The following is a 57,671-nucleotide window of genomic DNA, read 5'->3' as shown; positions in this document are numbered from 1 at the left end:
AGGTCCTCCTTTCTCGGAGCCGATTTTCGTGCCGATTAGCGGCCATGCCCTTCCTGTCTTTTTCTGCGCTTCTCCGGTACGGCGCCGACCGCTGCCCTCCTTGCGTTCTACCTGCTCATCCTTGGTTCGTGCATGGTGTGCGCTCGGACGCTGTGCTCATAGACCGTCCGGCGACGGTCCTGTTTCGTGGGAATGATCACTGCCATTGTCACACCCTTGGTCACATGTTCACTGGAAGACTCCTGCCAACCCAACCGGGTGAACCCAAGGCGAATCCCGGACAACAGTCCACGGATTTCCGTTTCCACAGGAAAACATGTGAAGAAGACTCCATCGAGACGCTGGGGCGTTCTGGCCTCCGTCAGCGCGTCCCTCCTCGCACTGTCCAGTTCCCTCATCGCGTCGGCGGACGTCCCGTCCGCGTATTCCGCACGTTCCGCGGCCGGCTCCGGCACCTCCCGCACGGCGGCCGCCGACGTTCCGGCCGGAACCCACTCGGTCACTCTGATCACCGGTGACACCGTCACCACACGGCAGCCGACCCAACCCGGCTAGACGGGCGGCACCGTCGTCGTCACCGGCCCGGACGGCGGAACGGCCGACGCCCGTGTCATGGAGAACGGCGGCGACCTCTACGTCTACCCCGATGCCGTCGTCCCCTACATCGCCGAAGGCATCCTGGACCGACGGCTGTTCGACGTCAGCGATCTGGTCGCCGACGGATACGACGACGCGCACACCGACGGACTCCCGCTGATCGTCTCCTACGTGCGGGGCGCCGCCGGCCGGCAGGCCGACGTCCAGCCCCCGGGAGCGACCCGGGTGCGCGGCCTCGACGGCATCGGCGGCGCCGCCCTGACCGAGGACCGGTCCCGGTCGCAGAGCTTCTGGACAGCGGTCACCCGCTCCGGCACGGACACCGCGGGACGCGCCGCCACCGCGAAGCCGGCGTTCGCCGCCGGCATCGCGCGGATCTGGCTCGACGGCAGGGTGAAGGCCGACCTCGCCGACACCGCTGCACAGATCGGTGCCCCCCAGGTATGGGCCGGCGGCGACACCGGCCAGGGTGTGGACGTCGCCGTCCTGGACACCGGCGTCGACACCGGGCATCCGGACCTCGCCGGGCGCATAGCCGCCACCCGCAGCTTCGTCCCGGACGAGGACGTCCAGGACCACAACGGGCACGGAACCCACGTCGCCTCCACCATCGCGGGCACCGGCGCCGCCTCCGACGGCACGGAGAAGGGGGTCGCGCCGGGCGCCCGCCTCCACATCGGCAAGGTCCTGTCGAACAGCGGCACCGGGCAGGACTCCGACATCCTGGCCGGCATGGAGTGGGCGGCCGTCGACGAGCACGCCAAGGTCATCAACATGAGCCTCGGCTCCAACACGCCGTCCGACGGCACGGACCCGTTGAGTGCGGCCGTCGACCGGCTCAGCGCCCAGACCGGCGCCCTGTTCGTGACCGCGGCCGGCAACACCGGCCGGGCGCGGAGCATCGGCGGCCCCGCGGCGGCGGACGCCGCCCTGACCGTCGGCGCGGTCGATTCGAAGGACGCGCTGGCGATCTTCTCCAGCCAGGGCCCGCGGATCGGCGACAGCGCGGTCAAGCCGGAGATCACCGCGCCCGGTGTGGACGTCCTCGCGGCACGTTCCCAGTACGCCGGCGAGGGCCAGGGCTACTACCAGACGCTCAGTGGCACGTCCATGGCCGCCCCGCACGTGACCGGGGCCGCGGTGCTGATCGCGGCACAGCACCCGGAACTGACGGGAAGTCAGATCAAGGACCTGCTGGTCAGCAGTTCGCTGCGGACCCCGGCGTACGACGCCTTCCAGGCCGGCAGCGGCCGGGTGGACGTCGCGGCGGCCGCCCGCGTGAAGGTCTTCGCGACGTCCACCGCCTCCACCGGGACCGCGGACCCCGAGTCGCCCCCGGTGGAGCGTCCGGTGACCTACACCAACCTCACCGACGCGGCGATCACCCTCACCCTGTCGGTCGACGCTCCCGGCTCCGCGGCGGGCCTGTTCGGTCTGTCCGCGAACCACGTCACGGTCCCCGCACACGGCACCGCCGGCGTCACCGTCTCGATCGACGGCTCGGCGCCGACCACGGACGGGCACTTCGCCGGCCAGATCGTGGCAGCCGACGCCGACGGCGACGCACTCGCGCACACCGCGGTGTCGCTGGGCAGCACGGCCCACAAACTGACCATGACCTTCAAGGACGCCCAGGGCCGGCCCATGTCGGGCGTCGTCGAAGTCATGAGGCAGGGCGAGAGTGACCCGGACTTCCTCATCGTCGACGACTCCGGCACCGGCTCCGAGTATCTGCCCGCCGGTATCTACTCGGTGCTGTCCTTCAAGGACGTACAGGGTGTGCACGGCCCGCACTCGAGGGGCGAGGCGCTGCTCGGTGACCCGGAGGTCAGTCTCGACCAGGACCGCACCGTGACGCTCGACGTGGGCAAGATCCACCAGGTCGACATGACGGTCCCGCAGCCCACCGCGACGACCTACCGGCGCCTGGAGTACTTCCGGTCGATGGACGGTGCCTCGTACCGTGACTACATGGAGACCCAGACCTATTACGACAGTCTGTGGGCTCAGCCGACCACGCACGACGTCACCCACGGCGACTTCTACCTCGGTGCCCGCTGGCGCAAGCAGCAGTCCGCGCTCAGCGTCTCCACCAAGTCCACCGACTTCACCGACGTGTTGCGGCAGAGGCTTGTCACGCCGCTGCCCAAGGGCCACTACAGCCTGCCCGTGGTCTTCGCGGGCAACGGAGGTGCCTCGGACTACAAGAACCTGAACGTGCGCGGCAAGGCCGTGGTCGTACGCCGCAACGAGACGGTCGCCGACGCGGCCCAGGCGGCGGCGGCCGCACAGGCCGGGGTCAGGCTGCTGCTGGTCGAGAACGACGTGGTCGGTCGGCAACTACGTCCGTACGGCAGCGACTTCACCACCCCCGCTGCCGTCGACGTGGCGTTGCTGACCATGGACCAGGGCGAGGAACTCGTCCGGCAGGCCCGCACCGGAAAGGCCGTGCTCGCCGTCGCGTCCGAGCCCTCGCCGGCATACGTGTACGACCTGATGCAGACCTGGCACAACCGGATTCCGGCCGACCTGGTCGTGCGCGGCGGCCGGGACAACCTGGCCCGGGTCGACGTCACCTTCGACGCGTCGGACCCGACGGTGACCGGCGGTGAGTACCGCTACGACTGGCCCGCCTACTCGAACTACGGCGCCGGCACCACCATGCAGCGGGCACCGGTGAACGGCAAGCGCGTCGACTGGGTCTCCACCACGGGAGCCAACACCTGGGGCCAGGAGGCGTTCGCCGACGGTCTGCTCTACGAGATCGAGCCGAGGACCACGTACCGGGCGGGCAGCACCCAGACCCAGGAGTGGTTCAAGCCGATCCAGCGTCCCTACCTGAACGACAACTACCGGCTGCCAAGCCGAAGTGGCAACGCGCTGACGTTCGACGTGCCGGCGTACGGCAGCCGCGACCACGTCGGCATGGACATGAATTCCGACCTCTCCCAGCAGACGGTCACTCTGTACCAAGGCAAGACACAGCTGGCACAGGGCACGGGTGCGGTGGTCGAGGCGGACGCTCCGGCCACCGGCAGCCTTCCGTACCGCCTGGAAGTGGAGAACAGCCGGGACGCGGCGTACAGCCCGTACTCGTCGACCACCACCACGGACTGGACCTTCACCTCGCAGGCGCCGGTGGACGCCCCGTCGGCCGTGCTGCCGCTGCTGCAACTCGACTACGGGCTCAGTACCGACGCCGCGGGCCGGGCCGACCGGAACGCGACGCTGACCGCCGAGGCCGAATCCCTGCCCGGAGCCGTCGCAGCCGGCTCGCCGGGCCGGGTGACGCTGGAGTTGTCCTACGACGACGGCAAGACCTGGCACCGCGCGAGCGGCGGGTCCGACGGACGGTTCCGGCTGGACGCACCGAGGAAGGTGTCGTTCGTGTCGCTGCGGGCCAGTGCACGTGACACGGCGGGGAACACGGTCAGCCAGACCGTGCTCCGAGCCGCCGGCCTGCGCTGACCCCGCATTCGGCGCGGAACGGCTCACGGGTGTCTTCGACCCCCTGACCGGCCGCGCGTGACATCGGCCTACACCGCCCGGACACGGGTGGTGAAGGCCGACTTCGTGTGGGGGCGTGCCCCGCTCCGCCGGTCACCGGCAACCTGGCGGCACCTCTGCGACGATCCCGGGTCGCCGCAAGATGTTTGACGGAGCAATTAAAGGGTGGGTATGTTCATGATGTCACCGCCTCTTCGGCATACGGGCGGTCTGTCCTGACGTCCGTCATGGGCGGAAACCGGCCAGAGCGGCCTCTGGCGACGTCGAGTCAGGAAAGTCCCCGCCGTGCGCATCCTCTTCTTCAGCAATCCCCTGCCCGAACGCCTCACCCCGCTGCTGCCGCTGGCCCGGGCACTGCGTGAGTACGGGCACGAGGTCGCCCTCGCAACCGCCTCGGAGGCGGCACCCTGGCTGGAGCAGGAGGGCTTCGAGCTGATGTTCTTCGGCCCCACCACATACGAGGTGACCGCTGAGGTGGCCCGCCGTATCGGCGTGGACATCCTGCTCAGCCCCACGACGGACATCATGGCGGAGTACTTCGCCGGTGCGCGTGTGGACCTCATGGCCGACGAAGCAGTGGACCGGGCCGGGCGGTGGATGCCCGATCTGATCGTCTCCGAGCACTGCGACCTGGTGGGGCCGCTGGTGGCGAGCGCCTGTGAGGTGCCCTGCGTCGTGGCGGTCACCGGTACGGCGTTGGAGCCGGACGAAGTCGACGCACTCACGGCGACCGTGCGCACCCGTTACCTGGACCGCGGACTCCAGCCTCCCCCGCAGGCGTCGGACGGGCGCCGGCTGCTGCATCTGTCCCCGCCGAGCCTGCGCCCGCAGTGGCCGGCAGCGGCCCGCCGGCACGACGCGACGCGGGCGGAGCCCGGTCCGGCGCCCGCCCGGCTGTCACTCACACGCCGGAGGGAGAGCGACGCTTTCGACGGGGAGGCGGGCGGGGCACATCCCGTGCGCGGCTCCGCGGCCGCCGAAGAATTGAACGATGTCACCGCGGTGCTGCACCACGGTGGTCCCGACCTCGCCTTCGCTGCTGCGGCACATGGTGTCCCGGCCGGCGTGGTGCCCGAGAGGCCAGACAGGCCCTAGAGGCGGAGCGGTTGGCGGCGGTCGGCGCGGGCATCGCACTGCCGGCCGGGGAACAGGATCCCGCGGTGACAGCCGCCGCGGGCCACAGGCTGTTGTCCGATCCGGGCTTCACGGCCGCGGCCTCGCGCATTCGTGACGAGACAGCCGAAATGCCGACAACGGCACAGGTCGCGCAGTGGCTCGTCACGGCGGCGGCCGACGGCGGGTGACGCCTCCTGGGCCGGGGGGCTCCGGTGTCAGCAGGGCGCTATGCGCTCCAGCACTTTCGCGGCTGCGGCAATATCGCAGCCGTCCAGGTGCGAGAAGACATGGCGGCGGACACTTGCAAGGTTGATGGGCCAGGCCTGTTTCAGCTGGGTCCATCCGGCACTGGTGAGTACGGCGAGCCACGCCCGCCCGTCATCGGGGGCCTTCTTCCGCAGGACCAGCGACTGCGACTCGAGACGGTTGACCACCCGGGTCATGCCGCTCAGCGACAGCCCGCACATATTTGCCAAGTCACTCATGCGCATCTGGTGGTGCCGCACCTCGGAGAGGTGCACCAGCACCATGTACTCAACCGTGGAGATCGAGTGTTCATCCAGCATGTCCGCGTCGACGACTCGCGGCAAAAGCATCATTACCCTGCCCAGCGCCCGCAGGAAGGCCTCCTCGTCGTGATCGAGGGGCTTGATATTCTTCACGTCTGCCATGCGGCACAGTGTAAATGGCACTCCGCTGCCGAAGTCGGCGGCCGTGCGGACTCCGTCGGGCAGCCACCATTCGCGGAGAGAAATCCTGGATCCGAATACACATGTGTTTCTCGGATCGAATACGTATCACGTCACGCGTACGGATACGGACCTGATATGAGTATCTGTGTCGGGAAGCCGTCGAGGTCCGTACCCGTGTGCTCCCTCCGGGCGTCCGCACCGGACGGAGCACACCGGCCGGTCGGGTCACTGAGGCTGATCCTCCCGGGCCTTCGCCAGGGCGTACTTCACCGAGTGGTGCTCCCGGTACCGCTTGACGTGCCCCTTGGCGACCAATGATTCGAGGGTGTTCCTTACGACCTGGGGTGTCGGATTCCGGTCCGGGTGCTTCTGCAGGAGTTCCTTGCGTACTTCCTTGGCCATCCGCGGCTCGTCGTGTCCGGCGAGCAGGGCCAGCAACATGTCTCCGAGCAGCGGTTGACGCGACTTCCCCTTCGTGCCGGAAGCCCGTCGTGCGCTTCGCGGCACGGGCGTTTCCTTGGGCTGCTCGGACAGCCGTGGCGGGTCCGACAAACCGTCGTAACGCTCCGCGAGCTGCAGGATGTCCTGAAGAAGAGCTTCCTCTTCCTTCAACATCGTGATCTGTTCGGCAAGTTGAAGCTGGATTTGACGATTTCGCTCAAGATCCGACACGGCCTGTTCCACATACCGTGATCGGAGCGTGGCGGCTGGTTGGCTGGTCACAACCGTTCACTCCTTTAACCAATGGTGCTGCGCTGTGCATGGTACCGAGGTATTCACGATTGTGCAGATGTGTGCGGCATTGCCACATGAAAATACGACGTCGGAATTGGGTCCCGTTGTCTGTGCGGCGGGTATGGCCCGCGTGAAACATGACAGGCGCGCGGTGCCCGGGGCGGTGTCGATCGCCGATATCCGGGCGGGGCGCGAAGTCGCCTCAGCCTGCGGCAGGGACGGCCAGTACGGCGTTGTGGAGTACCTGTCCGCGGGCGAGGCGGTTCAGTTGCATGGTGAGCATGCGTTTGACCTGCGGTACGAACGCGGTGGTGAACGCGCCGGCATGAGGGCTGATGAGCACGCCCGGTGCCGTCCACAGTGGATGTTCCCTGGGCAGGGGCTCGGGGTCGGTCACGTCCAGGGCCGCCTGGAGCCGGCCGCACTGTACTTCCGCGAGCAGCGCTTCGGTATCCACCACCGCACCACGTGCCACATTGACCAGCAGGGCACCGTCCTTCATGGTCTTCAGGAAGCCCGCGTCCACCAGATGCCGTGTGCTCTCGGTGAGCGGCACCGAGAGAATCACCACGTCCGCCCGCGGCAGGAGCTTGTTCAGGGCCGACGGAGCGTGGACCGGCCCGCGCGGGTACCAGCGTGACGAGCCGGCCACGCGCTCCACCTCGCAGTCGAAGGGGAGTACGCGCTCCTCGATGGCGGCGCCGATCGAGCCGTACCCGACGATGAGTACCGTCGCGCCGGACAGCGACGGGCGTATGCCCTCCTGCCAGCGCCCGGCGGCCTGGTTGCGGACGAGGTCCGGCACCCCGCGCAGCGCCGCCAGGGTCAGGGTCAGGGCCAACTCCGCGGTGCCGCCGTTGTGGAGGCCGCGAGCGTTGCAGAGCAAGACGTCCGGGCGAAGGTGCGGCAACAGGTAGTCGACCCCCGCGCTCAGCGCCTGAAGTACCCGGAGCCGTGACATGTGCGGCAGCGGCCGGAGGATCACGTCCGGGTCCTTGGTCATCGGGGGCGCGTAGAAGGTGACGCGGGCCGGGTCCGTGGGAAATCCGCCCTGGCCGTCCCAGTGCGCGTAGTCCAGACAGTCCGGGAGGCCGTCGAGATCCTCGGGAGGCACGGGAAGCCACGCGAGCATCCGTTCACCCCCGTGGACGGTCGCGCCGGAGGGGGCGATGGGCGTGACTGGGCTCACGGTTGTCTTCACTCCTTGGGGGACGTGCCGCACCAACAGCCTGGTGCGCGGGCATCGCGTCGGCCTGGACGGCGGGAGCCGCGATCACGGTCCCGGCAGGGCCCGGTTGACGTCCGCGGCGCGGGGGTGAGGAAGAGAACCTCAGGACCCCTGTGCGACTTCAGGAGTCTAATATGTGCGGTCATCTTGACTGAGCGCGCCCTGGCCTCGGTTGACTCACACGTTGCAGGTCTCCGGCTGTACACGTGTCTGCGGCATTCACCCGTCTTCGGGTGCTGTCCTGAGGCAGTTGTTTGCGTACTGCATCGGTTCTCTGATCTACTTAATTGCGCCGACAAGTACGCGTGGCATTTCGTCCTGAAGTTCAGCGTCCATGAGCCGTCATGTCTCGATGTCTCGCTCCGGGCCGGGCTTTGGACGTCCGTATGTCATGCGCGCGATGACCTCGGCCGGCGGCAGGCGCCCGACTCCTCATCACTCCTGACGCCCTGATGGCCGGTCAGCGCGTGCGGAACCGTCCGTTCTCGCCGGCTGCCACCGACTCGGATCGTCATAAGCGGACCCTCGTAGCGGATTTGGTGTTCTACATGGCAAAAAGGCAACACGCCCATCGTCTGGTGCCACGGCGCCGTCGGGCCCTGTTCACCGCGGTGGGCGTTCTCGCCGTCGCGGGCTCGGTCACCGTGCCTCTGGTGGCGCAGGCCACCGGCGGCGGTCAGGCCGATGCCGCGCGGCAGCATGCCTTCGCCGACGCGGCGGCCGAATACCACGTCCCCCGGGAGGTGCTGCTCGCCCTCGCCTACCAGGAGTCCGCGTGGGACGACCACGCCGGTCGGCCGAGCGCCGAGGGCGGATACGGACCGATGCACCTGACCGACGTCACTCCGGCGATGGTCGCCGACGGCGCGGCCGGTGTCGCGGGCCGCGCCGATGTCGCCAAGCTGGCCGCGCCCCCGGCTCTGCACACCCTCGGCGCGGCGGCGAAGCTCACCGGTCTCACCCCCGAGAAGCTGCGCACCGACGAGGCGGCCAACATCCGCGGCGGCGCGGCGCTGCTCGCCTCGTACCAGAAGAACCTGCACGGCAAGACCTCCGCCGAACCGCCCGACTGGTACGGGGCCGTCGCCCGCTACAGCCAGGCGAGCCGGGAGCAGGGCGCCAGGGCGTTCGCCAACCGGGTCTTCGCCACCGTCAAGCACGGGGCCAGCCGCACCACGTCCGACGGCCAGAAGGTGAGTCTGGCGGCCACCCCCGGGATAGCACCGGCCACGGGCCAGCTGGGCGAGCTGGACCTGCCGGCCGCGAAGACGGCGGCGACCGAATGCCCGGACACGGTGGACTGCACGTTCGTGCCGGCCGACCCGACCAACGGCCAGATCTCCGACCGGCCCGCGAACAACATCAGGATCGACACCATCGTCATCCATGACACGGAGTCGTCCTACGCGTCCGCCATCAGCACCTTCCAGCAGCCGAGGACCAGCGCGTCGCACTACGTGATGCGGTCCTCGGACGGCGCGGTGACGCAGATGGTGCCGACGAAGGACATCGCCTTCCACGCGGGCAACTACTCCAGCAACCTGCACTCGATAGGCATCGAGCACGAGGGTTACGCGGCGCACGGCGCCACCTGGTACACGGAGGCGCAGTACGAGGCGACCGCCGACCTGGTGAAGTACCTCGCCCAGCGTTTCCAGATTCCGCTCGACCGGCAGCACATCATCGGCCACGACAACGTTCCCGGGCCCACCTCGGCGCTGGTCTCCGGCATGCACTGGGACCCGGGCACGTCCTGGGACTGGGACCATTTCATGGCGCTCCTGGGCACCCACGGCGAGGGGCGGCACGAAGTCGGCGGCGTCGGCTCGGTCGTGACCATCGCGCCCGGCTTCGCGCACAACAGGCAGACGTCGCAGATCTGCCCCTCCGACGACCCGACCGGTGCCGTCACCGCGTGCACGGACGTGAAGCAGCCGTCGAACTTCGTCTACCTGCGCACGTCCCCGAGCGATACCGCCCCGCTCTTCGGTGACCAGGCGATCCACAGTGGGGCGGCGGGCACCGACCGCATCTCCGACTGGGGGAGCACCGCGCAGGCCGGCCAGCAGTTCGTGGTCGCCGGCCGCCAGGGATCCTGGACGGCGATCTGGTTCAGCGGTGCGAAGGTGTGGTTCTACAACCCGCACGGCGTCAACACCACGCGCGCCACGGAGGTGACCGTCGTCTCGGCCGGCGCGGCCGCCGACGGCAAGCCGGTCGCCGTGTACGGCTCCAGCTACCCCGACGCCGCCGAGTACGCCGCGGCCGGACTGTCGCCCTCCACCCAGGCGCCGCTGAACATGTACACCATCCCCGCCGACCAGGCATACGTGGCCACGGCGGCGCCCGCGGCCACGGACGACTACTTCGCGGGCAGCGGCAAGGTTCTCATCGGCGCCAAGACCATGTACACGATCCAGTACAACCACCGTACGGCTCTGGTGTATTCGGCCGACGTCTCCGCGAAGAGTCTGGGCCGGGGACATCACTGACGTCACGCAAAGGAATCCGCCTGCGGTCCACCGCCCCCTGGAGGGGTGGTGGACCGCAGGCGTTTTCGGCGCTGCCCGCTCCCTTTCGCGCACCGAGCGGTCGTGACATTAGTCACCGGTCTGCACGGTGATGAATTGGACTATGAAGCCTTCGAGTAGTCACGACTCGCCCCATGATGGCTCTGGTCTGCTTGTTTCCCATCTTTCGTTGACACTTTTCGACTGGGCGTGTCACCATCATCACCTATTAAAAGGGTGACGATCGATCGCTCCTCGCGGTCGGTCCCCGAAAGAGGACTGAACATGGCAGAACAGCCGAGGCGGAACGCCGACGGCGCACCGGTGGGACGGCGCGCGATGCTCGGCATGCTCGCCGCGGGTGCCGCGGGCCTCGCCGCCGCCCCGTATCTCCAGCGCGGGTGGGAAGGGTTCCTGGGCGCGGCTTCCCAGGTCGACGCGACCGGGCTGAGCGGCCTGCTCCCCAACCCGGGCGGCTTCCGGTACTACAGCGTGGTCGGCTCGGTGCCCCACAAGGACGAGACCGACTACGAACTGCGCATCGACGGCCTGGTCGACCGGCCGAAGACCTACACGCTGCCCGAACTACGGCGGATGCGTCAGACGCGCGTCGTCGCCGACGTCCTGTGCACCGACGGGTGGCGAGTGGACGACACGCCCTTCGAAGGCGTGTGGCTGGCAGACCTCCTCGACGACGCGGGTGTGCGCTCCGCGGGCGCGGCCATCAGCTTCTCCTGCTTCGACGGCGCCTACACCGAGAGCCTCACCCTGGAGCAGGCCCGCCGCTCGGACGTCCTGGTGGCACTGAACATGCAGGACAAACCCATCACGCACGAGCACGGAGGGCCGGTGCGTCTCTTCGTCGCTCCCATGTACTTCTACAAGTCGGCCAAATGGCTGTCCGGCATCACGGTCACCGACAAGGTGATCCCCGGATTCTGGGAGGAGCGCGGATATGCGGTCGACGGCTGGCTCGACGACGCCGACCGGCACGGCAAGGCGGCCTGAACCGTCCGGACGGGTCCGCCGGTTCGGGCCTGCCCAGCGCATGGTCCACCGGGCGACCGGCTGGCTCATGCTGCTGGTGCTGGCCACCGCCGCCTGCCTGTACTTCGCCCCGCTGGCCCAGTTCGTCGGCCGCCGCGACCTGGTGGCCGCCGTCCACGAGTGGTCGGGCGTCTGTCTGCCTGTTCCCCTGCTGCTGGGGCTCCTTTCCCGGGAGTTCCGCGCGGACCTGCGCAGGCTGAACCGCTTCGCGGTCTACGACCGGCAGTGGCTGAGGGCCGTCCGCCAACGGCGGAAGTCGCCGCAGGCGCGTCCGGCCGGCAAGTTCAACGCGGGGCAGAAGATCTACGCCGGGTGGATCGCGGGTGCCGTCCTGGTGATGATGTTCACCGGTCTGCTCATGTGGTTCATCGGCCTCCTGCCGTCCGTCTCCCGCACCAGCGCCATCTTCGTGCACGACATCCTCGCCTGGGTGATCGCCGTCGTCCTGATCGGACACCTGCGCAAGGCCTACCGGGATCCCGAGGCCAGGCTCGGGATGCGGACGGGATACGTCAGCAGGTCCTGGGCGGCGCGGCACCACTCCCGGTGGCTCCGGGAGGACGCTCCCGAAGGCGCCGGCGACGAGGCGGACGGAACCTGACCCGGACTCTCAGCCGCGGGTGAGCCGGTAGTCGGTCATCCTGACGCGGCGGGTCCGCTGCCGGAAGGCGGTCGTGGTGTCGGGCCACAGGACCGTGTTGCGGCCCGACCGCGGATCCTGGTACCAGCTGCGACAGCCTCCCGACTGCCAGACGGTGCCGGCCATCCGGCCGCCGATCCACTCGTCGAAGGCCCGCTGGACCTCCGGCCGTACCTCGGCCGTGTCCGCACCACGCCGGCGCATACCGCGCAGGAGCGCCGCGATGTAGCGCGCCTGGGCCTCGATCATGACGATCTGCGAGTTGTGGCCGAGTCCGGTGTTCGGGCCGACCATGAGGAACATGTGGGGAAAGCCGGAGACGACGGTTCCGAGGTAGTACTGGGTGCCCTCCCGCCAGGCCTCGGCGAATGTCAGGCCACGGCGTCCGGTGACGTCGAAGCGCACGGTGTTCTGGGTGCCGAACCCGGTGCCGAAGACGAGGACGTCGGCGGCGGGTTCGGCTCCCGTCCGCACCGATCACGACTCCCGGCCCGAGGGCCTCGACGCCGCCGCGGCGTACTTCGACGTGGGCACGGGACAGCGCGGGATACGCGACACCGAGCCCGCTGAGACGGTCACCTCCAGTCCGGCGACGGGTCGGCCGACCGTGCCGGACCTTCGAGGTACTCGTCGCCCTCGGTGCAGCTGACGATCGAGGTGCCCTCGGTCATCCCCCACACGTTGCCGGGGTTGATGCCGGGCAGGCGCCTCCTGACCTCCGCGGTGAAGCCCTCGGGGACCGGCGAGCCACCCATGACGAACAGGCGCAGGGACGACAGGTCGGAGGCGGTGTCCTCGGCCTTGAGCAGGATCGGCCTGAGCATGGCCGCGACGCCCGCGAAGAAGGTGATGCGCTCACGCACCATCAGTTCGACTGCGGTCTCCGCCTTGAACTCCGGGGTGAACACACAGCATCCGCCGCCGGTGAAGAACCCGATGAAGGTGCGAGACCACACCGGTCGCGGGGAACATCGGAGCCGCGATGAGCGTCCGCTCGGCCGGTCCCGCACCCAGTCGCTCGCGCACGGTCCGCGCGTTGGCCAGCAGGTTCGCGCGGGTGTGCATGGAGCCCTTGGGCCTGCCCGTGGTGCGCGAGGTGTAGAGCAGATGTGCCACGTCCGCCGGCCGGTTCCGCAGGCCGGGCAGCGCGCCCGGATCGGTCTCGGCCGCCCCGGTGTCCGTCCGGGGGACGAGCACGCCGGCTGGGACGACGCGTTCGGCGACGGCGGCAGGGACGCGGGCGCCGAGCGGGCCGTCGAGGGCGTCGGTGAGGATCACCTTGGCGCCGCTGTCGGTGAGGACGTGGTCGAGTTCCGGACTGGTCAGCCGGGTGTTGACCAGCACGGCGACCGCGCCGGACAGCTGGATGCCGACGTACCCGACCGCGTACTGCCAGCAGTTGGGCAGCAGGACGGCGACCCGGTCACCGGGTGCGACACTGAGGTCCCGCAGCCGGCCCGCGGCGGCGGTCGCCCGCCGCAGCACCTCGGCGTGCCCGAGCCGGACCGCTCCGTCCACCAGGGCCTCACTCGCGCCGTGTTCGGCCGCGACCTCGATGAACATCCGGGGGAGGGTCTCAGCGCGCATCACAACTCCGTAAGCATCGACAGCAGCGGTGTGCGGGGTTTCGGCCGGTCGAAGACCTCGGTCCCGGGCGTCGTCGCCCGGGACCTCCGCGCACAGGGGGCTCGCAGACCCGGTGACTCCGGGCGGGCACACCCTGTCTCCGCCGACGTGATCTTACGTGTGAGTCTGCCGGTGCGGCACACCCGGGCGCATCAGGTGTCGTCCCGCAGGACGGTGAGTACCCGCAGGGCCTCCAGATAGATCCACACCAGGGTCGCGGTGAGGCCGAAGGCCGCCAGCCAGGACTCCTCGCGGGGCGCGCCGTAGGCGACCGCGTCCTCGACGTGCCGGAAGTCCAGGGCGAGGAAGCACGCACCGAGCAGGACGCCGGCGATGCCGAAGACGGCCCCGAGCCCGCCGCTGCCGAGTCCGAGTCCGTTGCCGGCGCCGAGGGCGGACAGCAGGAGGTCCGCGGCCGTCAGCAGGAGGAAGCCGGTGGCGGAGGCGAGCACGAAGCCGAAGAACCTCCGGGTGACACGTATCCAGCGCATCCGGTACGCGATCAGCACACCCGCGGACACGGCGAAGGTGCCGAGGACCGCCTGGACGATGACACCGGGGGCGACATATGTCGACGTCGCGTCCGAGATGACGCCGAGGAAGACCCCTTCGAACGCCGCGTAGCCGAGGATCAGGGCCGGGGACGGCGTGCGCCGGAAGGCCTGGACGAGGGAGAGGACGAAGGCGGTGACGGCGGCGGCGACGGCGATCCCGTAGGACCGGCCGAGGGCGTCCGGGTCGACGGGCAGCACCGCCCAGGACAGTGCCGCTGTCAGGACCACGGTCCCGAGCGTCGCCGCGGTGCGGACGATCACGTCGTCCATCGTCATCGTGGGCCGGCCGGCCGGGGATTCCTTGCGCAGGCTCGGACCACCAACTCGGGCGTACGGGTTGACGAGGAGATCGCCCGCGGGAGCGGCGTCGGCCGGACGGTCGAAACCCCGGCGGGAGAAGATCGGATTGCTGCTCTTCACGTGGCTCGTTCCTCTCGGTCCACCGCGGGTCGCGGAGGGACCCGCCGGGGGAGTGCGTCACCATTCTGACCGGTGACGACAGAGGGAGCAAGCAGATGTCACCCCTCGGAAAGGTGACGACAATCTCGCGGCGGCAGGGAACCGACGCGCGCCTGCGGTAGCTTCTGCTCCCCGAGCACACGGGAGTTCCCGCCGCCGGAACACGTGGCGACCGCCCTCGTACGGCTGCGGGTGCACACGTGCCGATCCCTCAGGAGGACGAGAATGAACCGCTCCGCCCACGCGTACTGGCTCCGCTCGCCGGGCCACGGTGAAATACGTGAGGTGACCCTGCCGGAGCCCGGCGAGGGTGACGTGGTGGTGCGCGCACTGTGGTCCGGCGTGAGCCGGGGGACCGAGACGCTGGTGTTCCGCGGCGGTGTGCCGCACAGCCAGTACGAGGTGATGCGCGCTCCCTTCCAGGAGGGGGACTTCCCCGGTCCGGTGAAGTACGGCTACCTCAGCGTGGGCGTCGTGGAGGAGGGTCCCGCGGAACTGACCGGCCGCACGGTGTTCTGCCTGTACCCGCACCAGAGCCGCTACGTGGTACCGGCGAGCGCGGTGACCCCGGTGCCCTCCCGGGTGCCGGCCGAACGGGCCGTGCTCGCGGGGACGGTGGAGACCGCGGTGAACGCGCTGTGGGACGCCGCGCCGCTCATCGGCGACCGGATCGCGGTGGTCGGCGGCGGCATGATCGGATGCTCGGTCGCCGCGCTGCTCGCCCGCATCCCGGGCGTACGCCTGCAACTGGTCGACGCCGACCCGGCGCGCGCGAAGACCGCCGAAGCGCTCGGCGCGGGCTTCGCCGCACCCGCCGACGCCCTCGGCGACTGCGACCTCGTGGTCCACGCCAGCGCCACCGAGGCCGGACTCGCCCGCTCCCTGGAACTGCTGCGGCCCGAGGGCACGGTCGTGGAACTGAGCTGGTACGGCGACCGGAAGGTCACCCTCCCGCTCGGCGAGGCCTTCCACTCCCGCCGCCTGACCGTCCGCGGCAGCCAGGTCGGCACCGTCTCCCCGGCCCGCGCCGACCGCAGCTACGCCGACCGGCTCGTCCTGGCCCTCGACCTGCTCACCGATTCCGCCCTGGACGCCCTGATCACCGGCGAGAGCGGCTTCGAAGAACTCCCCGCCCTCATGCCGCGTCTCGCCTCGGGCGAGGTACCGGCCCTGTGCCACCGCATCCGCTACTGAGACCGGCCGCCTGCGCCGGGCAGCGCCCGGCCACCGAGACGCCGCAGGCGTCCCGAGCGCGGCGGCGCGCCACCGCGGGGCGGCCGCCGCTCTCCGCCCGCCCCGATCCGGGCGGCCGCGTTCCGCCCGTCGGTTCGGCCGCCGCCGACCGCTCGTGCCCGTCCTGGCGGTGTGGCGCAGGACACGGGAACCGGCCCGGGGCGGCGGAGAGAAAAAGAGCGTGAGGCATACAGAACCCAGTGAGTCGTTGCGGGCGCGCGTGCGGGCGGGGGACCGTGACGCGTTCGCCGACCTGTACGACCAGAACGCCCGCGCGGTCTACCGGCATGCGCTGCGGCTGACCGGCAGCTGGCCGGAGGCCGAGGAAGTGATGTCCGAGACCTTCCTCGGCGCCTGGCGTACCCGGGAGACGGTGGATACGGAGGGCGGTTCGCTCACCCCGTGGTTGCTCGGCATCGCGACGCACAAGGCGCACAACGCCAACCGCGGTCTGCGCCGGCGTCTCGCCTTTCTGGCGCGCAGCCCGGAGCCCCGGCCGGTGGAGGACTTCTCGGACGAGACGGCCGGCCGGGTCGACGACGCCCGCCGCCTCGCGCTGGTCCACGACGCCCTGCGCCGACTGGGTCGCGCGGACCGTGAGGTGATCGCTCTGTGCGTGGGCGCCGGGCTGGACTACCAGCAGGCCGCCGAGGCGCTGGGCATCCCGGTCGGCACCGTGAGGTCGCGGCTCTCACGGGCCCGGGCGCGACTGGCCCGGGCCAGCTCCGGTCCAGTGCCGCGAAATGATGTGGAACGGCGTGGCCGTCACGGAGAGAAAGAGAGTGAGGCCGCGTTCGCGGCCCTTTTCCTGCAGGAGGAAACCCGATGAACGCCGACCGCCGGCACGCCGCTTCTGCCCGTAGTGAGGCAGAAGAACTGCTGGCAGCTTCGGCCGACTGGGACCTCTCGCCGAGCCGCCGTCTTCACTACAAGGACATTCTGATGCAGCAGATCGACCACGACCTGAGCCCCTCCGGCGAGACGTCGCCCACTCCTTCCCGCCGCCGGCTGCCGCGCCCGGCCCTGGTGTTGCCCGCCGTGTCACTGGCCCTGGCCGGTGCTCTGGTCGTCACGTTCTCCGGCGGCGGCCACGGCTCCGCCCCGGCGGCCGGGTCCACCGGTTCCGTACCGGCCCGGTCCGGCAGCGCCACCGTCACCCTCGGCCGGATCGCCGACGCGGCCATGAAGACGGACACGTCGCCGGTGAAGGAGAACCAGTTCGTCTACGTCCAGCGCCTGGTGCGTGAGAACAAGGGGACCCTCGGCGGTCCGGTGGTGCTCGGCGCGGCGCACAAGGACGAGGTCTGGCTGGCTCAGAAGCCCGGTCGCGTGACCACCGTCGGCTGGCTCCGGTCGAGCGGCAAGGACGCCCAGATGCCTGGTGAGTTGGGGCCCATGACGACCACGTCTCCCGTGGGACCCGGTCTGTGGTACCCCACCTACGCGTGGCTGGCCTCGCTGCCCACCGACCCGGACGCTCTGCTCAAGGTGCTCTACGCCCAGACCACGGTGGACAAGGGCGACTCGAAGGACGAGGCCGTCTTCAGGACGATCAGCGACCTTCTGGGCAGCGCGATCATGCCGCCCGCGAACGCCTCCGCCCTGTACAGGTCCGTCGCGAGGATTCCCGGCGTCACCTGGATCCCCGACGCCGCCGACGCGGCCGGACGCCACGGCATCGGCATCACCCTCAGGGCCGCCGGTTCCGCGACCCGGTCCGTGCTGATCTTCAACAAGGACACCCTGGCCTACACCGGCTCGCAGGACTACTTCACCAACGGCGGGGCCAAGGCCGATGCCAGGGGTACGACGGGCGACGTGCTGTTCGGCATCGACGCCGTCATGGCACGCGGTGTGGTCGACCGGCACGGCGAGGTACCCGCGAAGACCGCCGGCTAACCGCGGGTCCCGCGTTCGCCGCCCCCTTGGGAACCGGTCGTCCAGGCAGCTCCGGCTCTCTGTGGCAGGACTCACGTGAACGTTTCTCCGCGCCCACGACGTGATCGGGAGTGAGCAGGACGAGGAGTGGGACGACGTACGGTGACGGGTTGTGAAACGGTGAGTGAGCCGACCAGGGATACGACGACGGCCACGCCCGGCGGCCTGCCCGGCCCGGACGCGGACCTGTCCCAGGTGCTCGAACGCTTCGAGCACGCCGGTCACCGCGACCCCGCGGCCGCCTGGAACGCCTTCACCGGCACCTGGAACTGGGCCGCACTTCTCGACACCGCTCCTGTCCTCGCCGACGGTGACCCCCGTCCCGCCGTCCGGTCCGTGGCGGGAGGCTTCCTGCTGTCCGGACGATGGCGGCGGCCGACGGGCGGGAGCTCCGAATGGCTGGCCCTGCCGCTCGGTGCGGACCGGCGCCAGTGGCGGGAGTGTTCGGCGGAGGGCGACCGGAACCTCTTCGTTACGAGTCCGAGGCATTCGAACTCACCGACATGTACGTGCGGACGGGGCTCGCCACACACACGGCCGGGACGGCGTTGCGGGCGGGCGACGCGGGCTTCGTCCGTGTCGCCGTCACGGCCATGGCGCTCGGTGCGGCCCGCCGCCTCACCGACGTGGTGGCCGCGCTCGTGCCGGCCGCCACGGCCGACGCGTGCCCGGAGGCCATGGCGACTGCCGACGTGGCCGCCGAACTGTACGACGAACGGACCGTCCTGGCGGCCGCGGTGCGGGGCATCCCGGCTGCGGGACACGCACGCGCTTCTGCCGTGGCGGAGCCCGCGGCGACCCTGCTGGCCCAGGTCGGTACCAGGGTGCGGCACGTGGTCGTGGCCGCGTACGAACAGACCCTGCCGCTGACGGGATGGGACGGCGTGAGACAGGCAGACCGTGTGGTGCGGCTCGTCGAGGACGCTGCTCCGGTCCTTCAGTGCATGCGCTTCGCGACCGAACGCATGCCTCCCGTCGGCGATTTGGTGGAAGGTCCGACACAGTGACGACTGTCGCCTATCAGGGTGAACCCGGGTCCAACTCTGCCGCGGTCGCCGGGAAGTTGTATCCGGCCTGCGGTGAACTGCCCTTCACGAGTTTCGAGCAGGCTCTCGACGCCGTCACGCTCGGTTTCGCCGACGTCGCGGTGATCCCGGTGGACAACTCCGCGGCCGGACGCGTCGCGGACGTACACCATCTGCTGCCGACGTCGGGACTGTTCATCGTCGACGAGTACTTCCTGCCGATCCGCTTCGACCTGATGGCGTTGCCCGGCACCTCGCTCGGTGAGGTGGAGTTCGTCCGCAGCCATGTGCACGCGCTGGGGCAGTGTCGCAAGGTGCTGCGCGAGGGCGGCTGGCGCACGCTGGTCAGCGACGACACGGCGGGGGCGGCACGTGAGGTGGCGGAGCTGGGGGATCCCCGGCACGCGGCCCTCGCCCCGCCCGCGGCGGCGGAGCTGTCCGGTCTGGAGGTGCTGAGGCCCGGAGTCGAGGACGACCCCGAGAACACCACGCGGTTCGTCGTCCTCTCGCGGGAGGCCGCAGCGCCGCCGACGACGGGCGTGCCGATGATGACGAGCCTGTTCTTCTGCGTGCGCAACATTCCCAGCGCGCTGTACAAGGCGCTCGGCGGGTTCGCCGGCAACGGGGTCAACCTCACCAAGATCGAGAGCTACCACCTGGGAGCCGGGCTGAACGCCACCCGCTTCTACGCCGAGATCGAGGGACACCCGGGCGAGGACAGGGTCGGACTCGCCCTGCAGGAACTGCGCTTCTTCTCCACCGAGGTGCGTGTTCTCGGTGTCTACCCGGCGCACCCGTACCGGCTGGGAGAGCGGCCGGCCCAGCGTCCCCGGTGAGGGATCGTCCGCTACCGGCGCCCGGCGGGAGCGTGAACCTCCGGCCGGGGAGAACACGTCTTATCTGTGACGGGGCCCTGCTCCACTGCCGATGAGTGCGGTGGGGTGGGCGGCTCTGTGGCGGAGCCGTGCCGGGTCCCCTCTCCTGAGTGACAAGCTCCCGCCGCCCCACCCCCGCGGCGGACCGGGGCGGCCGTCGCAGCCGAATGCGCTTCGGCGGCCGCCCCACTGGGTCCCGCATCCCGCGACCGGTTTCCGAACCGGTCGGCCGGTGTCGATGTTGCCGTACCGTCCGTCGAAGGGCTCGCGTTGAAAAGTAGTAACCCGGTGCTTCTGAGCAGGGGGTTCAGACGTCAGAGCGGTCGCAAGACGGCGGCGATGGACCCGTCGGCCCAGGCAGTCCTCGTGCGGCACCGGGTCCGGGCCGGTCATGGGGCGGACGTTGCGGACGCCACACCCTTGTCGTGGCTCGTCGCCGACCTCATGACGATGAAGGCGGTGGTGGCGCGAGCGACGACGGTGTTCGGTCTGACGGTGGTGACGGCGGTCCTGTCGTGGGCCTTGTCGCCGGTGCCGTCGGCGAATCGGGCCGGGCCTGCGTCCTCGCGGGCGGTGCCGCTGTCGTCGTCGCGGTTCTGGTGTTGCTCCAGTGCCGCTTGAGCCGTCCCTCCGCCGTCCTGACCCTCGGGTACGGGATGGCTCAGGGCGTGTTCCTGGGTGTGCTGTCCGAAACGGCCTCGACGTATGTCTCCGGAGTCTTCGTCCAGCTGGTCCTGGGGACGATGGCCGCCTTCGCGGGCGTGCTGGTGGCCTACCCGGCCCGCTGGATACGTATGCCCGACCGGGGGCACGGCTTCGTCTGTGCCGCCGTACTGGGTGTGATCATGCTGATCGTGGCCGATGTCCTGCTCGCCCCGTTCCTCGGTGCCGAAGGCCTGGGCTTTCGCAGTGTGTTCGGCGGTGTCACCTTCGGAGTCATGGGCATCGTCGTGGCCACGCCGTTCATCGCCGTCTGCTTCAAACAGGTCGAGTACGGCATCACCCACGGCGCTCCCCGGCAGGAATCGTGGGCTGCGGCCTTCGGGGTGACCCTGACACTGGTGTGGCTCTATGTCGAGACCTTGCGGCTGATCACGCTCGTTCCCGCGGAGGACGTCTGACGCGGACTCCCGGGAGAATCGGGATCGGCTAAGCTGAAAATCGTTCTTGACGCGTGATTCGGATATTCCGGACCGCGACGGCGGTGGTTCTGCGCTCGACCGAGGAGGACGCCCGTCTGCGGATCGTCAGCGGGCTCCTGATGGGTGCCGCGGCCGCCGTGCTCGCGACCGCGGCCGTCCTCGCGGCGATGGCCGCGCACACCTCCTCCGATGCCGCGCCCCAGCGGGACATACCGGTGGCGGTCGAGGCGGGCACCGTATGCACGTCGCTGTCCGATCGGCGGTACGAGGTCTCGTGCGGCACGACCGCGTTCGGTGACCTCCGGTTCAATTGCACGAAAGGCACGCTCGGCAAGTGCCCCCGGACGACGGCCGTGACCCTGCGGAATATCGGCCGCAACCCCGTGAAGGTCGCCATGGTGAGCGGGCGGCATGAAGGGGACCGGCGTATTTCTCCGGCCTCTGAGGTCACTCCTGGTCAAACCGTGACACTGAGCATGCGCCCGGAGGAGAATTTCTTCTTCGATATTCTGCTGGGTTCTGTTAAATCAGGTGCAGGTTCCGTGCAGGTCGTGTCGGTCGCCTGACGGCAGGGCGGGTCGAGCCACCCAAAATGCTTGACCGTGCAACAATGTAGTAGCGTTCGCGTATGCGCATTCTCATGTTCAGCACCCCCATGCTGGGGCATGTCCTGCCGATGCTGCCCCTGGCGCGGGCACTGCGGAAGCAGGGACATACCGTCGCCTTCGCCGCGGCCGCGCAGCTCGCGCGCCCGGTCGAGTCCGAGGGATTCGCCCTGATTCCCGTCGGCCCGTCGCAGGAGGTCATGGTCGCCGAGGCGGTCCGCCGGACCCGCGGGGCCGGGGTGGGATCGCCGGCATTCGTCGGTGAGTACTTCGCCGGCGCTCGCCTCGACCTCAGTGTGGACGAGGCCCTCGTCGGCACGAGACAGTGGGCGCCCCATGTGATCGTTTCGGAACACTGCGACTACGTGGGGCAGTTCGTCGCCACGGCGCTCGACCTGCCGTCGGCGGTGATGGCCATCGACCCGGCGCTGGAACCGGACGTACTGGACGCCCTGGCCGCCAGCGCGCGCTCCCGCTATCTGGAACGCGGCATCGAACCGCCGGCCCACGCGCCCTCCGGACGTTGGCTGCTGGACCTCTGTCCGCCCAGCCTGCGCCGCGACGGCACATTGCCGGGAATGGAACACAGGGCGCTGCGGCCCGAGCCCCATCAGGCTCCCGAGGGGACCCCGCGCGCACGGCGAGCGGCGCTGACCGGCCGGCCTCGGGTGCTGGTCAGTTTCAGCACCTCCAAGCGGGAGCCGGAGAAGCTCGGTTCGCTGCTCAGATCGCTCAGTACGCTGGACGTCGACCTGGTGGCGACGGCGTCGGGAGACGCGTCCGTCGACGGCTTCGGGCTGGATCCGGACCGGGTGGAACTGGTCGGCTTCCTGCCCGCCGCGGAGTTGCTCGACGGGGTGTCGGTCGTCGTGCACCACGGTGGCTCGGGCACCACGTTCGGCGCGGCGGCGCGCGGTGTCCCCGCCGTCGTCGCACCGAGCACCCCCGGTCAGCTGCGCCAGGCCCACCGCCTGGAGGCCTCGGGAGCCGGACGGGCCCTGCCCATGGACGAGGCGTCCCCGGAAGCCGTCACGGCCGCGGTCGGGCTGGTGCTGTCCGATCCCGTCTACGCCAAGGAAGCGCACCGGTTGCGCGAGGAGATAGCGGCGATGCCGTCCGCGTCCCAGGTGGCCGAGGAACTCGTCGCCGCGGCCGGGTGACCGGCGGCGGGACATGGCCGGCACGGCCCACCCCGCCCTCTTGCCGGCAGCACCACGGACGGCGGCCGCCCGTCGAGTACTGGCGCGGCGCCACGCAGCCGCTGCCTCAGGGAATGCCGAAGGCGCCGACGGACCTCAGGCCGCAGCGGTGGGCGGTGTCAACGCCTCGTCGATCTCAGCAGGTTGTTGTACTCGAGTCTGAGGAGTTTCGCCGCCTGGCACGGCTTGTTGTTGGTCTTGCAGGACCTGCAGGCCTCGACATGTGCCTCGTGGGTGAGACGTGCCTGTTCCGTCAACTCGCTCTCCGACACCATGGCTGCCCTCTTCTTCCAGTGGCGGGGGTCGGGCAGACACCGGTGGTCGGCGCTGCCACGCGTGAGTGCATACCTTACGAGGTGCAGATGAGGTACATATCTCGCGGAGGACTCGTGACGGTACGTGTCACGCGGGCGGACGTGATGTCGGCCCCGTATCCCGCGGCCTCGGACTGGGTACCCGCGCAAGTGAACCTGGCGAGGCGCTGCTTCGTTTCCTGAATGAAGGGCTCTTGCCGTCCGGCCACAAACGGACAGCGGGTGGGGGACTGGTGTCCCGCCCTTTCTGTGGTGGTGCGGGCCTTCCTACGCGCCGTGGCGTACGCCTCCCCCGGGCTCACGTCAGCCACAGCGCCGGCGGCCCTGTCGTGATGTCTGCCGACATCCCACGACAGGGCCGCCGGCGTCGGTGTGTCAGTTCGGAAGCGTCCACTTCTGGTTGGCGCTGGCGGCACAGTCCCAGATCTGCAGACGAGTTCCGTCGGCCGAACTCGGGCCCGTCGCGTCGAGGCAGCGCCCCGACTGCGGGTTGACCAGTGTGCCGGAGGTTCCCGGCTGCCAGCGCTGGGATCCGGTGCCGTTGCAGGTGTAGAGCTGTACCTTCGTCCCCTTCGCCGTGCCGGCGCCGGTGACGTCCATGCACTTGCCCAGCACCTTGAGGCTGCCGTCGGCCGCCCTGGTCCAGGTCTGCGCCGCGCTGCCGTCGCACGTGCCCAGTTGGATGGCGGTGCCATTGGCCGTGCTCGCTCCGGCGTCGTCGACGCACTTGCCGCCGTAGCCCACGATCCGTCCGGTCGGCTCGGCAGCCCGCTTGGCCCCCCACCAGTTGATGTTCTCGCCGCCCGTCACCTGCTGGAGCTGCACGGTGTGGTACGTCCCCGACGAGAACTGGAAGGAGCCCGCGTCCACGGTCTGCCAGGTCTGCCAGCCGCCGGTGTCGGGCACGTCGACGACGGGCCCGGCGACACCGTCGACGACGAAGCGGATCTGGGCGCCGCTGTTCGGCGTGGCGACGCGGACGGTGAGGTTCTCGGTCCCCTGCATCGGCACCTCCTTCCACTGCAGCCATTCGCCCGCGGCGACACTGCCGACGTTCCATCCGCCGCCGGTGTCAGTGGCCGGCTGTACGTCCAGGTCGTCGCTGCGGTAGACGTTCCACAGGTTGCCCGTGGTCGTGTCGTTGACCGTGTCCGCCGACTCGGCCTGGACCACCATGTCGTCGGGGAAAGGGGTGTTCGAGTAGCGGCGCAGGATGTTGATGTTCTGGTTCGGGTAGTCGCGCTGTGTGGTGGCGTACGGCGCGTTGCGGGTACGCCACAGGCCCGCGCCCTCCTGCCAGTCGGTGAATCCCTCCACCAACGTGATCTTGTTACCGCCGTCGACGGTGGACTCGAGGTTGCTGACCAGGGTCTGTCCGTGATTCGGGTCGATCACCATGTTGGTGGTGCCCGTCACGAAGTGGAAGCCGGGCACCGCGACGCCGTAGGACGCGCCGTTGAAGGTCTGGTTGGTGTACGACGGGCTCGGCACCCCGAACCAGCTGTTCGCCCCGTTCGCGACGGCCGACACCGCGGAGTCGTTCTTCAGCCAGCTGTTGTCGACGACGAAGTAGGGGTTCTGGCCGAACTCGGACTGCGCTTGTGAGCGGACGTACTGCAGCATCCTCGCGGAGTTGCCGTTGCCCTGGTCGGTGAAGGCGTAAGTGTTGTCGGACCAGAAATAGACGACCGGCTGCCCGCTCACCTTGTACAGGAGGTTGTCCGGCACGGTCTGGAAGTACGACCTCAGGTCGTTGTCCCACAGGTACTGGTAGCCGCCTTCGCCGGAGCCGTCCGTGTCTCCCATGTCGAAGAGCGGTGAGTAGCCGCCGGCATGGTGCTTGACCTGGTTCTTCTTGTCGGTCATGGACGCCGGTATGTCGTCGAACGCGGAGATCTTCAGCTTGTCCGCGTAACCCCCGCGGTTGATCGCGTCCACCAGACCGGCGAGTGCGCGCGGGTCTCCGCCCTGGTTCGGGACGGCGGAGCCGGGGATGTACCCTCGCGTGTCCACCGCCACGAAGTCGACGCCGGCGGACACCAGTTCCTCGACATAGTTGTCCCAGAACTGAGGGGTCGTGCCCCGGGCCGCCTCATAGAGGGGAAAGTTGTAGGTCTGGCTGCCCTGGTTCTCGTAAGGGCCACCGGCCAGTGTCGTGGTGTCGAAGCCGAAGGTGACGCCCAGCGATCCGGTCCTGCCGGCGGCGCGGCGACAGGACGGACCCGCCCGTGTCGATGACCACGGATGTCGTGGCGGCCCCGGCAGAACCGGTCAGCGTGGCCGCCAGGCCGATTCCGGCGGCGGTCATCATGACCGCGAGGGACGACAGGAGTTTCCTGCGATGCCGGCCGCTCCGAACACGTATGCCCATGTGTGCAAGCTCTCTCAACAGTGGGTTTCCAGAGGGCGGTTCGCCCTCTGGGAAAGGGGCTCGCCCGTCGCCGCGCAGATGGCGGGGAAGACACATGTGATCTTGCCATGCCGTCGGCGACTGGCCGGTCCGAGTGTGCGCTCCCAGGCGTCGGCGAAGCCGTCCGTCCACCGCCGGTTCACCGGGAGATCGGCTTCCGGTCGCGACTTGACCTGCGCGTTCAGTCCTGGACAGACACTTGATCCTCGTTTGTCATTTCGTGTCTGCCCGGCCGGAAGCGCCGCTGCTTAGCGTCGTTGTTGCTTGAACAATCAATCCGAAAGAGTTCCCATGTGTAACAACGGTGACAACCCGACGGCAGAACCGACCGGGCACAACCGACGAGGATTCCTGCGCAATGCCGCACTGGCCGGTGCGGGGGCGGCGGTCGTAGGGACCGGGGCCTCCGTGATCGGTGCGTCGCCCGCGTCGGCCGCGGACGCCACCAAGACCGGCAGGATCGGCAAGTGGAATCCGGATCCGACCTCCCTCCAGTTCACGGTCGCGGTCATGCCGGACACGCAGTTCCTCTACTGGGGCAGCCAGGACAGCGTCAACCGGACGCCGCAGGAGGAGTCGTTCCGCTACATCATCGACAACAGCGGGAACCCCGACCTCAACATCGTGTTCATGGCACACCTCGGTGACATGACGCAGGACGCCGACCCGTCGTCGTTCGAGCAGGTCGACAGGGCGTTCGCCCTGCTGGACGCGCACGGCGCCGCGTACAGCGTGGTGGCCGGAAACCACGACCTGAGCGGCGACGACACCCGTGGTGACACGACGTACCTGCAGACCATGGGCCCGCGCCGGTTCAAGCACTCGAAGACGTTCGCCGCGGCGGACGCGACCGGCTACAACACCGCGCACATCTTCCAGGCCGCCGGCCGCTCCTGGCTGCTGCTGGCCCTGGACTGGCGCACCACCGACCAGGGCTTCGCGTGGGCCGACGAGGTCATCAAGGCCCGCCCCAAGATGCCCGTGATCATCACGACGCACGACATGGTGTGGTCGACCTACGATGACAACGTTTTCCCCTACGAGTCCGGGGACCCGGAGAACAACGCCGGGCTCTCCGACCACGGCCAGACGGTCTGGGACAAGCTGGTCGAGGACAACGACCAGGTCTTCCTGACCGTCAACGGTCACTACTGGCCGCCCGGGCGTACCACCAAGAAGAACGCCGCCGGCAACGACGTGCACATGCACATCGCCAACTACCATAACCGCTACTTCGGCGGTGGCGGCATGATCCGGCTCTACCACTTCGACCTGGTCCGCAACACGATCGACGTCGAGACGATCAACCCGTGGATCCTGGCCCAGGACCCGGAGTCCCGCCACGAGCTGGCGGCCGAACTCGCCCGGGTCAGCGGCCCGGTCGACAACTTCTCGGTGCCGATCGACTTCAAGGAGCGGTTCTCCGGCTTCGACCCCGTTCCGGTGCGTCCGGCCCGCCCCGCGGCACGGGAACTGGTGAAGGGCACGCTGGCGTACTGGCGCTTCGACGGGCAGGGTGCCCCCGGCACGGCACTCGCCGAGGGCCAGCGGATCCACGACCTGTCGGGCAAGGGCAACGACCTGACGGTGGTGAATGTCCCGGGCAGCGCGGCCGACGCGCTGACCTGGTCCGCCGACCATCACCCCGACCAGCCCGGCCACGCCAGCCTCCAGTTCGTCGGCGGCCGCAACCCCGTTCACGGCGCGTATCTGACCACCGGGGCGAAGGCTCCGCTGAACGCCGAGACGTTCAAGACCGGCTACACCATCGAGGCGTTCGTCAGGATGCCGCTGGACTGGGACGCCGGAAAGAACGGCAACGCGTCGTTCCTCAGCCGCCGTGGTTCGGCCGGTGCCGCCGGCAAGCACGGCAGGAACACCGACCCCAATGAGCCGCTGGCCCAGTTCGCCATTACGAACAACGGCCGTGAGCCGCAGTTCAACCACTACCCGACGAACGACACCTACCCGACGACCAACTGGGGTCACGGCCTGGTGGAGCTCAAGTGGTGGCATCTGGCCGTGGTCAACGACGGCCGGTTCACGAAGCTGTACGTCGAGGGCGCGCCGGTCGTCGACAACCCGAAGCGCCTGTCCGTCGGGCTCACCTCGCTCGGGCTGCCCTGGCTGGTGGGCGGTCACGAGTACGCGGGCGCCGTTGACGACCGGAGCCGGGACGTCGATCCGTTTCCATGGATGGTCGGTCGTCCCGCTGGGTGACGTCTGGGTCAGCCCCGGGGCCGGCCATCGCTCAGGCGGGCGAGAGGATGCGTCACCCGACGGCCGCTGTCGCGCCGGCGGGTGACGCGTGCCCAAGTCTTCGGGGCGGTTCGCCTACTTTCCTGCAGTTTTCTGCGGACGCAGAGACGAGAACGCGGCCCGGAGTTCCTGCGTGAAGATGCCTGGGACCTCCCAGGCCGCGAAGTGACCTCCGCTGCTGACCTTGTGGTAGTAGAAGAGGTCGTGGTACGCGCGTGACGCCCAGCTGCGCGGGGCCTGGTAGATCTCGCCGGGGAAGACCGTGATGGCGGCAGGGAGAGACACCGACACGGCGTTGAAGTTGTTGGCGTTGTTCTCCCAGTAGAGCCGGGACGAGGAGACCGCGGTGTTCGTCACCCAGTAGAGGGTGATGTCGTTGAGCATCTCGTCCTTGGTCAGTACGCGTTCGGGGTGGCCGCCGCTGTACGTCCATGCCGCGAACTTGTCGTACATCCAGGCGGCCAGTCCGGCGGGGGAGTCCGTCAGCCCGTATCCCTCGGTCTGGGGCCGGGTGACCATCATGGCCGAGTAGCCGGAGCCGGTCTTGTAGAAGGTGGCGAGCTTGTTGTACGCGGCCAGCTCGTCGGGGTCCAGACCGGCCGGCGCGGAGTAGCCGCATTGAAGCCTCTGCGCGATGTCCGGGGGCACGGTGGCGGGGAAGTTGACGTGGATGCCGAGCAGCCCCGGGGGCTTCTGCACCGCCATCTTGTCCGAGACCACGGCGCCCCAGTCGCCGCCCTGGGAGACGTAGTGGTCGTACCCCAGCCGGTCCATCAGCACGGCCCAGGCGCGCGCGATGCGGTCGGGGTTCCACCCGGTGGTCGTCGGCCGCTCGGAGAAGCCGTAACCGGGCATCGAGGGGATGACGAGGTGGAAGGCGTCCTCGGCGCGGCCTCCGTGTGCCGTGGGGTCACTGAGCGGTCCGATGACCTTCAGGAACTCCAGGATGGAGCCGGGCCAGCCGTGGGTCAGGATGATCGGGAGGGCGTTCGCGTGGCGGGAGCGGACGTGGATGAAATGTATGTCCAGTCCGTCGATCTCGGTGATGTACTGCGGCAGGGCGTTGAGCGTGTCCTCGATGTTCCGCCAGTTGTACTTCGTCCCCCAGTACTGGGTGAGTTCCTTCATCGTGGCGAGCTGGACGCCCTGGGACTGGTCCTTGACGGTCTCACGGTCGGGCCAGCGTGTCGCCATGATCCGCCGGCGCAGGTCCCTCAGGTCCTGCTCCGGAATGTTCACGCGGAAAGGGCGGATGCTCTGCCTCTCGCTCGCCGAGGCCGGCTTGCCCGAGTCGTCCCAGGCTTGCAGTCCCACAGCTCCGGTGGCCGCCACGGAAACCGCGGCGGCCGACGTGGAGAGGAATTTCCGACGGGAGTACGAGCTGAGACATGCGGGCATGACGGATCTCCCTGCAATCATTCCTGAGTTCGGAGTTGCGGAGTGTGGGGGGAGGGCGCGCTTCCTCCATGAGCCTTCTGCTCATGGGCGCGAACTGGGGTTCGCGCTGAGCGAGTTGCTTCACCGCTGGTGAACCGAGCCAAGCTCGCGGTTTCGAGCTTGGATTCGCGTGGCACCGAGGCGCTCGTGCGACTCAAAAGGGTCATTACTATCTGTAACGGTATCTTTCTCTGTGTGAGTGCGCAACTCGCGCGGCTTCTGTCGATGGGCTCGGGTGGACGCGCCCTGGGAACGCTGCTGCTCGTCTTCACCGTCGTGCAGGCACCGCAGGTCGGCTGGACGGCACCGCGTGCGCTGCTGTCCTTCGCTGCCGTCGTGGTGCTGCTGACCGCCTCGTGCTCGTCGAGCGGCGCTCGGCGGGCCTGCTCCTCGGGCTCGGGCTGTCGACGGCTGACGGGCGCCCTGGGTGGTCGGGACCGGAATCGCCCTTACCGGTCTTCTGATCTCGCTGACGGGTCTGCGCACCCGCCCCTCCCGGCAATCGCTCGTGGCTGTCAAGTCCGCGACGGAGGGCGCCAGTCAGGTCCCCTGATACCGACGGACGGCCCTTTAATTGACTGAACAAGTAATATGTGTTTAGGATCTTCTGCGGGTTCCGGTCAGCCGGGCAGGATCCGACGAGCCGCTCTCCGAGGATTGCCGAGTCCTGCGGCGGTCTGCCGCAGACTCTCACGACATCAGAACACGTGCCGCGTCGTGATGTCACCGTACGCGGAACAACCTGATTCACACACACTTCGCGGCTCACCGGACCGCAGCACAGCTCCGATCTCCTCACCACCGCGTCCGGAAGCTGACCGACAGCCCCACCCCCACGTTTTGACGACAGGAGCAGCACCATGACCGATCCGCTCGCCACGGAAGCCGCCCCGGTTGACTCCGGAAGCTCAGGCACCCTGCATCCCTTCGTGGCCGGCAGTCGGGCGGCCGGCGCGGTCCTGCCGGCTCCGCCCTACGAGCCGCCGACGCCGGTCGAGATCCGGGACGTCAGCGTGCCCGGACGGCACGGCGCTCCGGACTTCCGCGTTCGGATCTACACGCCGACCGGCCACGAGGGGAAGCTGCCCGGCCTGCTCTTCCTGCACGGTGGCGCCTTCATCCTGAGCCTTGTCGACTTCTTCGAGAGCCAGACCACCCGGATCGCCGCCGAAGTGGGCGCCGTGGTGGTCTCTGTGGACTACCGCGTCGCGCCGGAGGTTCCCTTCCCGGCGGGCATGGAGGACGGCTACGCCGCTCTCGAATGGATGGTCGAGCACGTGGAGGAACTCGGCGTGGACCCCCAGCGGATCGGCATCGCGGGGGAGAGCGCCGGCGCGAACCTGGCCGCCGCCGTGGCTCTGGCCGCACGAGACGGCAACGGACCGAGGCTGACGATGCAGTACCTCGGTCTGCCGGTGTTGGACGACCGCCTCGAAACGCCCTCGATGAACACCTTCGTCGACACTCCCGGGTTCAACCGGCGCAATGCGGAGGTGATGTGGGACAGCTATCTCGGCGGTACGAAGACGAAGCGCGGCGACGATGTCAGCCCCTATGCCGCTCCGGCCCGCGCCGAGGACCTGGCCGGGCTGCCGCCGACGTATATCGCGCTCGCCGAGTTCGATCCGCTGCGCGACGAGGGCTTCGCGTACGCCCAGCGGCTGATCACCGCGGGGGTGCCCACAGAGCTGCGCCACTTCCCGGGCGCCTCCCACGGTGTGTCCGAACTGAACCCCGACGCGGAGGTGAGCCGCCGCATGATCGCCGGACAGCTCGACGCGCTCCGACGGGGCCTGCACGGCGACGCGTCCAGCCCGTCGGTCTGATACCTCCTTCGCTGATCCTGACCGTCCGACGCGGCGTGACCGTCGCGCCGGACGGGCCTGCGCCCCAGAGCTCCACGGAGCGTCCGGCGGCGGTGTGCCGTGCCGAGGCCGACGCGGCAGGCTCCGCGCCGGTGACCGGCCGCCGGGCCGGCGCAGCGTCATCGGGCAGTCGGACCGGCCGACATCCCTGCGGTACCGGGATGGTTCACCGTCCGCTCGGACACCCGTGAACAGGCCGCGGTGCACTCCCGGCCGACGGCGCAGGACGACCGGTCCCGGCTGACCTCACGACGCGATGTCCGCCGCCGCGGCCTCGACCAGACCCGGCTGGAGGCGCCGGGCGGTGTCGATGTGGTCGGCCGTCCAGATGATGCGGACCGCCGTGGCCGTGGCCTGACCGCGCTCGTCGGTCAGATCACGGCGCAGGGACTCCACCAGCCGGTCCTCGGCCACGGGATTGCGGGGCAGTGGATCCGGAATGGCGGCGGCCCGGATCAGACCGTCCGCCAGGTCGCCGTACCAGCGGCTCACCCGACCGGCCGCGCTCAGGATGACGAGCCGCGCCACCACCCGGTCCGCCTCGGTGTCCCGCTCCTCGGTGCACTGCCACAGGCCCAGCACCGAGTCCGCGGCCAGCCGCAGCGCCACCACGCCCGTGACCAGGGTGCTCATGTCGGCGAGCGGCACCGGCTTCGCGCCGCGTTCGGCGAGGTAGTTGCGGAAGGCGTCGTCGAGACGCCGCGCCGACGCGGCTGCCGTACGGCCCTCCTCCAGAGCGGCATCCGCCGACGGGGCGGGGCCGGTGCCGCACCGGCCCAGCGCGTAGGCCACCGAGCCGGTCAGGTAGCGGGCTCCGTCGGTGTACGCGTCGGCGAGCGCCCGGTTCACCGCGGCCGTCGCGCCGCGGGGCCAGAAGAACAGGGCCACCAGCAGGCTCACGCCGCAGCCGATGGCGATGTCCTGGATCCGCAGCAGCACGATGTGCCAGTCCGGGATCATGCCGATGTTGAACAGGACGACCAGGGTGATGGTGAAGGACGCCTGACCGGCGGCATAGGAGATGACGGAAGGGGCGGTGCCGGCGAGCAGGACCGCGAAGGGCAGCAGGACCCACAGCAGCGCGCCGTGATGCCCGATCAGCTTCAGCAGCAGGGCTCCGATCAACGACCCCGCGACGGTGCCGGCGACCGCGCGGACGGCGTTCTGCCCGGTGCTGAGGGCGTTCGAACGCAGCACCGACAGGGTGCCGAGGAGCACCCAGAACGAACGCTCTACGCTGGTCAGATCGACGAGGGCGACCGCGATACCGAGGCCGAGCGCTCCCCGGAGACTGTTGTGCAGCCACACGGACTGGGGCCGGAGATGGGCAGCGGCCCGTTCGTGTGCGGAGGCCAGGGGCTCGGTGACGGCTCCGGGTTCACGTCCGAGGAGGCGATCGGTCCAGGAACGACGTTCGGCGGCCGCGGCACGATCCACGTTGCTCGCGATCTGAAGCGTCGCGAACCCCACCTTCTGCGCGTGGAACGACAGATCCAGGAACCCGATCACGGGATGCACCCGGGAGGGCGTGCCGGTGCCTTCCTCGTGCACGGGAAGCCGGACGCTGGCGCTGCGTTCCATGTCGTCCAGGGCCGCGCGCAGGTGGTCCGCGGCGGAGCGCAGCGCCGCGGGCGAGCTGCGCGGGGCGTCGAGCAGGGCGGCCGCCTCGTCCAGTACCGCGGCGGCGGCCCGCCGTACCTGGTGTGCGCTCACGTCGCAGGCCGGCCGGCCTGCGGCCGGAGGCGTGCTGTCGGCGAGGATCCGGCTGAGCCAGGTCAGTTCGTCGACCAGGCGGACGAGCGCCCGTGAGCCCGCGGACAGTCCCGTGGGCCGGTAAGGGGTGGCGTTGAAGACGGTGCTCAGGTCGTCCGCCGCGGCGGTGGTCTCGATCGCGGTGGCGCGGCAGCGGCTGCCCGGGGCGTGTGGCGCGCCGGCCGGCAGATCCGCCTCGTCCGACAGCTGTCTCGCGGCGGCCCGGCACACACGGGCGGCCGGTGCGCCGAGCGGATCCCTCGTCGGCCGGGGCCACAGCAGGGAGATGGCCAGCATGGCGGTCGCCGCCGCCAGTCCCGCTCCCGCCAGTCGTTCCGGGAGCTGGGACAGCGGTACCGGGGTGGCCACCGGGAGGATGAAGGCCAGGAGCATCGCGGTGGACGCGCCTGCCAGGACGGAGCTGACGACTCCGCAGAACAGCACGAGGAATGCGATGACGACGGTGACGACGGCCGCGAGCCAGATCTGGTGGGCGACGAGGGTGCCCAGGCAGATGAGGACGGCCCAGGCGACGGCCAGGCCGAGGTGTGCGCGCAGGCGCTCGGTCATGGGGCCGCTGAAGTCCACGAGCAGCAGCATCGAGAACGAGGCGAAGGAGGCGAAGGTGGCCACGGTGGGCGAGCCGATCACCTGGCTGCACAGGGCGTAGAGGCTGGGAATCACCAGGGCGGCGCGTCCGGCGCGCCGGGTCGCCGCCAGGTCCGGGTCGTGTGCGCGAAGCCATGAGAGGGCAGCTCCGAGACGGCTGCCGGGGGCAGAGGTCTGTACCAACGGCTCCTCCTGCTGACAGGGCACCCGCCTGGCCAGGAGCCTCTGGCAGAGACGATGGCACAGGATCACGACGCCGCTCCTGACCGTTGGGGGCGAGTTGTCCGGCGGTGCCGTCACGAGGCGGCGGATCCGTGCATATGAAGGACAGCGAGATACCTATACGACAGGTGTCGAAGTGGACGTGCGATACGTTGACAGTTGATCAACTCCTCAATACCGTTGACCGGTCAAGTGGCCAGTCCTGTCGGCATTGGGTTCCTGGCGATTCCACGCCCGGTCTCGCTGAGCGATCGGGACTCGACTCACATGGGCTGCCGGCCCACTTGTGAGAGCGGACTAGTCTCGTCGCAACTGCACCGCCACCACCCCCCGTCACCCTGACGCACCCCTCATGCATGCCGGGTACACAGTCGGAACGCCCCTGGAGACTCCGCATGAACCGCAAGACTTTGGCGCTGTCAGCCGTGGCCGGCCTGCTCACCCCGGCGCTCGCCGGGTGCGGTGGAGCCGACACCGGAAGCAAGGGCGGCGCCATTGTCATCGCCACCACCGACCAGTTCACCGCCACCAAGGACGCGCCGGCGCCACTTGACCCCGCCTACACGTATGACACCAGCGCCTGGAACCTCCTGCGTCCGACGGTGCAGACCCTGATGATCCAGCCCAAGGGCGACGGCGATCCGGTGCCGGAGGCCGCGCAGAGCTGCTCCTTCACCGACAAGGGCAGCGAACGCTACGTCTGCAAGCTCCGTGGGGGCCTGCGGTTCGCCGACGGGGACGCCATCACCGCCGCCGACGTGAAGAGCTCCATCGAACGATCCCTGCGCATCAACGCCGACACGGGTGTCTCCGCCCTGCTGAACACGATCGACACGATCGAGACCCAGGGCGACCGCGAGATCGTCTTTCATCTGAAGTCGGCCGACGCCACGTTCCCCTACAAGCTCACCACCCCGGTCGCGGGTATCGTCAACCCCAAGAACTACGCCGGGGACAAGCTGCGGGACGGCTTCGACGTGGACGGCTCCGGCCCGTACACCTTCAAGGCCGTCGTCAGGGACAACACGATCGCCAGCGTCACCTACACCAGGAACCCCCAGTACCGGGGCAGCCTGGACGTGAACAACGACAAGGTCGTGATACGTGTCTTCGCGGACGCCGACAGCATGGCCGCCGCGATCGAAAAGGGCGACGTCGATGTGATGGCCCGCACCATTTCGCCGGACCAGATCGCCAAGCTCGACGCGGGCACCGACAAGCACGTCGAACTCCTCGAGCTGTCGGGCCTGGAGATCCGGTACCTGGCCTTCAACACCAAGGCGGCCACCGTGGAGTCCAAGGCCGTCCGCCAGGCCATGGCCCAGGTCATCGACCGCGCCGCACTGGTGGCCAAGGTTTACAACACCCAGGCCAAGCCGCTTTACTCGCTGGTCCCCGCCTCTCTCACCGGTCACATCAACTCGTTCTTCAACAAGTACGGCGACCCCAGCACCGCGAAGGCCAAGGCCCTGCTCACGCAGGCCGGCATCACCGCCCCGGTGAAGCTGACGCTGCACTACACGACCGACCACTACGGTTCGGCGACCAAGCAGGAGTTCGAGACCCTGCGCAAGCAGCTCAATGACAGCGGTCTCTTCGACGTCACCATCCAGGGCCATCCCTGGGCGACCTTCCGCCCCGCCGAACAGAAGGGGGCGTACGACGTCTGGGGCATGGGCTGGTTCCCGGACTTCCCGGATGCCGACAACTTCGTCGCGCCCTTCCTCGACAAGCACAACTTCCTTGGTTCGCCCTACTCGAACACGAGGATCCAGAACAAGCTGATCCCGGAGTCCCGGCGCGAGGCCGACCGCCTCAACGCCAGTAAGCCCCTGGACGAGATCCAGGACACCGTCGCCGAGGACATACCTGTCCTGCCGCTGTGGCAGGGCAAGGAGTACATCGCGGCCCGGGACGACATCACGGGCGTCGCGTACGCCATCAACTCCTCCTCGGTGCTCCAGGTGTGGGAGCTGGGCCGCGGTGTGTCGGACGGGTGAGACGGACAACCGGGACCCGGGGGAGATCGGGAAGCGCGCCCTGCCCCTGAGGCCGGGTGGTGGGCGTCCCCCGCAGGTCACGTGCGAGCGGTGAGGTTTCCCGGCGCGGCGCGACGGGCCCCGTTCTCGTTCCCGTGCGTCCCGGGTGTTCCTGTCATGGGCCGCGACGACATCCCGCCGTCACGGCGACGAAGTCGGCGGCCTCGCCGAGCAGATACCCGCTGCCCTCTCATCCCGGAACGGAAGCAGCATGGACATCACCACCGAGTCCCGCGGCTGCGGGCTGCATTTCGTCCAGCGGATCGGCATGCAGCGGTGGGCCGACGAAAACGGGAGCTGGCAGGCCCACAGCGTGCGGCTCGACCTCATGGACGGCCCGCGACGGCTCACTCGGTGCAAGCTGGCGGTACCGCCTCGGCTGGCCGAGGACTGGTCCCGCATGGCGGTGCAGGAGCTTGAGCCGTGGGCGCGAGCGCTACGCGAGCTGGCGGCTGTGATCGACGTCCGCAGTCGGCTGGCCCAGCTGGTTCCCGTGGTGGTCGGGGCTGCGGAGGCCGAGGAGAACGAGTGGGAACCCCGGAGCTACGGCAGTGGCGACACGCCTGGCGCGGCGCACTGGCGGGGCGAACTCGCGTCGCGGCACCGTGCTCTGCTGGCCGCGGCTCCCGAGGTGACGGCCCATCCGATCAGTCCTGCCTGGGAGCAGCCCGCCCGCTGCCGGCCGGCGGGGTGGGTGCGGCGCAGACGATGGCGCGCGAGCTTCTCAGCGCCTGGGCCGGGATCCGTGACCTCCGCGGCCCGCTGATCACCTGGGCGGTGCGGGAGGCCGGGATGACACGCACCGATGTGCACGACATCACCTCAGTGGCCCGAGGAACCATCAACCGGCTGCTGCAGAGGCGTTCTGTGCAGGACGCTTAGCGCCGGCTGGGTGCCCGGCCGGCGCGTCGCCGCGGGTCAGGCGATCGCCGCAGGAACGTCGTCCGGGTTCGCCGGTGACTGTGGCGCAACCGGGGCCGTCGGCGCGGGGATTGCGCGTATCTCGCTCAGCAGCGAGGTTATCGCGGCCATGATCTCCTCCGTGGCCTCCCGCCACACCTCCGGACCCGGCTCCCTGCCGGCGAAGCGTGACAGGTCCACGGGAGGTCCCACCAGCACCTGATGGGTTCCACGGGGAAAGACCCTGCCCATCTTTCCGTACGGTGGCAGCAGAAGGTTGGCGCCCCACTGTGCCACGGGTATCACCGGGCACCCGGTCTCCAGCGCGACCCGTGCGATGCCGGTCTTACCGCTCATCGGCCACATGTCAGGGTCACGGGTGAGTGTGCCCTCCGGGTAGAAGACCACGCCCTCGCCCGCCCGGACGGCGGTCGCCGCCGCTTCCAGCGCCGCCAGCGCTCCCGCCCCTCCGCGGGCGACGGGGATGTGCTTCATGGCGTGCAGGAGCCGGCCGAACGTCCCCTTGAACAGCGTCTGTTTCGCGAAGAAGCGCGGTGGGCGTCCGGTGGTGTACTGGAAGTAACCGTAGGCCAACGGATCGACATAGGAATTGTGGTTGACCGCCGCGATGAACCCACCGTCCGCGGGAATGTGCCGTGCACCCGCCCAGTCCCGTCTGAACAGCACCCACACGATGGGCCGCGCGATCGAGGCCATGGTCCGGTAGGTGATTCCGATCTTGCGGCGTGGCATATGTTTCCTCGCATGAGACATGTTCAGGAGCACGGTAGCTTTGTATATCATCCGCTGATGGACTGAAACTCGGATATGTATCCTTTGGTACGGTTTGGTGTATATCCGCCATGCATCGAATGCCCCTGACCGGGAAGTAGAGTGACGCCCGTGCGCGTCCTGCAATCGTCCGGCACGGCACATCGCTTCCCGTATCTCCTGTGCCGCACCGCGGATGACTGTCTTCGTTGGAGAATCCATGAGCACCAAGCATTCCCTTTCGACGTGGCTCACACCGATGGAACCCATGCCGCGCCTGGCGGTCGCACTCGGCCTGAACGGTGACGAACTCTGGGTCAAGCGGGACGATCTGACCGGGCTCGGCGGAGGGGGGAACAAGGTACGCAAGCTGGAATGGACGGTCGGCGACGCCCTCGCCGCCGGAGCGGACACACTGGTCACGACAGGTGCGGCGCAGAGCAATCACGCCCGTCTGACGGCGGCTGCCGGTGCCCGTCTGGGCATGAAAGTCGTTCTGGTATTTCCCGGGACGGCGGACAGCGCGGCGGCCGGCTCCGGGAACCTTGTGCTCGACAGCCTCTTCGGCGCGAGCGTCTTCTGGTCGGGGGAGACGGACCCCGGCACCATGGGCGCCGTCGCCGAGGAGGTGTGTGCACAACTCCGTGAGCGCGGTGCGCGTCCCTATGTGATTCCCTTCGGCGGATCGAGTGCGCTGGCCGCGCGAGGATATGTCGAGGCAGGCGATGAAATCCGCATGCAGCTGCCCGATGTGGAGCATGTCGTCGTGGCGCTCGGCTCCGGCGGCACCATGGCCGGGCTCATCGGCGCCCTCGGTGAGGACCGCGTGCTCGGTGTCGACTGCGGGGCGGTGGCGGAACCGGCCGATGTCGTCGCCGCGCTCTCCAGCGAGCTCACCGGTCGTGACGTCACGGCCGCATCGCTGCGCATCCGCCTCGACCAGGTCGGCCCCGGGTACGGAGTGCTGCACGAGCCCGTCATGGAAGCAATGAACGCGACCGCGCGAGCGGAGGGCATCGTCCTGGACCCCACGTACAGCGGGCGGGCCATGGCGGGCCTGATGGCCGCGGTGCGCGACGGCGACATCCGTCCGAGCCAGCGCACCGTGTTCCTCCACACGGGCGGGCTTCCCGGTCTCTTCGGGCACACGCAGACGGTGCGGCGCAGCGTGGCCGCACTGGACTCGGTCACCTTCGGCTGATCTTCACGGCCAACCGAACCCGGTCCCGCGGTATTTGGGCCGCCCACATCCGGTGCGGCAGGACGAGCTGACCGCCGCCGTGGTGGCCACCGGCGTGCGGTGCGATCGGCTGGGAAGGCCCCGATCCCGTCGGCGTCGCCGCTGTCTGCTTCGTGGCCGCCCCCCTGAATCCATCGGTCGCCGAGCCGGCCGGGATGACCGCGTCGCCGTGGACGGGGGTGGACCGTCCGGGGCCCGGGTGGCCCCGCGGCCCGAAGTCACATGGCCAGCGCGAGCGTCACGGCCGTGACCACGGAGGCCGGTGTGAGAACGACGGCCGCCATGGCGTTGGCGCGCGTCTCACGGTTGGCGTAGTCGCCGACCTGGATGTGGTAGCCCACGGCGCCGAGCATCACGAGAGCGAAGCCGATGGCAGCCGCGATGCCCACGGGCTGCCAGAAGAGACCGATGGTCAGACCCACCGTGGCAGCGACCTCGGACAGTCCGATGAAGCGGACGAGACCTGCGCTCAGGCCCATGTGTGACTGCAGTCCGGCGGAGACCTCGCCCTTCAGCACACACTTGGGGGCGCCGGCGGACAGGGCCACGAGAGCGAGGAGCACGCTGAGAACTGCGGCTGTGATGTACACGTCTGGTTCCTTTCTCGGGACCGCTTCGGGAGCGAGCGGCCGCGGGTGATTCTCGGGTTGGTCGTCCGCGCCGCCGATCGCTCCGCCTCGCCGTCGAGCGCGAATCCCCGGCCGGCCATCGACCGGGCCCCTCATCGCAGTCAAGGTGATCAGCTTTTACTTGTTACGTCAAGCATATGTGGTGGGAGTGGCGTGCGGGTGCCCAGGGTGTGGGTGGATCGCCGGTGGTGCGCCTGTCCGTCGCCTGGCGAGCGTCGCGTCCGTGAACGCCTTCACCGCTGTCTCGCTGTGGGACGCACCTCGGTGCGTCGGGGCTCGGAATCAACCGGGAATGCGAATTCGCGGCGGCGCGGACCGGGTCGCCTTTCACCGGTCGCCGGAGCCGTAGTCATCCTCGAACATCGCCGCTGAAGACTTTTACTGCGGTGAAAAATCCTCAGCCTTCGGGGTATTCGAGCGCGAGGGTCACCGTATTCCGAGAATGCTCGGACCGCTGCGCTTCCACAATAGTTGATTGCAGTAACAAGTAAAATTTACCCCGCCCGTGCGTATCAAGTCCGAGGTGGTCCGGCCTGGCAACTTGCCTGCCAGCCACGGCAGTTATGCGTCCGCTCCTGCGGGATCGAAGGGCGGAGGATGCAGGGCGCGGCGCGTCCCGGGCGGGCCGTGGACGGCCCACAGATCCTCACGGATTCTTTCCCACGCGCCCACCCCGATTTGGTCAGGGCGGCATCGTTGTGGTCTTCTTCCTCGGCACTTCGAGGGATATCGGGAACCAGTGGATCGGTTTGTGTTCCTCGTTCGGCTTTACTTCACGGAGTCAGTAATGAACCAAATCCCCCCGCCGGCGGACGGGAAAACGGACGTAACCCCGAGCCGGCATGTCGAGATTGCTCTCGATCGCGGCGGCCGGGGGACACGATGAGCGCCATCTCCGTCTGGTCCCACCGGGTCCGCCATACGACACATGACGTGGTGACGTGCAACTCGTCGGCTGCCACTGGGAGCCCCGGTTCGACGTCGCGGCTGCGGAGCGTCGCCCTCGTCCTGGCGGCTGTCTTCGCCTACTTCGGCGTTCGAGGACTGACCGACAGCTCCCGGGCCCGGGCCATGCACAATGCCGCGTGGGTCCGATCCGCCGAGCGGCATGCGCACTTGAACTGGGAGTCGTCGCTGCAGAGCCTCGTCGTGGGCCGGCACGCCATCACGGCCGTCCTCAACTGGATCTACATCTTCGGCCACTGGCCCGTCATCGCGCTGACGCTGCTGTGGCTGCTCCATCGGAACCCCGACCTGTACGCACGGACGGTCGGCGCGATGCTCGTGTCAGGAGCGGTCGGCCTCATCACCTTCGCCGCGTTCCCCGTGGCCCCGCCACGGCTGGCGGAGCTCGGCATGACCGACACGGTCACCCGGCAGTCCCACGCCTACCGAGTGCTCCAACCCCCCGCCCTCACCGACCAGTACGCCGCGATGCCGAGCCTCCATGTCGGCTGGAACCTGCTCATGACACTTGGCGTCCTGGCTGCCACTCGGAGCGTCTGGCTTCGTGTCACGGCGATCGCCCTCACCGTGGCCATGGACGCGACGGTCGTGCTGACGGCCAACCACTATGTCGTCGACGCCGTGGCCGGAGCCCTGCTGGCGCATCTCGGCTGGCATGCCGCCGAACACCTACAGGCACGGCGTCCAAGCAGGCTCCGCACGGGACCCTCCAAGCACGGTGTCCCAGGCCGGTTCGCGGGGCCGCCGGGCGAGGGCGGAGCAAGGGTGGCTGTCGGCCGGCCCTAGCCGAATGCGGGCGGGACGGCATCTCGGTGGCCCCGGCAAGGTGAGCAATCAGCTGCCTGCCATGTCACAGCGAGCGTGACTCATGTCCGAGTGTCACGCGTCACAGATGCGAACCCGTGCACCCGGAGGGTCCGTTTCGCGAGATGGAGGCCGATGACCTGCACGACCGAGGAGAAGCACGATGACCGCGACCGCCCAGAGCAGCACGCCGACCGTTGACGTCGGCGTTCTGATACCCGTGACTGTTCATTTCGACGACCTGGACCAGATGGGTTTGCTCCACAACAGCCGCTACCAGGTACTGGTCGAGCGGGCCTGGGTCGCGTTCTGGCGGGATCAGGGGCTGATCCGTGCGGGTGGCCTCACAGATGACGCCTTCAACGTCGTCAAGGCCTTCACCATCACCTACGACCTGCCGATCACGGCCTTCGGTGAATACGCCGTGCACCTGTGGACGGAACGGATGGGCAGGACCTCGGCCACCGTTCACTATCGCGTGTGCTCGACCGACGGTGAGACGACGTACGCACACGGCACCCGTACCGTCGTCCGTGTCGACAGCACCACGCTGTCGCCGACGCCCTGGTCCGACAAGGTACGGGAGATCGCCCGGACCATCCAGCGGCCGCACACCGCCTGAACTCCGTGCCATGGCACGGAGTTCAGGCGGTACCGCGCGGGTGTCGGCGGTGTGGTGGCCACACCGCCGACAGAGCCTGCGCGCTGCTCTTCGTGCTACTTGCGCTTCAGGGTGAAGTTGCTGGTGACCGTCGCTCCCTTCTGGATCTTCACCGTCGCCACGGTCGGCTGGTAGCCGTCCTTCGCGACGATGACGGTCAGCGGATTGTTACGGGTGTCGAGCCACAGCGAGTACGTGCCGTTCGCGCCCGTGGTGAGTGTGTAGGCGGAGGCCCAGCTGTCGATCTGCACGGTCGCCCCGGCCAGCGGCGCGGTGCCGCCGGAGGCGGTGGCACCCAGGACGGTGCCGGTGATCTTGCCCCAGGTCTTGGGCGGGTTGACGTGCAGCGTGACCGGGACGCGCGGTACGGAGTACGGCGTGTCGGTGCCCACGGTCAGGGCCGCGTTCAGGGCACCGGGCTGGGTCACCTCGGGTACCGAGGCGTCCAGGGAGACGGTGACCGTCGTGCCGGCGCCGGGCTGGAGGGTGAACTGCTGAGTGCTCTCGTTCAGCCAGGAGACGTCGCCCGACCCGGTCTGGTCGTAGCCGGGCAGCAGTTCGACCTTCGAGGTCGGGGTGGAGGGGGCGACGCCCCCGCCGACCTTGAAGAAGCCGGGTGCGCCACCGCCGCGGTAGGTCGGGACGCTGGGGTTGGGCAGCGCGCTCCAGGTGCCGGCCTTCGGGTCGAAGGCCTGGCTGCGGTTGCTGAGGGCGCTGTTGGCGACGCCGCCGGCCAGCAGCAGCTTGCCGTTGGCCGCGGTGTAGGCCGAACCCCACTGCGCGGCAGGCATGTCCGCGAGCTGGGACCAGGTGTCGGTGTTCGGGTCGTAGACGTAGGTGTGGGAGACGTCGTTGTTGCTCGCGCCGAGGCCCCCGGCGCAGTAGAGCAGGTCGTCGACGGTGCCGCAGGCCTGCCAGGAGATCGGCTCGGGGTAGGCGGCGATCGCGGACCAGGTGTCGCTGTCGGGGTCGTAGACGCTGGCGTCCGTGGTGCTGCAGGAGCTGGCGCCGCAGCCGCCGATCATGTAGAGCTTGCCGCCCAGGACGGCGCTGCCGGCGCCTGCGTACGGCTTGGGCGCGGGTGTGCCGGTGGTCCAGCTGTCGGAATTCGGGTCGTAGATCTCCAGCTTCGGGTCCGGGTTGCCGCTGGTTCCCCAGCCGCCGACGGCGTAGAACTTGCCGTCGATGAAGCCGTGCGCGGGGTCCTCGCGGGTGTCGGAGGCGCTCGCCAGCTTCGTCCAGCTGCCGGCGACCGGGTCGAGGACGTACATGTCCTTGCTGTCGCTGGTTCCGGTGAATCCGAAGGCCGAGTAGACCTTGCCGCCCTGTGTGCCGACGGCGTTGTCCATGAGGGCGCCGGGGAAGTCCGGTGCGGCCTGCCAGGCGTCGTCGGCGGGGACGGCCGCGGGCTTGGCGGTGTTCTTCGCCGCGTGGGCCTTGCTCGACAGCGCGGTGTAGTCGCCCTTGACGGTGCGCAGCGGGGCGCCCTTGCCCTGCTGCGTGAAGCCGCCGGACTGTTCGCCGATCTGGACCGTGGCCGGTGCGCCGCCGGTGTTCTTGACGGTCAGCTTCTGTGACTTGGAGCCGCCCCAGGCGACGGTGGCGTCGACCGCGGCGGGGGTGACGGTGATCTGGCCTGCCTTGAGTTCGAAGTTGGCGGCGACGGTGTTGTCGGCGCCGACCTTCACCGCCTTGGTCAGCGCGGTGTACTTGGATTTGGCGGCGGTGAAGGAGTGGCTGCCGAAAGTGGTCGAGAACAGGGAGTAGAAGCCGTCGGGGAGGTTGGGGTCGTCCGGCGTGGCGACGGTGGTGACCTGCTCGGCCGGCTTGTCCTGGCTGGTGACGGTGGCGCCGACCACGCCGGTGGCGGTGTTGGCGTCGGTCACGTTGCCGACGACGAGGGCGCCGGGGGCGGTCGTGACGTCGCGGTTGCCGATGAAGACGTTGTCGACGGACCACCACCAGCCGAAGTGCGCGGTGAAGTGGAACCGCAGCCGTACCGCGGATCTGCCCGCGAAGTCGGCGAGGGGGACGGTGATGCGCTGGCCCGGGAAGATGGAGGATCCCGCGGCCCAGACCTTGGTCCAGGTCTTGCCGTCGTCGGTGGTGGCGTCGACTTCGGCGGACTGGTTGGTGAACTGCTGGTACTGGGTGTTGAAGGCCAGTTCCGGGTTGTCCATGCCGGTGAAGTCGTAGACCGGGCTGATCAGCGAGGTGTCCTGGGACGCCTCGCCGCCGAAGTGATCGCTGTCGGCGACGGCGAACCCTCCGTCACCGCCGGTGCCATTCCCGCGGTTGGAGGGGTCGTCGAACTCCCAGCCGCCGGTGGTGCCGTCGGCGTTGACCACGCTCCAGCCGGCCGGCGGGGCGTCGGTGGCGTCGAAGGGCTCGGTGGTGCCGCTCTCGTGGACCTGGTATCCGGGTGTACTCGTCGCCCACGAGTCGACGGGGACCGAGAAGCCAACGGTCTGTGCGGAGTCGCCGACGGTGATCTTCTTGGTGACGGGCTGGTAGCCGGTGGTGGTCGTCGCGACGTGCAGGGTGTAGGTGTGGCCCTCGGGCAGGTCGAGGCTGTAGGAGCCGGTGGCCGGGTCGGTCCACACGGAGCCGGGCACGCCGTCCGCGGTGATCTTGGCGTAGAGCGGCCAGCCGTGGCCGGAGCCGTCGACGACCTTGCCGGCGACGGTCTGGCTGGGCACCGGGTCGAGGGAGAAGCTCTTGGTCAAAGTGGCGCCGTCGTCGACGACGACTCCGCTCGCGGAGCCGCTGGCGTAGCCGAACGCCTCGACGCCGACGTCGTACGTGCCGGTGGGCACGGTCAGGGAGTACGCGCCGGAGGCATCGGTGTGGGCGGTGTTGGTTCCCGCGCTGATCGTCGCTCCGGCGACGGCCTTGCCGGTGGCGCTGTCGGTCACGGTGCCGGAGATCACGCCGTGCGGGCCGCTGCGGAACGCGGAGAGGCCGGCCGGGGTGCCGAGGCCGGTGGGGCCGTCGTAGCCGTCGGTGCCGTTGCACAGGTACGACGGTGTGCAGGTGCCGTTGCTGCCGGTGGTGATGTCGTTGATCCCGCCGCCCGCCGTGTACGGGTAGGAGTTCGGGTAGGTGCCGGCGACGGGGGTGCCGGCGGCGGCGTACACGGACGCGATGAGGGGTGCGGAGACGCTGGTGCCGCCGTAAACGGCCCAGCCGCCGTTGCCGTAGGTCTGGTAGACCGCCACGTCCTCGGCGACGGCGGAGACGTCGGCGAGTGCGCGGTGGTCGCAGCCGCTGTCGTGCTGGAACGCGGGCTTGGGCTCGTACTGGGAGCAGCCCGAACCGGCGAGGTTCCAGGCGGATTCGGTCCAGCCGCGCGGGGTGGAGGCGTCACGGGTCAGGGTGGTGCCGCCGACCGAGGTGACGTACTGGGAGGCCGCCGGGTAGCCGACGCCGTAGGCGTAGTCGCCGGTGGACGCGGTGATCGCCACGCCGGGGTGGTTGTAGTGGGCGTCCAGCGTGGTGGTCTCGGACGGATCCTCGCCCTCCCCGCCGCGGTAGTCGGTGCCGTAGGAGTTGGAGACGAACTTCGCGCCGAGCGCGACCGCTTCGTCGACCGCGGCCGACAGGCTCTCGAAGCTGTTGTCGTCCGCCTCGACGAGCAGGATGTGCGCGTTGGGCGCGGCCGCGGAGACCATGTCGACGTCGAGCGAGATCTCGCCGGCCCAGCCGGGGTCGGGGGCCGGGTAGTCGGTCCCGCCGCGCTGGTCGACCTTGTGGAAGCAGCCGTTGTCCGTGGTGCAGGCCGGCAGCCCGTACTGCTGGCGGTAGACGGCCAGGTCGGTCTCGACGTTGGGGTCGTCGAAGGCGTCCACGATGGCGACGGTCTGCCCGCTGCCGCCGTCGGCGGGCAGGTTGTAGGCGCTCTGGAGGTCGGTGGCGCCATAGCCGTTGGGGGTGTCGGCCGCGCGCATCAGGCCCTTGACGGGTTTCACGTCGGTGCGGCGCAGGGCGAAGCAGGAGAAGTGGCTGCGTTTGGGGACGTCGCAGGCGGGCTCCAGGAGCGGATGCGCGCTCGTGGCGTCCGCGGAGGCGGAGGAGGTCGCGGGGGCGGCGGCCGACGCCGGTGCCTGGAGGCCGAGCAGCGCCATGGCGGTGGCGCCGAGGACGGCCAGGCCGGTGGATATCGGTCGTCTGGGACGGAACTTGGTTCTCGCTGGTGTGCGCAACGTGTGACTCCCGTGCGTTTTGTGCAGGGGTCGACCCGTACACGGCTCTCGGGCGACGGTGAACTTCTGGTGTGTTCACCGGGGGCCAATTAACGGGTTGTGTATTTCCCGTGTCAATCAGTTGCCTTCTGTGACCACGGTGACTGAGCGTCAGAACTGAGGCATCGACAGGGTGTCCTCGGTCCGCGATTGACGGGTGTTCCGTATGGAATGAGGGATTCTGTGCGTTCGCTGAGCGGACGCGATGCCGTGGGTGAGGGCCCGTGCGCACCGGGATGTGTCAGGGGCGTGAACACGACACGGCGGCAAACCGCCACTCCTCCGCGTCGTCCGGCCCCTGGCTGGTTCTCTGTGCTGGTCAGCATGTCTGTGCCGAACGACGCCGGGCTCCGCCCCCGGCTGGAGTCGTTCCTGCCCGTACAGCGCGCGCCGGACCCGGGTGACGGCGCCGCCGAAGAAGGCTCCCGCCGCGTTCGTCGTACCGCCCGAGGCCGGGCAAACATGTGCGGAAACCCGCTCGGGGTGCGTCGTGGGCGGGCTCGCTGGTGCCGGCGTCCGTTGCCGAGCCCGGCGAAGCCGAGGACACCGCCGTTCTGCCGGGTGCGCGCCACTTCACCGGCTCCTGGTACGGCCACAGCGACGACGTGCGCGAACTGTCCCATGACAGAGCCTACTTGAGCCATGCAGGAGTCGGGTCGTCCGGGGCTCGACCGGACCCGCGGCCCGGTTCAGGGACTGATCGGTGCGCGCCCCCGGCTCGCTGCCAGGGGACCGTCCGCCCGCTCCTGATCCAGCTGCCACCAGCCACGGCCGGCGGCGAGCACCCCCGCCTGGAACCTGCTTGTCGCGCCCAGCCGGCCGAGCAGCGCCTGCACCCGGCGCTGCACGGTGCGGTGGCCGACTCCCAGCTGGCGGGAGATGGCCTCGTCCGACATACCCATGGCCAGCAGGGAGACGATCCGCCGCTCCTCGTCGCTGACGAACTCGTTCGGACCGATCGGCACAGGTCTTCCGGGCATGTAGGGCTGTGCCTGCGCCCACAGCGACTCGAAGAGGGTGGACAGCGCGTCCAGCAGAGCGGAGGGCCGGACGAGGATGCACGCGTCCAGAACCTGAGGAGTGGCCAGCAACGGGATCAGCGCCGCCTGGTCGTCCGCGATGATCAGTTTCATCGGGGCCTCGGGCAGGAACCGGACCTCCTCGCCCGCGGTGATGTCGACCTCCAGCCGTGCCACCACACCCGGCATGCTGAGGGTGTGACGTGCGTGGATGAAGCGGCTTCGGACGTCGCGTCCGGCCACGGCGGTGGCGGAGCTGACCCGTTCGCCGTCCGTCGCCTGGGCATAGGGAGGCGCGTCGATGCCGCGGAGCTCCCGCTCGGCGCGTTTGAACAACTGCTGCCCGCAGCGTGCGACCCCGTCGCGGCCGGTGACCACCTCGATCAGCGCGGTCGAGTCGCGGCTGCGGCGGGCCTCGCGATGCCGTTCCGTCAACTGTCCGGTCAGGGCGCGCACCTTGTGGATGTCACGCTCGCGGGCGAGCAGGAGCACCTCCAGGGCGTGCTCGGGCGGGAGGGCGGTGTACAGGGGCGGGCTCCCGGTCAGCCGCGATATCAGGCCGCCGTCCTCCAGCCGGACCAGGGCGGCGACCGCGGCATCGGGCTCGATGCCGGTGCGGCGGCACAACTCCCCGACGGCCATGGGCGGGTTGTCGACCAGGATGATGTACAGCGCCTCGGCAGGCTGGTCCAGCCCGAGAACTTCCAGCATGGTCACCTCCGACCACAACCTAGCCTGTGACAGGCCCATGATCGTATGGCTGACGATCACTGATTCCGGTCACCTCTCGGCCAAGGCGGCCCGATCTCGGACGAGCACCGCAGTGCGACAGCGGCGACGGTCACGAGGACTGGATCAGCCGGTGGGAATCGTCCACCGCTGGCCGGCCGCGCCGGTGCAGTCCTGGAGGGTGAGGGGCGTGCCGTCCAGGCACAGGTCCGATCGGGGGTTGCGCAGCTCTCCGTTCGGACCATGGACCCACACCCGCTACCGGCCGCAGTGGTCACCGAGAAGAGATGCATGTGACGAATCGAGTGAACACATGCGTCGTCGAGATCCACCCGGATGCGGCCGGGCCGCACGGATCACAGGGCGCCGACCGAGCCGGCCCCGAAGGCGTGCGGCGGCCCGGCCGTGCAGCGCTGAGCACGTCGGACGAGCCCCTACCCCCGGTGGGTTTCCAGCAGGCGCAGCCAGACCTCGCTGATGGTGGGGAAGGCGGGTACGGCATGCCACAGCCGGTCGACGGGCACTTCGCTGACGATCACAACGGTTGCCGAGTAGAGGAGTTCGGCGATGCCGGGCCCCACGAAGGTGGCCCCGACGACGACGCCTCGGTCCAGGTCGATCACCAGGCGCGCCCTGCCCTGGTACCCCTCGGCGTACTGGAACGCACCGGCCACGCTGCCGAAGTCGTTGTCCACCACCTTGATGCGCAAGCCGGCATGTTCGGCCTCGCGCGCGGTCAGCCCGACGGACGCGACCTCCGGGTCGGTGAAGACCACCTGAGGCAGTGCCGCACTGTCGGCGGTCGCGGTGTGCTTTCCCCAGCGGCCGGTGTCGACCGGCTCCCCGTTCGCACGGGCCGCGATGACCGGACCTGCGATACGTGCCTGGTACTTGCCCTGATGAGTCATCAGAGCTCGGTGATTGACGTCGCCGACCGCGTAGAGCCAGCCGTCCTCGATGGCGGTGACCTGGAACGTGTCGTCGACGGTCAGCCAATCGCCCGGAGTGAGGCCGACGGCTTCCAGACCGATGTCACCGGTCCGGGGTGTCCTACCGGTCGCGAACAGGATGTCGTCCGCCTCCAGCCGCCCTCCGTCGGACAGCACGACGTGCACGTCGCCGTCAGGGCCGCGCGGCCGGGTGACGGAGGTGACGGAAGCACCGAATCGCAGGTCGACACCGGCCTCGCGCAGGGAGTCCGCGACCAGTTCACCGGCGAAGGGTTCCATCCGCACCAGCAGCCCCTCGCCACGCACCAGCATGGTCACCTCGGAACCGAGAGCACGCCAAGCGGTCGCCATTTCGACGGCCACCACGCCTCCGCCGACCACGACGAGACGGGCGGGTACCGTGTCGGCACCGGTCGCCTCCCGGTTGGTCCAGTGGCGCACGGTGTCCAGGTGGGGAAGGTCCGGCAACGCCGTGTCGGTACCGGTGCAGACGGCCACGGCGACGCGGGCGTCGAGGCGGACCGTCTGCCCGTCGGGGGTGCTCACCACGACGCGGCGTGGTCCGTCGAGTCGTCCGTGGCCCCGTACGAGGTCGACCGACACGGATTCCAGCCATTCCACCTGGTCCTCGTCATGCCAGTGATTGACCATGTCGTCGCGGTGCGAGAGGACGGCGGCCACATCAAGGGGACCGTCGACCGCGTGCCGCAGTCCCGGCACGCGTCGGGCGTCCGCGCGTGCCAGTACCGGCCTCAGCAGTGCCTTGCTCGGCTCGCATGCCCAGAAGGAGCACTCACCGCCGAGCAGTTCCCTTTCCACGATGACCGTGCTCAGTCCCGCGGCACGGGTCCTGTCAGCGACGTTCTCGCCGACGGGACCTGCCCCGAGCACGACGACGTCGTAGGTGCGGGAGGTGTCGCTCATGGCTGTTCCTCTGTCTTTCTGGCCGCGTGGTCGGTGGCGCCGCCGGGGGGTGCAGTGGGACCGCTGTGAAGGCTCGGGCTTGAACGATAGGCACAAGGCCGTGGCCGACAACTGAGGCGCGCGAGGCCGTCGGGAGCTTCGGCCCACAGCCGGCCGGCTCGGGACTCGCCGCCGTGGCAGGGCCCAAGGGCGGCACGTGCCGTGCTGCGAAGCGGTCGACATGTGTCATGGTTTACTCTCACACCCGGAGGCCGCGCGGCTGCACAGCTGCGCCGCCGTCTGCTCCTGTGTCACCAACTCGGCTTGATTTGTCGGTGGTTGATGCCAGGGCCGTGAGGGGGTGCGTCGGAGGCGTCCATCGCGGTACTTGCGCACCCGAAGACCGACTTGACAAACCCACGACGCCGAAGCAAGTGTTTGACGGTACAAGTATGAGATCGCGTGTGGGCATGCCGCAATGCGAACCGACTTCACGCCTCCGAACCCAGGAGACGACATTGAGCCCCATCGGCGTGGCCGTCCACGCGGCGGATCCCATCACCAGGCTGAGTCTGGCCGCATACGTCAGGCAGCAGTCCGGTCTGATTCTGCGCACCGGCGGCGAGACGGGGGACACCCACGTCGTGGTGGTGGCCGTCGAACGGATGAACGTGTCGGCTCTTGACCTCCTGAAACAGCTGTCCGCCAAATTTCCGGCTTCCGGTGTCCTGGTCATCGTCGGCCAGGAATGGGAAGTCGATCCCCAGGCGGCTGTGGCGGAGTCCGTGAGGTCCTGCGAGTGAGCACCGTGGTGGTCAAGCGCTCACCGCGTCGCGAGGGTCCGGACGTGCCGGAGGACGAGGTCGAACTCGCCGAACCCCCAGTACTGGGGGAACCGGCGACGGCCGACTTCGGTTCCGTGCTGGCCTACTTGCCGATGGGACTCGGCGCCGTCGCCATAGTCCTGATGTTCTCGGCGAGCCGTGGCGGTCCGACGACCTACATGATGTCCGGCATGATGGGTGTCGCCATGGTCAGCATGAGCGTCAGCCAGCTCGGCCGCAACGGAGCCGATCGCAGGCGGCGCATGCGCGCCGAACGACGTGACTACCTGCGTTACCTGGCGCAGCAGCGCCGGCTGGCCACGCAGGCCGCGACCGCCCAGAGGGCCGCCGTGACCTGGGACAACCCTGCCCCTGACGACCTGCTGACGCTGGCTCTGGGACCCCGGGTGTGGGAACGCAGGCCAGGGCACGACGATTTCGCGCGGGTACGGGTCGGAGTGGGGACCCGGAAGGCGGCGTTGGAGTTCCTTCCGCCGCGCACGAGACCCGTGGAGGATCTCGAACCACTGTCGGCGATCTCACTGCGCCGGTTCACCAAGACGCACCAGACGGTGACCGGGCTGCCGATTCCGGTCTCGCTGCAACGCTTCACCAGTGTGGAGTTCGCCGGCGACGGCGCTTCCGTGCTGGAGCTGATGCGGGCGATGGTCGCTCAGCTCGCCGTCTTCCACTCGCCGGACGAGCTGCGGATCGCCGTGCTCGCCGACGCCGCCGGCCGGGCCGAGTGGGACTGGGTGAAGTGGCTGCCGCACAACGCGCACCCGCAGGACCAGGACGCCGCCGGACCGGTGCGGGTCGCCGCCGAGGACCTCGACGCGCTGATGGAGCTGCTCGGCCCGGACGTGCGGGACAGGCCGGACCACGACCCGGAGTCCTCGCCCAGCACGGCAGAGCCGTTCGTGGTGGTCATCGCGCAGGGCGTGCGCATCCCGGCCTCCTCCCGGCTGCTGGGGGCCGGCGTGCGCGGACTGGTGGTCCTGGACGCCACCGGGGCCATGCACGGCGGACGCGACGTCCTGCGGCTGACCGTCCGGGACGGCGAGGTGGAGTATCCGTCGGGCGAGGACACACTGTCCGCCGAGGCCGACACCCTCAGCCCGCTGCGTGCCGAGATGCTGGCGCGCACGATGGCGCCCATGCGTACCGGCAGCGGACTCGACCTGGCCCCGGATGCGTTCGCGGCGCCTCTCACGTGTTTCCACCGACGCGTCCGCCTCGAAGGCGCGGCCGCTCCCGGCTCCCTCGGGGTCGGGCCGTGTCTCCGCACGATGGCATCGACACCTGACGCGCCAAGTACCCCGGTGATGACAGGAATTGACGCGTCGTGAAACATGGCCCCGTGCGACTGCGGTTGCAGTCGGTCAGGGCTCGTCATGCTCACACATGGCAAGCCGCATACCCATCGAGTGGATCGAGTGTGTGTGAGACGTCATACATGGATACGGACGGGAACAGCGTCGCGCGGGCGTCGGTGGGCTGCCGCGGCCGCGGCGGTCACCGCGCTGGTGTGCTCGGCGGTCGCGAACACGGCCCCGTCGTCGGCGGCCCCGGTGCTCGACGCCTCCGGCCCGTCCCAGCCCCCTGTCACCCAGCCGACGGGGAAGGCGAGCTCCGGTGAGAGCGTCGCCCGGCTGCACCAGGAGGTGATCGCCGGAACACTGCTCGACCACCACGGGACACGGGACGTCTGCCCCCGGTGTCACGCCAAGGTCGTCACCGAGGACGCCGACGGGAAGACGCTGCTGCGGTCCACTGCCCCGGCCGGTTACGGCCCGGCCGACCTGCAGGCGGCCTACGGGCTGCCCGCCGTCTCCCGCAGTACTCGCACGATCGCCATCATCGACGCGGGTGTCTATCCGACGCTGGAGCAGGACCTGGCCGTCTACCGCAGCAAGTTCGGGCTGCCGGCGTGCACCACGGCCTCCGGCTGCCTCACGCTGATGAACTACGACGGCGGCAAGCAGCCGGCTCCCCAGAGCGGTACCCAGGGCAGCTATCTGGAGGAGCAGGTCGCGCTCGAAACGGCCCTCGATCTCGACATGGCCTCCGCCGCCTGCCCCTCCTGCCGTCTCCTCGAGGTCTCCATTCCCTGGCAGGACGCCCAGGACGACAACGACGTGTCCACCGAGGACTTCGCCCGAGCGGTGAACACCGCCGTGGAAGCGGGTGCGTCGGCGGTCAGTCTGAGCTACGGCTACAGCGCCGACGTCCAGAACACGCACGGTTTCCGCCGCAGCGCCCTCGACCACAAGGGTGTGGCCATCACCGCGTCCACGGGCGATGCGGGTTTCAACAGCGGCGTTCACCAGCTGTGGCCGTCCGCCCTGCCGTCCGTGATCAGCGTGGGCGGTGTGACCCTGCCCGCCGACACGGAGCAGCCCAGTGCGTGGTGGGCCGCGGGAAGCGGCTGTGAACAGGCATTTCCCGCCGCCGTCGGTCAGCCGTCCGCGGCCACGTCCGCCTGTGGCGGTCAGCGGGCGGCCTCCGACATCGCCGCGGACGCCGATCCCGCCACAGGTGTGGCCGTGTACGACACCTACGCACCCAGCAGCGACGACCCCTACAACTGGGTCGTGGCCGGCGGCACCAGCGCGTCAGCGCCCTACGTGGCCGGGCTGTTCGCCCGCGCGGGGCACCTCTCGGCGGTCGACGGACCCCGCAGTCTCTACCGGGCGCCGAAGAGCGACTTCACGGACATCACGAGCGGCAACAACGAGGTCTACCACCAGTGCGCTTCCTACCCCGACATCAGCTCGGCCCTGTGCACCGCGGGACCGGGCTGGGACGGACCCACCGGTCTCGGTGTCCCGCACGGGCTGGGCGCCTTCTGACCAGGCGAGTCCCCCGGGGGCATGTCAGCTCGGCCATTCCTACATGATGTGGAGGTACCTCATGCGTCTCAATTCCCGTGCGGTGGCTGTCGGGGCAGTGGTCGCCGCGACGTTGCTGAGCGGCACGGCGGTGGCGAACGCGACGATGGGCGACAGCGCGAAAGCCGTCACCGCCGGCGTGCGGCAGGCGCCGGCGAAGGCGGCGACACCGCGTCCGTGCACCATGGACGACGTCTCGTTCTACTTCGGTGGCTACACCGCCGGTCTGAGCCGACGCAGTTTCGACGTGACGCTGCTCGCCCATGACGGCGTCGTCTGCACGCTCAAGGACACGCCGCTGATCACGGTCAAGGGCGCCGTCGACGAGGACAAGCCGGTCCCGGTCAGTGTGAACGGCCGGGGCGGCACCCTCGTGCTCAGGCCCGACTCCCCGCTGCACACGACCGCGGTCTACAACGTCTCCGACGCCACCGAGCACACCCTCAAGGTGAGCTCCATGACGCTGGCCATGCCCGACCACACCAGCCGCAGCACGTATTTCTACGCGCCGGGTGACACCGAGATCTACCAGGCGGGCGTCACGTTCAGCTCCTGGAGCACCGGGATCGGACTGGGGCAGGGCGAGGAGTCCTACTGAGCCCTCGCTGATCCCGTACGCGGCCACCTCTCGTTCCGCGGCGGACCGGATCGGTGAAGTGCGCCCCGGCACCGGTGCCGGGGCGCAGACCGGTGGCCGTCATGACATCGCCACCGCTCGGCCGCTCAGCCGATCGTGTCGGTCAGGCCGACGGACAGGTAGGTCTGCCGGCGCTGGTCCTTCTCGCTGCGCCACGGTTCGACGAGTTCGAGGAGGGTGCTGGTCTTCGGGTCGATGATGACCTTGGTGGTGCCGACGCCTCCGCGGTAGGCGAGTTCCGTCCCGGTGCGCCCGGTGCTGTCCTTGACGGTGCCGACGACGCTCACTCCCTTCAGACGGCCCGGTGCCCTGAACAGGCCGCTGCGCAGCCGCGGACTCGCGGGGGCGTCGGCGAGGAGGGCGCCGGCCTGCACGAAGCCGAGCGTTCCCGCGTCCTCGTCCTCGTCCGCGGAGGCCTTGGTCGTGGTCTCGATCTGCCGCAGCAGCAGCGCCGGGTTCGTGTCCAGGCCGTCCAGACCGAACAGCCAGCCCCGTGCGGATCCGCGGGCAGGGTCGAACGCGCGTCGGGCGGCGAACGCCTGCAGCCAGGCCTCGGCCAGCAGATCGTCTGCGGCGCCGGGCATTCGCCGCGCGAAGTAGCCGTGCAGGGCACCGAGTACACCTCGACCGGGGGCATGAACGCCGCCGGGTCGTCGGCGGACATGGACAGCCGGATGTCACTGTCACGAACGCCGGACGCGTCGTGCTCCGATTCCACGGAATCTCCGTCTCCGACGTCCCACGACGGTCTCACCCCGTACTTGTCACATCGCGCCGCTCGCGTTCGCACCGGTCTGCGGTTCAGGACCGCCCGGCTGTCCGCAACGCCCGTGCGGGGACGGTTCGTTGTCGTGGCAGGTAGTTGAGTGATCTTCGTGACATCGATGTCACTTGACGTGGACCGTCCGGGTCAATGTAATTGTCGTGGCAAGTGTCTTGTTTATGGTTTCCCTGTGTAATGCGTTCTGGGGGACCTTTGAGGTGATTTTGATAATGCGCAGAAGTCGCAACCGTGTGTGAACGGCCCGACGCAGCCATTCCCTCTCCCGTGATGCGTGCCCTTCACTTTCCCGCCGACAAGAGGTGACGATGCATAAGGATGTCCTCTTCACGGGCTCAGTCTTTACTGCGTGATTCGGAAACTTCAGAGATCTCTCCGACGCGTGACTACGTCCTGGACGAACTTCCGGCAGACCTCGCGGCTGTGGCGCAGGAGCGCATGACCCTCGCGGATCTCGCGGACAAACAGAGCGGGGTGTTGGAGCAAGCGATCCCCGGGATTTCGCTGCTCGATGACTTGGCCGCCGCGCGCGTGGCGCAACTCGATCTGCTCTTCATGCTCGCAGGGTTCTCCGCCTTCGGGGTCCCTGGGTCCGAAACCGTTCCCCGTCTGCTCACCGACACCATATCCGGCCAGTGCGCGAGGTTCCCCGAGCTGGATCCGCACATGAGCTACGAACTCCTGGTGGACGTCAACAGCGAGGAGTGGGAGCGCCACGGGCGCATGCGGGTGTTCTCGGAAGGCGAGACCGGGCGTCTGGAGCGCGACTTCTACCTGGGGCACTATCTCGCGGAGCCCAAGGTGCGTGCGGCGTACCGGCAGATCTGCGCTCTCCTTCTCGAGCCCGATCTCGCTGAACCGGCCGTCCTCCTGGGCGGAGCACTCCGGCAGCTCGACGAATTCCGTCTCCTCATGGTGCAGTACGGCAAGCTCTCGAAGGATTCTTTCAACTCCTTCCGCCGGTACCACATGGGTCACCCGGGAGGGCCGCGAGGAGCGAGTGGCGCCTTCATGCCCAGCGTCCAGTTGCTCGAACTGGTCCTTTTGCCGCCGACCGAGGAGTACGGCGTCTACCTCGATCAGTCCATGCCGTACTTCCCGGTCTGGGCAAGGCCGCTGATAGCCGAGTGGCGTAAGAGGTCCGGGGACGGGCTCAACGTGACGCAGGCGGCTCTCGATGGTTCCCTGAAGCTCGACCAGGAAGCCGCCGGCGCCCTGCTCCGCGTGATCGACAAGTTCACCGATTTCCGCATGATTCATCTCGGGGTGACCAAGAAAGTGATCCCGGATGCCTTCACCGGCGGGGACGGACTGACCAGAAAAGAAATAGCCGTTCAGGGAGAGGAGCGGAACATTCTGGGTGGAGAAAACCCTGGCACGTCAGGCTTCGACGTCCGCAATGTACTCACCAATTCGGTCTACCGTCTCCTCACCGTGCGTCAGGAGATCCAAGCCTTCCACGACATGACGGACTGAGCCGGGAGACCATATGAAGAATCCTCGCGCAGTCGTTGTCGATGCCTTCAACACCTCCTCCGGATTCACGGACGCATTCGGGGCGGTCGGTGCCGACGTGGTACAGGTGCAGAGCACCCCGGAACTCCTGCCCGGCGTCACCCCCGTGGACCCATCGCGGTTCAGTCACACCCTGGTGCATGACGGAGACATCGACGCCCTCACCGACCGGGTGGCTTCCTTGCGGCCCGACGCCGTGCTGCCCGGGCGTGAGTCCGGCGTGGAACTCGCCGACGTTCTCTCCGACAGGCTGGGTCTGCGGTCGAACGGAACAAAGCTCAGTCGGGCGCGCCGCGACAAATACCTGCAGATCGAGCGCGTCCGGGCACAAGGTGTCCCCGCGGCGCGGCAGATCCGGACCGGCGACGAGGCGGAGCTGCGCGCCTGGCACGAGGACATCGGCGGCACGGTGGTGGTCAAGCCGCTGCGCGGTGGTGGGGGTGAGGGCGTGCGGTTCTGCGACTCACCGGCTGATTCGGCCGCCGCCCTGACATCGCTGTTGCACCAGGTCACCACGCTCGGCGGACAGATCGACAGTGTGGTGGCCCAGGAGTATCTGGTCGGTGCCGAGTACATCGTCAACACGGTCAGCTGCGACGGCGTCCACGATGTCACCGATGTCTGGAGCACCGACCGGATCACGGCCAACGGTGTGCGGGATCTGGTCGTCACCCAGGTGCTGATGCGCTCGGACGACCACTTGCTCCTTGAGCTGGTTCCCCATGCCCGCCAGGTTCTCGACGCGTTGGGCATCCGGCACGGTCCGGCACACGTGGAGATCAAACTGACGCCGGACGGCCCGCGTCTCGTCGAGGTGAACGCCCGGATGTCGGGGCTTCCCTACTACGTGGCGGATGCCATCGGGGAGGGCCAGCTGGAGTGGTCCGTCGACGCGTATCTCAGGCCGGAACGCTTCCACGAACGAGCCGGAGCACCGTACACGCGCCGGAGCGCGTTCGCCTGGGCGGCGCTCGTCTCACCCGTCTCGGGCCGCCTGGTGCGATATCGCGCACTGGACGAGATCAGACGGCTGGAGAGCTTCCGGGACATGACGGTCGTCGTCCGACCGGGAGAACGCATCGTGCCGACCACATGGGACCTGGGATACCCGGCGACCCTGACCTTCAGCCACGCCGAGGAAGCGATCATGCGACGCGACCTGAACACGCTCCGCTTCCTGGACGGCGAGGCGATGTACGAGGTGGAGCCGGACTGACAGGAGCCTGGACCTCACGCCGGATCACGGCCCTGCTTGCGTGTTCCGAACTGGTTGACGCCGGCCTCGGCCGCGCAGGCCGAGGTCATGGCCGGCCACGATCCGGGGCACAGGTCCAGTGCAGCCGCCACGCAGGCGGCAAGGACGTGCTGCCGACACCGGCCCGAACTCAAGGGCCGACGCGCGTGCCGGGCAGTTCACACATCCCATTCTGCCGGGCCGTCGGGTTGCTGGGTGTGGGGGAGCCAGATGGTGAACACGGTTCCGTTGCCGGGTCGGCTGTCGGCGGTGATGGTTCCGCCGTGTGCCCCGACGAACTGGCGGACGATGGCGAGGCCCAGTCCGCTGCCGCCGGTGTG

Annotated in this window: 46 protein-coding genes and 1 pseudogene; 29 read left to right on the top strand and 18 right to left on the bottom strand. The window is 69.1% G+C overall.

The features are described from left to right. The first annotated feature begins 318 nt into the window (after positions 1 to 318). The 4 genes from JF597_RS29765 to JF597_RS29750 all read left to right on the top strand — a co-directional run bounded on the left by JF597_RS29765 (position 319) and on the right by JF597_RS29750 (position 5,408). Positions 319 to 555, top strand: coding sequence for a hypothetical protein (locus JF597_RS29765; RefSeq protein ID WP_294002393.1), 237 nt, complete (start codon positions 319 to 321; stop codon positions 553 to 555). 57 nt (positions 556 to 612) lie between these two features. After that, positions 613 to 4,065 carry a S8 family serine peptidase gene (locus JF597_RS29760; RefSeq protein ID WP_294002391.1) on the top strand — a complete coding sequence of 1,151 codons (3,453 nt, stop codon included), beginning with the start codon at positions 613 to 615 and terminating at the stop codon, positions 4,063 to 4,065. 324 nt (positions 4,066 to 4,389) lie between these two features. Further along, on the top strand, positions 4,390 to 5,199 hold the full coding sequence (locus tag JF597_RS29755) for a hypothetical protein (protein ID WP_294002389.1): 810 nt from the start codon (positions 4,390 to 4,392) through the stop codon (positions 5,197 to 5,199). Positions 5,200 to 5,210: 11 nt separating this feature from the next. After that, on the top strand, positions 5,211 to 5,408 hold the full coding sequence (locus JF597_RS29750; RefSeq protein WP_294002387.1) for a nucleotide disphospho-sugar-binding domain-containing protein: 198 nt from the start codon (positions 5,211 to 5,213) through the stop codon (positions 5,406 to 5,408). Positions 5,409 to 5,435: 27 nt separating this feature from the next. On the opposite strand, the gene JF597_RS29745 is transcribed toward JF597_RS29750, so the two are convergent. The 3 genes from JF597_RS29745 to JF597_RS29735 form a co-directional block, all read right to left on the bottom strand. Beyond that, positions 5,436 to 5,891, bottom strand: a complete 456-nt coding sequence (locus JF597_RS29745) for a MarR family winged helix-turn-helix transcriptional regulator (RefSeq protein ID WP_294002385.1) — start codon at positions 5,889 to 5,891, stop codon at positions 5,436 to 5,438. Positions 5,892 to 6,137: 246 nt separating this feature from the next. Further along, positions 6,138 to 6,635, bottom strand: a complete 498-nt coding sequence (locus JF597_RS29740) for a hypothetical protein (protein WP_294002383.1) — start codon at positions 6,633 to 6,635, stop codon at positions 6,138 to 6,140. 214 nt (positions 6,636 to 6,849) lie between these two features. Then, positions 6,850 to 7,779 (bottom strand): 2-hydroxyacid dehydrogenase, encoded by a 930-nt coding sequence (locus tag JF597_RS29735; protein ID WP_294002441.1) that lies wholly within the window; start codon positions 7,777 to 7,779, stop codon positions 6,850 to 6,852. A gap of 644 nt (positions 7,780 to 8,423) precedes the next feature. Here JF597_RS29735 and JF597_RS29730 point away from each other — a divergent pair. The 3 genes from JF597_RS29730 (at position 8,424) to JF597_RS29720 (ending at position 12,033) form a co-directional block, all read left to right on the top strand. Further along, on the top strand, positions 8,424 to 10,367 hold the full coding sequence (locus JF597_RS29730; RefSeq protein WP_294002381.1) for an N-acetylmuramoyl-L-alanine amidase: 1,944 nt from the start codon (positions 8,424 to 8,426) through the stop codon (positions 10,365 to 10,367). Positions 10,368 to 10,670: 303 nt separating this feature from the next. Beyond that, on the top strand, positions 10,671 to 11,393 hold the full coding sequence (locus JF597_RS29725; protein ID WP_294002379.1) for a molybdopterin-dependent oxidoreductase: 723 nt from the start codon (positions 10,671 to 10,673) through the stop codon (positions 11,391 to 11,393). Beyond that, positions 11,341 to 12,033, top strand: a complete 693-nt coding sequence (locus JF597_RS29720; RefSeq protein ID WP_294002376.1) for a cytochrome b/b6 domain-containing protein — start codon at positions 11,341 to 11,343, stop codon at positions 12,031 to 12,033. Before JF597_RS29725 ends, JF597_RS29720 begins: the two co-directional genes overlap by 53 nt. 9 nt (positions 12,034 to 12,042) lie before the next feature. On the opposite strand, the gene JF597_RS29715 is transcribed toward JF597_RS29720, so the two are convergent. From JF597_RS29715 to JF597_RS29700, 4 genes are all read right to left on the bottom strand, one after another. Then, on the bottom strand, positions 12,043 to 12,546 hold the full coding sequence (locus tag JF597_RS29715; RefSeq protein ID WP_294002375.1) for a hypothetical protein: 504 nt from the start codon (positions 12,544 to 12,546) through the stop codon (positions 12,043 to 12,045). A 101-nt stretch (positions 12,547 to 12,647) separates the two neighbouring features. Further along, positions 12,648 to 12,980: an AMP-binding protein gene (locus JF597_RS29710; protein WP_294002374.1), complete on the bottom strand. Its 333-nt coding sequence runs from the start codon at positions 12,978 to 12,980 to the stop codon at positions 12,648 to 12,650. Next, positions 12,928 to 13,659, bottom strand: a complete 732-nt coding sequence (locus JF597_RS29705; RefSeq protein WP_294002372.1) for a class I adenylate-forming enzyme family protein — start codon at positions 13,657 to 13,659, stop codon at positions 12,928 to 12,930. Before JF597_RS29705 ends, JF597_RS29710 begins: the two co-directional genes overlap by 53 nt. Positions 13,660 to 13,850: 191 nt before the next feature. Beyond that, positions 13,851 to 14,672, bottom strand: a complete 822-nt coding sequence (locus JF597_RS29700) for a Bax inhibitor-1/YccA family protein (protein ID WP_294002371.1) — start codon at positions 14,670 to 14,672, stop codon at positions 13,851 to 13,853. A 264-nt stretch (positions 14,673 to 14,936) separates the two neighbouring features. Between JF597_RS29700 and JF597_RS29695 the strand changes: the two genes are divergently transcribed. From JF597_RS29695 to JF597_RS29660, 8 genes are all read left to right on the top strand, one after another. Beyond that, positions 14,937 to 15,905, top strand: a complete 969-nt coding sequence (locus JF597_RS29695; RefSeq protein ID WP_294002369.1) for a zinc-binding alcohol dehydrogenase — start codon at positions 14,937 to 14,939, stop codon at positions 15,903 to 15,905. A gap of 247 nt (positions 15,906 to 16,152) precedes the next feature. Further along, positions 16,153 to 16,773 carry an RNA polymerase sigma factor gene (locus JF597_RS29690; RefSeq protein WP_294002439.1) on the top strand — a complete coding sequence of 207 codons (621 nt, stop codon included), beginning with the start codon at positions 16,153 to 16,155 and terminating at the stop codon, positions 16,771 to 16,773. Continuing rightward, positions 16,770 to 17,843, top strand: a complete 1,074-nt coding sequence (locus JF597_RS29685) for a CU044_5270 family protein (protein ID WP_294002368.1) — start codon at positions 16,770 to 16,772, stop codon at positions 17,841 to 17,843. Before JF597_RS29690 ends, JF597_RS29685 begins: the two co-directional genes overlap by 4 nt. A 542-nt stretch (positions 17,844 to 18,385) precedes the next feature. Then, complete coding sequence (locus JF597_RS29680) at positions 18,386 to 18,889, top strand: hypothetical protein (RefSeq protein WP_294002367.1); 504 nt, start codon at positions 18,386 to 18,388, stop codon at positions 18,887 to 18,889. Then, the gene (locus JF597_RS29675; RefSeq protein WP_294002365.1) at positions 18,886 to 19,743 is read left to right on the top strand and encodes a prephenate dehydratase; all 858 of its coding nucleotides are present in this window, start codon (positions 18,886 to 18,888) and stop codon (positions 19,741 to 19,743) included. Before JF597_RS29680 ends, JF597_RS29675 begins: the two co-directional genes overlap by 4 nt. A 554-nt stretch (positions 19,744 to 20,297) precedes the next feature. Beyond that, a complete protein-coding gene (locus tag JF597_RS29670; RefSeq protein ID WP_294002364.1) occupies positions 20,298 to 20,903 on the top strand; it encodes a Bax inhibitor-1/YccA family protein in 606 nt (201 codons plus the stop codon). Between the two features lie 53 nt (positions 20,904 to 20,956). Continuing rightward, positions 20,957 to 21,490, top strand: coding sequence for a hypothetical protein (locus tag JF597_RS29665; protein ID WP_294002362.1), 534 nt, complete (start codon positions 20,957 to 20,959; stop codon positions 21,488 to 21,490). Positions 21,491 to 21,552: 62 nt separating this feature from the next. Continuing rightward, positions 21,553 to 22,689, top strand: coding sequence for a glycosyltransferase (locus JF597_RS29660; protein ID WP_294002360.1), 1,137 nt, complete (start codon positions 21,553 to 21,555; stop codon positions 22,687 to 22,689). 158 nt (positions 22,690 to 22,847) lie between these two features. On the opposite strand, the gene JF597_RS29655 is transcribed toward JF597_RS29660, so the two are convergent. Both JF597_RS29655 and JF597_RS29650 read right to left on the bottom strand, forming a co-directional pair. Continuing rightward, entirely contained in the window at positions 22,848 to 23,003 is a 156-nt protein-coding gene (locus JF597_RS29655) for a hypothetical protein (protein ID WP_294002359.1), read from the bottom strand. Positions 23,004 to 23,417: 414 nt separating this feature from the next. Then, a complete protein-coding gene (locus JF597_RS29650) occupies positions 23,418 to 25,226 on the bottom strand; it encodes a DUF5010 domain-containing protein (RefSeq protein WP_294002438.1) in 1,809 nt (602 codons plus the stop codon). Positions 25,227 to 25,743: 517 nt separating this feature from the next. Here JF597_RS29650 and JF597_RS29645 point away from each other — a divergent pair. Then, a complete protein-coding gene (locus JF597_RS29645; RefSeq protein ID WP_294002358.1) occupies positions 25,744 to 27,672 on the top strand; it encodes a Tat pathway signal sequence domain protein in 1,929 nt (642 codons plus the stop codon). A gap of 114 nt (positions 27,673 to 27,786) precedes the next feature. On the opposite strand, the gene JF597_RS29640 is transcribed toward JF597_RS29645, so the two are convergent. Then, positions 27,787 to 29,109 carry an epoxide hydrolase family protein gene (locus tag JF597_RS29640; RefSeq protein ID WP_294002356.1) on the bottom strand — a complete coding sequence of 441 codons (1,323 nt, stop codon included), beginning with the start codon at positions 29,107 to 29,109 and terminating at the stop codon, positions 27,787 to 27,789. 285 nt (positions 29,110 to 29,394) lie between these two features. Between JF597_RS29640 and JF597_RS29635 the strand changes: the two are divergent. Both JF597_RS29635 and JF597_RS29630 read left to right on the top strand, forming a co-directional pair. After that, positions 29,395 to 29,552: pseudogene (locus JF597_RS29635) on the top strand (MFS transporter); the annotation flags it as partial. A 456-nt stretch (positions 29,553 to 30,008) separates the two neighbouring features. Continuing rightward, complete coding sequence (locus tag JF597_RS29630) at positions 30,009 to 30,974, top strand: alpha/beta hydrolase (protein ID WP_294002355.1); 966 nt, start codon at positions 30,009 to 30,011, stop codon at positions 30,972 to 30,974. A 285-nt stretch (positions 30,975 to 31,259) separates the two neighbouring features. Here the strand turns inward: JF597_RS29630 and JF597_RS29625 are convergent, their stop codons facing one another. Further along, on the bottom strand, positions 31,260 to 33,557 hold the full coding sequence (locus tag JF597_RS29625; RefSeq protein WP_294002353.1) for an FUSC family protein: 2,298 nt from the start codon (positions 33,555 to 33,557) through the stop codon (positions 31,260 to 31,262). A 434-nt stretch (positions 33,558 to 33,991) separates the two neighbouring features. On the opposite strand from JF597_RS29625, the gene JF597_RS29620 reads away from it, so the two are divergent. Together JF597_RS29620 and JF597_RS29615 are read left to right on the top strand one after the other, a co-directional pair. Continuing rightward, positions 33,992 to 35,596 carry an ABC transporter substrate-binding protein gene (locus JF597_RS29620; RefSeq protein ID WP_294002351.1) on the top strand — a complete coding sequence of 535 codons (1,605 nt, stop codon included), beginning with the start codon at positions 33,992 to 33,994 and terminating at the stop codon, positions 35,594 to 35,596. A 250-nt stretch (positions 35,597 to 35,846) separates the two neighbouring features. Next, positions 35,847 to 36,401 (top strand): hypothetical protein, encoded by a 555-nt coding sequence (locus JF597_RS29615; RefSeq protein ID WP_294002350.1) that lies wholly within the window; start codon positions 35,847 to 35,849, stop codon positions 36,399 to 36,401. A gap of 152 nt (positions 36,402 to 36,553) precedes the next feature. Here the strand turns inward: JF597_RS29615 and JF597_RS29610 are convergent, their stop codons facing one another. Beyond that, a complete protein-coding gene (locus tag JF597_RS29610; RefSeq protein ID WP_294002437.1) occupies positions 36,554 to 37,288 on the bottom strand; it encodes a lysophospholipid acyltransferase family protein in 735 nt (244 codons plus the stop codon). A 238-nt stretch (positions 37,289 to 37,526) separates the two neighbouring features. Between JF597_RS29610 and JF597_RS29605 the strand changes: the two genes are divergently transcribed. After that, positions 37,527 to 38,507 carry a D-cysteine desulfhydrase family protein gene (locus JF597_RS29605; protein ID WP_294002349.1) on the top strand — a complete coding sequence of 327 codons (981 nt, stop codon included), beginning with the start codon at positions 37,527 to 37,529 and terminating at the stop codon, positions 38,505 to 38,507. A 257-nt stretch (positions 38,508 to 38,764) separates the two neighbouring features. On the opposite strand, the gene JF597_RS29600 is transcribed toward JF597_RS29605, so the two are convergent. Then, positions 38,765 to 39,136, bottom strand: a complete 372-nt coding sequence (locus JF597_RS29600; protein WP_294002348.1) for a DoxX family protein — start codon at positions 39,134 to 39,136, stop codon at positions 38,765 to 38,767. Positions 39,137 to 40,057: 921 nt separating this feature from the next. On the opposite strand from JF597_RS29600, the gene JF597_RS29595 reads away from it, so the two are divergent. Together JF597_RS29595 and JF597_RS29590 are read left to right on the top strand one after the other, a co-directional pair. Next, the gene (locus JF597_RS29595; protein ID WP_294002347.1) at positions 40,058 to 40,927 is read left to right on the top strand and encodes a phosphatase PAP2 family protein; all 870 of its coding nucleotides are present in this window, start codon (positions 40,058 to 40,060) and stop codon (positions 40,925 to 40,927) included. A 181-nt stretch (positions 40,928 to 41,108) separates the two neighbouring features. Further along, complete coding sequence (locus JF597_RS29590) at positions 41,109 to 41,567, top strand: acyl-CoA thioesterase (RefSeq protein ID WP_294002346.1); 459 nt, start codon at positions 41,109 to 41,111, stop codon at positions 41,565 to 41,567. Positions 41,568 to 41,662: 95 nt separating this feature from the next. Here the strand turns inward: JF597_RS29590 and JF597_RS29585 are convergent, their stop codons facing one another. From JF597_RS29585 to JF597_RS29575, 3 genes are all read right to left on the bottom strand, one after another. Continuing rightward, positions 41,663 to 45,808, bottom strand: coding sequence for a carboxypeptidase regulatory-like domain-containing protein (locus JF597_RS29585; protein ID WP_366916462.1), 4,146 nt, complete (start codon positions 45,806 to 45,808; stop codon positions 41,663 to 41,665). A 728-nt stretch (positions 45,809 to 46,536) separates the two neighbouring features. Continuing rightward, complete coding sequence (locus JF597_RS29580) at positions 46,537 to 47,577, bottom strand: LuxR family transcriptional regulator (RefSeq protein WP_294002344.1); 1,041 nt, start codon at positions 47,575 to 47,577, stop codon at positions 46,537 to 46,539. A gap of 452 nt (positions 47,578 to 48,029) precedes the next feature. Further along, positions 48,030 to 49,469: an NAD(P)/FAD-dependent oxidoreductase gene (locus tag JF597_RS29575; RefSeq protein ID WP_294002342.1), complete on the bottom strand. Its 1,440-nt coding sequence runs from the start codon at positions 49,467 to 49,469 to the stop codon at positions 48,030 to 48,032. A gap of 497 nt (positions 49,470 to 49,966) precedes the next feature. Here JF597_RS29575 and JF597_RS29570 point away from each other — a divergent pair, with 497 nt between their 5' ends. From JF597_RS29570 to JF597_RS29555, 4 genes are all read left to right on the top strand, one after another. Beyond that, positions 49,967 to 50,251, top strand: coding sequence for a hypothetical protein (locus tag JF597_RS29570; RefSeq protein ID WP_294002340.1), 285 nt, complete (start codon positions 49,967 to 49,969; stop codon positions 50,249 to 50,251). Continuing rightward, on the top strand, positions 50,248 to 51,621 hold the full coding sequence (locus tag JF597_RS29565) for a hypothetical protein (RefSeq protein WP_294002338.1): 1,374 nt from the start codon (positions 50,248 to 50,250) through the stop codon (positions 51,619 to 51,621). Before JF597_RS29570 ends, JF597_RS29565 begins: the two co-directional genes overlap by 4 nt. Before the next feature lie 93 nt (positions 51,622 to 51,714). Then, positions 51,715 to 53,124 (top strand): S8 family serine peptidase, encoded by a 1,410-nt coding sequence (locus JF597_RS29560; protein WP_294002337.1) that lies wholly within the window; start codon positions 51,715 to 51,717, stop codon positions 53,122 to 53,124. A gap of 61 nt (positions 53,125 to 53,185) precedes the next feature. Further along, complete coding sequence (locus tag JF597_RS29555) at positions 53,186 to 53,761, top strand: hypothetical protein (RefSeq protein ID WP_097227996.1); 576 nt, start codon at positions 53,186 to 53,188, stop codon at positions 53,759 to 53,761. 125 nt (positions 53,762 to 53,886) lie between these two features. Here the strand turns inward: JF597_RS29555 and JF597_RS29550 are convergent, their stop codons facing one another. Beyond that, a complete protein-coding gene (locus JF597_RS29550; RefSeq protein WP_294002336.1) occupies positions 53,887 to 54,384 on the bottom strand; it encodes a sigma factor in 498 nt (165 codons plus the stop codon). A gap of 635 nt (positions 54,385 to 55,019) precedes the next feature. Between JF597_RS29550 and JF597_RS29545 the strand changes: the two genes are divergently transcribed. Beyond that, the gene (locus tag JF597_RS29545) at positions 55,020 to 56,057 is read left to right on the top strand and encodes a hypothetical protein (protein WP_294002335.1); all 1,038 of its coding nucleotides are present in this window, start codon (positions 55,020 to 55,022) and stop codon (positions 56,055 to 56,057) included. A gap of 13 nt (positions 56,058 to 56,070) precedes the next feature. After that, positions 56,071 to 57,312, top strand: coding sequence for an ATP-grasp domain-containing protein (locus tag JF597_RS29540; protein ID WP_294002334.1), 1,242 nt, complete (start codon positions 56,071 to 56,073; stop codon positions 57,310 to 57,312). 197 nt (positions 57,313 to 57,509) lie between these two features. Here JF597_RS29540 and JF597_RS29535 read toward each other — a convergent pair. Further along, the coding region (locus tag JF597_RS29535; RefSeq protein WP_294002434.1) for an ATP-binding protein at positions 57,510 to 57,671 on the bottom strand (162 nt) is incomplete at its 5' end.

It is taken from the genome of Streptomyces sp. (genome assembly GCF_019510245.1).
In the GTDB taxonomy this organism is placed as follows: Bacteria; Actinomycetota; Actinomycetes; order Streptomycetales; family Streptomycetaceae; genus Streptomyces.
The sequence above is the reverse complement of the archived record's forward strand: the minus strand, read 5'-3'. Positions and strand labels throughout refer to the sequence as shown.

Excerpts from the sequence above, each read along its gene's own strand:
- JF597_RS29615 (WP_294002350.1), top strand. The coding sequence starts at position 35,847 with ATGGACATCACCACCGAGTCCCGCGGCTGCGGGCTGCATTTCGTCCAG.
- JF597_RS29680 (WP_294002367.1), top strand. The coding sequence starts at position 18,386 with ATGTACGTGCGGACGGGGCTCGCCACACACACGGCCGGGACGGCGTTG.
- JF597_RS29745 (WP_294002385.1), bottom strand. The coding sequence starts at position 5,891 with ATGGCAGACGTGAAGAATATCAAGCCCCTCGATCACGACGAGGAGGCC.
- JF597_RS29730 (WP_294002381.1), top strand. The coding sequence starts at position 8,424 with ATGGCAAAAAGGCAACACGCCCATCGTCTGGTGCCACGGCGCCGTCGG.
- JF597_RS29550 (WP_294002336.1), bottom strand. The coding sequence starts at position 54,384 with ATGCCCGGCGCCGCAGACGATCTGCTGGCCGAGGCCTGGCTGCAGGCG.
- JF597_RS29630 (WP_294002355.1), top strand. The coding sequence starts at position 30,009 with ATGACCGATCCGCTCGCCACGGAAGCCGCCCCGGTTGACTCCGGAAGC.
- JF597_RS29705 (WP_294002372.1), bottom strand. The coding sequence starts at position 13,659 with ATGCGCGCTGAGACCCTCCCCCGGATGTTCATCGAGGTCGCGGCCGAA.
- JF597_RS29605 (WP_294002349.1), top strand. The coding sequence starts at position 37,527 with ATGAGCACCAAGCATTCCCTTTCGACGTGGCTCACACCGATGGAACCC.
- JF597_RS29555 (WP_097227996.1), top strand. The coding sequence starts at position 53,186 with ATGCGTCTCAATTCCCGTGCGGTGGCTGTCGGGGCAGTGGTCGCCGCG.
- JF597_RS29580 (WP_294002344.1), bottom strand. The coding sequence starts at position 47,577 with ATGCTGGAAGTTCTCGGGCTGGACCAGCCTGCCGAGGCGCTGTACATC.
- JF597_RS29695 (WP_294002369.1), top strand. The coding sequence starts at position 14,937 with ATGAACCGCTCCGCCCACGCGTACTGGCTCCGCTCGCCGGGCCACGGT.
- JF597_RS29575 (WP_294002342.1), bottom strand. The coding sequence starts at position 49,469 with ATGAGCGACACCTCCCGCACCTACGACGTCGTCGTGCTCGGGGCAGGT.
- JF597_RS29540 (WP_294002334.1), top strand. The coding sequence starts at position 56,071 with ATGAAGAATCCTCGCGCAGTCGTTGTCGATGCCTTCAACACCTCCTCC.
- JF597_RS29640 (WP_294002356.1), bottom strand. The coding sequence starts at position 29,109 with ATGCCCGCATGTCTCAGCTCGTACTCCCGTCGGAAATTCCTCTCCACG.
- JF597_RS29620 (WP_294002351.1), top strand. The coding sequence starts at position 33,992 with ATGAACCGCAAGACTTTGGCGCTGTCAGCCGTGGCCGGCCTGCTCACC.
- JF597_RS29735 (WP_294002441.1), bottom strand. The coding sequence starts at position 7,779 with ATGCTCGCGTGGCTTCCCGTGCCTCCCGAGGATCTCGACGGCCTCCCG.
- JF597_RS29610 (WP_294002437.1), bottom strand. The coding sequence starts at position 37,288 with ATGCCACGCCGCAAGATCGGAATCACCTACCGGACCATGGCCTCGATC.
- JF597_RS29720 (WP_294002376.1), top strand. The coding sequence starts at position 11,341 with ATGCGGTCGACGGCTGGCTCGACGACGCCGACCGGCACGGCAAGGCGG.
- JF597_RS29590 (WP_294002346.1), top strand. The coding sequence starts at position 41,109 with ATGACCGCGACCGCCCAGAGCAGCACGCCGACCGTTGACGTCGGCGTT.
- JF597_RS29595 (WP_294002347.1), top strand. The coding sequence starts at position 40,058 with ATGAGCGCCATCTCCGTCTGGTCCCACCGGGTCCGCCATACGACACAT.
- JF597_RS29725 (WP_294002379.1), top strand. The coding sequence starts at position 10,671 with ATGGCAGAACAGCCGAGGCGGAACGCCGACGGCGCACCGGTGGGACGG.
- JF597_RS29655 (WP_294002359.1), bottom strand. The coding sequence starts at position 23,003 with ATGGTGTCGGAGAGCGAGTTGACGGAACAGGCACGTCTCACCCACGAG.
- JF597_RS29660 (WP_294002360.1), top strand. The coding sequence starts at position 21,553 with ATGCGCATTCTCATGTTCAGCACCCCCATGCTGGGGCATGTCCTGCCG.
- JF597_RS29760 (WP_294002391.1), top strand. The coding sequence starts at position 613 with ATGGAGAACGGCGGCGACCTCTACGTCTACCCCGATGCCGTCGTCCCC.
- JF597_RS29545 (WP_294002335.1), top strand. The coding sequence starts at position 55,020 with ATGACCCTCGCGGATCTCGCGGACAAACAGAGCGGGGTGTTGGAGCAA.
- JF597_RS29645 (WP_294002358.1), top strand. The coding sequence starts at position 25,744 with ATGTGTAACAACGGTGACAACCCGACGGCAGAACCGACCGGGCACAAC.
- JF597_RS29685 (WP_294002368.1), top strand. The coding sequence starts at position 16,770 with ATGAACGCCGACCGCCGGCACGCCGCTTCTGCCCGTAGTGAGGCAGAA.